The 55,883-nt window shown below is 68.8% G+C and carries 53 protein-coding genes and 1 pseudogene (2 of these 54 running past the window's edge); 23 read left to right on the forward strand and 31 right to left on the reverse strand.

All coding sequences use genetic code 11. From position 1 onward, the window contains the following. From O4N75_RS16845 to O4N75_RS16860, 4 genes are all read left to right on the forward strand, one after another. Nucleotides 1-777 carry the 3' portion of an aldo/keto reductase gene (locus tag O4N75_RS16845; protein ID WP_269626614.1) on the forward strand. 54 nt of this gene lie to the left of the window's left edge, so 777 of the gene's 831 nt are visible here — the last part of the coding sequence; its start codon lies off the left edge, out of view; its stop codon occupies nt 775-777. A gap of 74 nt (nt 778-851) precedes the next feature. Then, the gene (gene grxD, locus O4N75_RS16850) at nt 852-1,196 is read left to right on the forward strand and encodes a Grx4 family monothiol glutaredoxin (protein WP_267230497.1); all 345 of its coding nucleotides are present in this window, start codon (nt 852-854) and stop codon (nt 1,194-1,196) included. Further along, nucleotides 1,193-1,612, forward strand: coding sequence for a thioesterase family protein (locus tag O4N75_RS16855; RefSeq protein WP_269626615.1), 420 nt, complete (start codon nt 1,193-1,195; stop codon nt 1,610-1,612). The genes grxD and O4N75_RS16855 overlap by 4 nt, the downstream gene beginning before the upstream one ends. 23 nt (nt 1,613-1,635) lie before the next feature. Further along, a complete protein-coding gene (locus O4N75_RS16860) occupies nt 1,636-2,364 on the forward strand; it encodes an N-acyl homoserine lactonase family protein (RefSeq protein WP_269626616.1) in 729 nt (242 codons plus the stop codon). Here O4N75_RS16860 and O4N75_RS16865 read toward each other — a convergent pair. From O4N75_RS16865 to O4N75_RS16885, 5 genes are all read right to left on the reverse strand, one after another. Then, on the reverse strand, nt 2,361-2,735 hold the full coding sequence (locus tag O4N75_RS16865) for a hypothetical protein (RefSeq protein WP_267230500.1): 375 nt from the start codon (nt 2,733-2,735) through the stop codon (nt 2,361-2,363). The genes O4N75_RS16860 and O4N75_RS16865 overlap by 4 nt on opposite strands. A gap of 88 nt (nt 2,736-2,823) precedes the next feature. Then, complete coding sequence (gene rpsD / locus O4N75_RS16870) at nt 2,824-3,441, reverse strand: 30S ribosomal protein S4 (RefSeq protein ID WP_269626617.1); 618 nt, start codon at nt 3,439-3,441, stop codon at nt 2,824-2,826. 168 nt (nt 3,442-3,609) lie between these two features. Continuing rightward, nucleotides 3,610-3,963, reverse strand: coding sequence for a hypothetical protein (locus tag O4N75_RS16875; protein WP_269626618.1), 354 nt, complete (start codon nt 3,961-3,963; stop codon nt 3,610-3,612). Between the two features lie 67 nt (nt 3,964-4,030). After that, the gene (locus tag O4N75_RS16880) at nt 4,031-5,104 is read right to left on the reverse strand and encodes a nitronate monooxygenase (protein ID WP_269626619.1); all 1,074 of its coding nucleotides are present in this window, start codon (nt 5,102-5,104) and stop codon (nt 4,031-4,033) included. Further along, nucleotides 5,104-5,880, reverse strand: a complete 777-nt coding sequence (locus O4N75_RS16885; RefSeq protein WP_269626620.1) for an RNA methyltransferase — start codon at nt 5,878-5,880, stop codon at nt 5,104-5,106. The genes O4N75_RS16880 and O4N75_RS16885 overlap by 1 nt, the downstream gene beginning before the upstream one ends. A 172-nt stretch (nt 5,881-6,052) precedes the next feature. Here O4N75_RS16885 and O4N75_RS16890 point away from each other — a divergent pair, with 172 nt between their 5' ends. The 3 genes from O4N75_RS16890 (at nt 6,053) to O4N75_RS16900 (ending at nt 8,309) form a co-directional block, all read left to right on the forward strand. Further along, nucleotides 6,053-7,276, forward strand: a complete 1,224-nt coding sequence (locus O4N75_RS16890) for an NADP-dependent isocitrate dehydrogenase (RefSeq protein ID WP_267230505.1) — start codon at nt 6,053-6,055, stop codon at nt 7,274-7,276. 55 nt (nt 7,277-7,331) lie between these two features. Continuing rightward, on the forward strand, nt 7,332-7,844 hold the full coding sequence (locus O4N75_RS16895; protein ID WP_269626621.1) for a DUF2939 domain-containing protein: 513 nt from the start codon (nt 7,332-7,334) through the stop codon (nt 7,842-7,844). 87 nt (nt 7,845-7,931) lie between these two features. Then, nucleotides 7,932-8,309, forward strand: coding sequence for a VOC family protein (locus O4N75_RS16900; protein ID WP_269626622.1), 378 nt, complete (start codon nt 7,932-7,934; stop codon nt 8,307-8,309). Nucleotides 8,310-8,386: 77 nt separating this feature from the next. Here O4N75_RS16900 and O4N75_RS16905 read toward each other — a convergent pair whose 3' ends face one another. The 4 genes from O4N75_RS16905 to O4N75_RS16920 all read right to left on the reverse strand — a co-directional run bounded on the left by O4N75_RS16905 (nt 8,387) and on the right by O4N75_RS16920 (nt 15,732). Continuing rightward, complete coding sequence (locus tag O4N75_RS16905) at nt 8,387-9,028, reverse strand: PEPxxWA-CTERM sorting domain-containing protein (RefSeq protein WP_269626623.1); 642 nt, start codon at nt 9,026-9,028, stop codon at nt 8,387-8,389. A gap of 224 nt (nt 9,029-9,252) precedes the next feature. Beyond that, nucleotides 9,253-11,889, reverse strand: coding sequence for an alanine--tRNA ligase (alaS, locus tag O4N75_RS16910; protein ID WP_269626624.1), 2,637 nt, complete (start codon nt 11,887-11,889; stop codon nt 9,253-9,255). A 250-nt stretch (nt 11,890-12,139) separates the two neighbouring features. Next, the gene (recA, locus tag O4N75_RS16915; RefSeq protein WP_269626625.1) at nt 12,140-13,210 is read right to left on the reverse strand and encodes a recombinase RecA; all 1,071 of its coding nucleotides are present in this window, start codon (nt 13,208-13,210) and stop codon (nt 12,140-12,142) included. Between the two features lie 164 nt (nt 13,211-13,374). Next, nucleotides 13,375-15,732 carry a TonB-dependent receptor gene (locus tag O4N75_RS16920; RefSeq protein ID WP_269626626.1) on the reverse strand — a complete coding sequence of 786 codons (2,358 nt, stop codon included), beginning with the start codon at nt 15,730-15,732 and terminating at the stop codon, nt 13,375-13,377. A 383-nt stretch (nt 15,733-16,115) separates the two neighbouring features. Between O4N75_RS16920 and O4N75_RS16925 the strand changes: the two genes are divergently transcribed. From O4N75_RS16925 to O4N75_RS16940, 4 genes are all read left to right on the forward strand, one after another. Continuing rightward, on the forward strand, nt 16,116-16,679 hold the full coding sequence (locus O4N75_RS16925; protein WP_267230512.1) for an RNA polymerase sigma factor: 564 nt from the start codon (nt 16,116-16,118) through the stop codon (nt 16,677-16,679). Continuing rightward, on the forward strand, nt 16,642-17,670 hold the full coding sequence (locus O4N75_RS16930) for a FecR domain-containing protein (RefSeq protein ID WP_269626627.1): 1,029 nt from the start codon (nt 16,642-16,644) through the stop codon (nt 17,668-17,670). Before O4N75_RS16925 ends, O4N75_RS16930 begins: the two co-directional genes overlap by 38 nt. A 70-nt stretch (nt 17,671-17,740) precedes the next feature. Continuing rightward, a complete protein-coding gene (locus O4N75_RS16935) occupies nt 17,741-19,231 on the forward strand; it encodes an amidohydrolase (RefSeq protein WP_269626628.1) in 1,491 nt (496 codons plus the stop codon). A 194-nt stretch (nt 19,232-19,425) separates the two neighbouring features. After that, entirely contained in the window at nt 19,426-22,185 is a 2,760-nt protein-coding gene (locus O4N75_RS16940; protein ID WP_269626629.1) for a M14 family metallopeptidase, read from the forward strand. 217 nt (nt 22,186-22,402) lie between these two features. Here the strand turns inward: O4N75_RS16940 and O4N75_RS16945 are convergent, their stop codons facing one another. Then, a complete protein-coding gene (locus O4N75_RS16945; RefSeq protein ID WP_269626630.1) occupies nt 22,403-25,360 on the reverse strand; it encodes a TonB-dependent receptor in 2,958 nt (985 codons plus the stop codon). A 275-nt stretch (nt 25,361-25,635) separates the two neighbouring features. On the opposite strand from O4N75_RS16945, the gene O4N75_RS16950 reads away from it, so the two are divergent. The 3 genes and pseudogenes from O4N75_RS16950 (at nt 25,636) to O4N75_RS16960 (ending at nt 29,528) form a co-directional block, all read left to right on the forward strand. Then, a complete protein-coding gene (locus O4N75_RS16950) occupies nt 25,636-27,267 on the forward strand; it encodes a putative 2OG-Fe(II) oxygenase (RefSeq protein ID WP_269626631.1) in 1,632 nt (543 codons plus the stop codon). A 71-nt stretch (nt 27,268-27,338) separates the two neighbouring features. Beyond that, nucleotides 27,339-28,096 (forward strand): annotated as a pseudogene (locus O4N75_RS16955) (IS5 family transposase). Nucleotides 28,097-28,253: 157 nt separating this feature from the next. Continuing rightward, nucleotides 28,254-29,528 carry a dicarboxylate/amino acid:cation symporter gene (locus tag O4N75_RS16960; RefSeq protein WP_269626632.1) on the forward strand — a complete coding sequence of 425 codons (1,275 nt, stop codon included), beginning with the start codon at nt 28,254-28,256 and terminating at the stop codon, nt 29,526-29,528. Between the two features lie 8 nt (nt 29,529-29,536). On the opposite strand, the gene O4N75_RS16965 is transcribed toward O4N75_RS16960, so the two are convergent. The 4 genes from O4N75_RS16965 to O4N75_RS16980 form a co-directional block, all read right to left on the reverse strand. Further along, nucleotides 29,537-29,908, reverse strand: a complete 372-nt coding sequence (locus O4N75_RS16965) for a hypothetical protein (RefSeq protein ID WP_269626633.1) — start codon at nt 29,906-29,908, stop codon at nt 29,537-29,539. Further along, a complete protein-coding gene (locus O4N75_RS16970; RefSeq protein ID WP_269626634.1) occupies nt 29,875-30,594 on the reverse strand; it encodes an alpha/beta hydrolase in 720 nt (239 codons plus the stop codon). The genes O4N75_RS16965 and O4N75_RS16970 overlap by 34 nt, the downstream gene beginning before the upstream one ends. 79 nt (nt 30,595-30,673) lie before the next feature. Then, complete coding sequence (locus O4N75_RS16975) at nt 30,674-30,826, reverse strand: hypothetical protein (RefSeq protein ID WP_267230520.1); 153 nt, start codon at nt 30,824-30,826, stop codon at nt 30,674-30,676. A gap of 65 nt (nt 30,827-30,891) precedes the next feature. After that, nucleotides 30,892-31,032 (reverse strand): hypothetical protein, encoded by a 141-nt coding sequence (locus tag O4N75_RS16980; RefSeq protein ID WP_269626635.1) that lies wholly within the window; start codon nt 31,030-31,032, stop codon nt 30,892-30,894. Between the two features lie 104 nt (nt 31,033-31,136). Here O4N75_RS16980 and O4N75_RS16985 point away from each other — a divergent pair, with 104 nt between their 5' ends. Next, nucleotides 31,137-31,535, forward strand: a complete 399-nt coding sequence (locus O4N75_RS16985; protein WP_269626636.1) for a GFA family protein — start codon at nt 31,137-31,139, stop codon at nt 31,533-31,535. A 28-nt stretch (nt 31,536-31,563) separates the two neighbouring features. On the opposite strand, the gene O4N75_RS16990 is transcribed toward O4N75_RS16985, so the two are convergent. Continuing rightward, on the reverse strand, nt 31,564-32,649 hold the full coding sequence (locus tag O4N75_RS16990) for a phosphatidylinositol-specific phospholipase C1-like protein (RefSeq protein ID WP_269626637.1): 1,086 nt from the start codon (nt 32,647-32,649) through the stop codon (nt 31,564-31,566). A 24-nt stretch (nt 32,650-32,673) separates the two neighbouring features. Beyond that, a complete protein-coding gene (locus O4N75_RS16995) occupies nt 32,674-33,168 on the reverse strand; it encodes an NUDIX domain-containing protein (protein ID WP_269626638.1) in 495 nt (164 codons plus the stop codon). Between the two features lie 130 nt (nt 33,169-33,298). On the opposite strand from O4N75_RS16995, the gene O4N75_RS17000 reads away from it, so the two are divergent. The 4 genes from O4N75_RS17000 to O4N75_RS17015 all read left to right on the forward strand — a co-directional run bounded on the left by O4N75_RS17000 (nt 33,299) and on the right by O4N75_RS17015 (nt 38,324). Further along, nucleotides 33,299-34,930 (forward strand): EAL domain-containing protein, encoded by a 1,632-nt coding sequence (locus O4N75_RS17000; protein WP_269626639.1) that lies wholly within the window; start codon nt 33,299-33,301, stop codon nt 34,928-34,930. After that, nucleotides 34,930-35,433: a GNAT family N-acetyltransferase gene (locus tag O4N75_RS17005; RefSeq protein WP_269626640.1), complete on the forward strand. Its 504-nt coding sequence runs from the start codon at nt 34,930-34,932 to the stop codon at nt 35,431-35,433. Before O4N75_RS17000 ends, O4N75_RS17005 begins: the two co-directional genes overlap by 1 nt. Nucleotides 35,434-35,591: 158 nt before the next feature. After that, entirely contained in the window at nt 35,592-36,605 is a 1,014-nt protein-coding gene (locus tag O4N75_RS17010; RefSeq protein ID WP_269626641.1) for a fatty acid desaturase, read from the forward strand. An 87-nt stretch (nt 36,606-36,692) separates the two neighbouring features. Beyond that, nucleotides 36,693-38,324: an AMP-binding protein gene (locus O4N75_RS17015; RefSeq protein WP_269626642.1), complete on the forward strand. Its 1,632-nt coding sequence runs from the start codon at nt 36,693-36,695 to the stop codon at nt 38,322-38,324. Between the two features lie 69 nt (nt 38,325-38,393). On the opposite strand, the gene O4N75_RS17020 is transcribed toward O4N75_RS17015, so the two are convergent. The 3 genes from O4N75_RS17020 to O4N75_RS17030 form a co-directional block, all read right to left on the reverse strand. Beyond that, the gene (locus O4N75_RS17020; RefSeq protein ID WP_269626643.1) at nt 38,394-39,419 is read right to left on the reverse strand and encodes an NADP-dependent oxidoreductase; all 1,026 of its coding nucleotides are present in this window, start codon (nt 39,417-39,419) and stop codon (nt 38,394-38,396) included. A 61-nt stretch (nt 39,420-39,480) separates the two neighbouring features. Next, nucleotides 39,481-40,212 (reverse strand): TVP38/TMEM64 family protein, encoded by a 732-nt coding sequence (locus tag O4N75_RS17025; protein WP_269626644.1) that lies wholly within the window; start codon nt 40,210-40,212, stop codon nt 39,481-39,483. An 87-nt stretch (nt 40,213-40,299) separates the two neighbouring features. Further along, nucleotides 40,300-42,168: a DEAD/DEAH box helicase gene (locus tag O4N75_RS17030; protein ID WP_269626645.1), complete on the reverse strand. Its 1,869-nt coding sequence runs from the start codon at nt 42,166-42,168 to the stop codon at nt 40,300-40,302. Between the two features lie 160 nt (nt 42,169-42,328). On the opposite strand from O4N75_RS17030, the gene O4N75_RS17035 reads away from it, so the two are divergent. Beyond that, nucleotides 42,329-42,712: a hypothetical protein gene (locus O4N75_RS17035; protein WP_269626646.1), complete on the forward strand. Its 384-nt coding sequence runs from the start codon at nt 42,329-42,331 to the stop codon at nt 42,710-42,712. Nucleotides 42,713-42,751: 39 nt separating this feature from the next. Then, nucleotides 42,752-43,963, forward strand: a complete 1,212-nt coding sequence (locus tag O4N75_RS17040) for a TIGR03862 family flavoprotein (protein WP_269626648.1) — start codon at nt 42,752-42,754, stop codon at nt 43,961-43,963. Here the strand turns inward: O4N75_RS17040 and O4N75_RS17045 are convergent. From O4N75_RS17045 to flgB, 10 genes are all read right to left on the reverse strand, one after another. Continuing rightward, nucleotides 43,953-44,873, reverse strand: coding sequence for a mechanosensitive ion channel family protein (locus O4N75_RS17045; RefSeq protein WP_269626649.1), 921 nt, complete (start codon nt 44,871-44,873; stop codon nt 43,953-43,955). The genes O4N75_RS17040 and O4N75_RS17045 overlap by 11 nt on opposite strands. A gap of 52 nt (nt 44,874-44,925) precedes the next feature. Beyond that, nucleotides 44,926-46,995, reverse strand: a complete 2,070-nt coding sequence (locus O4N75_RS17050) for an ATP-binding protein (protein WP_269629386.1) — start codon at nt 46,993-46,995, stop codon at nt 44,926-44,928. Nucleotides 46,996-47,070: 75 nt separating this feature from the next. Further along, nucleotides 47,071-48,159, reverse strand: coding sequence for a flagellar biosynthesis protein FlhB (gene flhB / locus O4N75_RS17055; RefSeq protein WP_267230535.1), 1,089 nt, complete (start codon nt 48,157-48,159; stop codon nt 47,071-47,073). Nucleotides 48,160-48,162: 3 nt separating this feature from the next. Next, nucleotides 48,163-48,918 carry a flagellar biosynthetic protein FliR gene (gene fliR, locus O4N75_RS17060; protein ID WP_269626650.1) on the reverse strand — a complete coding sequence of 252 codons (756 nt, stop codon included), beginning with the start codon at nt 48,916-48,918 and terminating at the stop codon, nt 48,163-48,165. 19 nt (nt 48,919-48,937) lie between these two features. Continuing rightward, nucleotides 48,938-49,201, reverse strand: coding sequence for a flagellar biosynthesis protein FliQ (gene fliQ, locus O4N75_RS17065; protein WP_183773444.1), 264 nt, complete (start codon nt 49,199-49,201; stop codon nt 48,938-48,940). A gap of 76 nt (nt 49,202-49,277) precedes the next feature. Beyond that, the gene (locus O4N75_RS17070; protein ID WP_269626651.1) at nt 49,278-50,822 is read right to left on the reverse strand and encodes a glycine betaine ABC transporter substrate-binding protein; all 1,545 of its coding nucleotides are present in this window, start codon (nt 50,820-50,822) and stop codon (nt 49,278-49,280) included. Then, a complete protein-coding gene (locus tag O4N75_RS17075) occupies nt 50,819-51,586 on the reverse strand; it encodes an ABC transporter ATP-binding protein (RefSeq protein WP_269626652.1) in 768 nt (255 codons plus the stop codon). Before O4N75_RS17075 ends, O4N75_RS17070 begins: the two co-directional genes overlap by 4 nt. Nucleotides 51,587-51,635: 49 nt before the next feature. Beyond that, nucleotides 51,636-51,944: a flagellar hook-basal body complex protein FliE gene (fliE, locus tag O4N75_RS17080; protein ID WP_269626653.1), complete on the reverse strand. Its 309-nt coding sequence runs from the start codon at nt 51,942-51,944 to the stop codon at nt 51,636-51,638. 13 nt (nt 51,945-51,957) lie between these two features. Next, on the reverse strand, nt 51,958-52,377 hold the full coding sequence (gene flgC, locus O4N75_RS17085) for a flagellar basal body rod protein FlgC (protein ID WP_267230540.1): 420 nt from the start codon (nt 52,375-52,377) through the stop codon (nt 51,958-51,960). Nucleotides 52,378-52,388: 11 nt separating this feature from the next. Further along, nucleotides 52,389-52,823 (reverse strand): flagellar basal body rod protein FlgB, encoded by a 435-nt coding sequence (flgB, locus tag O4N75_RS17090; protein WP_269626654.1) that lies wholly within the window; start codon nt 52,821-52,823, stop codon nt 52,389-52,391. A gap of 105 nt (nt 52,824-52,928) precedes the next feature. On the opposite strand from flgB, the gene O4N75_RS17095 reads away from it, so the two are divergent. Next, nucleotides 52,929-53,222 carry a flagellar biosynthetic protein FliO gene (locus tag O4N75_RS17095; RefSeq protein WP_269626655.1) on the forward strand — a complete coding sequence of 98 codons (294 nt, stop codon included), beginning with the start codon at nt 52,929-52,931 and terminating at the stop codon, nt 53,220-53,222. Beyond that, nucleotides 53,215-54,012, forward strand: a complete 798-nt coding sequence (fliP, locus tag O4N75_RS17100; RefSeq protein WP_269626656.1) for a flagellar type III secretion system pore protein FliP — start codon at nt 53,215-53,217, stop codon at nt 54,010-54,012. The genes O4N75_RS17095 and fliP overlap by 8 nt, the downstream gene beginning before the upstream one ends. Here the strand turns inward: fliP and O4N75_RS17105 are convergent. Continuing rightward, nucleotides 54,009-54,788, reverse strand: a complete 780-nt coding sequence (locus tag O4N75_RS17105) for a transporter (RefSeq protein WP_269626657.1) — start codon at nt 54,786-54,788, stop codon at nt 54,009-54,011. The genes fliP and O4N75_RS17105 overlap by 4 nt on opposite strands. 32 nt (nt 54,789-54,820) lie before the next feature. Beyond that, nucleotides 54,821-55,883 carry the 3' portion of an endoglucanase gene (locus O4N75_RS17110; protein WP_269626658.1) on the reverse strand. The gene runs 1,859 nt beyond the window's last position, so the window shows 1,063 of its 2,922 coding nt (coding positions 1,860-2,922); its start codon lies off the right edge, out of view; the stop codon is at nt 54,821-54,823.

Consider the following 55,883-nt stretch of genomic DNA (forward strand, 5'->3'; position numbering starts at 1 on the left):
GTGAACAGCTTCGAGGCGACGGCCGGTTCCGACGTCCTGGCGCTGGGCCTCGGCGAGGCGCTCGGCGCCGTCGAGCGCCGGCTGATCTTCCTGGGCTGGCGCCTGCGCGGCAATCCCGCCGGCGCAGTCACGGCCCGCGACATCGCCGACAATGTCCGCGCCGCGCTCCAGCGCACCCGCGCCGGCTATCTCGACCTGCTGATGCTGGACGAGACCGCGGCCGAGACCATGACCCCGGATGCGATCACCTACCTGACCGACCTGCGCAACGCCGGCGTCTGCCTGCAGATCGGCGTGGTCGGCGAGGGCCCGGTGATCGACAAGTGCATCGCCAACGACGCCTTCGACGTCCTGGCCACCAGCTTCAGCCTGATCTCCGACTGGCAGACCCGCCGCCGCATCCGCGACGCTTCGGCCGCCAACATGACGCTGATCGGCTGCGATCCCTTCCCCACCGGTCTCCAGGCCGGCTATTCCGCGCGCGGCGAAATCGAACGGCCGATGCGCCGGGGCCTGCTGGGCGGGCGCAGGCACGAGCCGACGCCGGTCTCCAGCGTCTACGGCTTCCTCAACGACACGCCGGGCTGGTCATCCGAGGAGCTCTGCCTGGCCTTCGCCCTGACAGAACCGGCCTTCGCGACCATCCAGCTGGAGGCCGGGCGCGCCGACATGATCGAACGCATGGCCGCAGTCACCGACAAGGACATGCCGACCGGCGTCGCCGCCCAGATCGAAATGGCGCGTTTCGGCCAGATCGCCGCACAGCGCCGAGCCTGACGACGCGGCCGCTTGACCCCGGCGCTCGGGCTCCCTAGCTCTGGGACGAATTCTTCGCCTCAAAGGCTCAAGTCATGACCGACTCCACGACCGCCAATCCCGTCCACGACTTCATCGCCAAGGCGGTGGCCGACCATCCGGTGGTGCTGTTCATGAAGGGCGTGCCCGAAGAGCCCCGCTGCGGCTTCTCCTCGGTGGTGGTGCAGATCCTCGACCACCTGGGCGCCGACTTCGTGGGCGTCGACGTCCTGCAGAGCGAGCACCTGCGCGAAGGCATCAAGACCTTCACCGACTGGCCGACCATTCCGCAGCTCTACGTGAAGGGCGAGTTCGTCGGCGGCGCCGACATCATCCGCGAGATGTTCCAGTCCGGCGAACTGAAGACCCTGCTGGTCGAACAGGGCGTCCTGGCGGCGTGAGCCGCCTGCTCGAACCGCCTCCCGGCCGCCAGGTCTTCACGCTGCAGTTCACGCCGGCGGCGTCAGACATCGACGCCAACGGCCACGTCAACAACGTGGTCTATGTGCGCTGGATCCAGGACATGGCGACGTCGCACTGGTCCTCGCGCCAGCCAGCCGAGGACCAAGCCCGCTGGGCCTGGATCGTGCTGCGCCACGAGATCGACTATCGCCGCGCGCTGATGCCCGGAGAAACGGCGACCGGCCGCACCTGGGTGGCCGAGACCGCCGAGGGGCCGCGCTTCGACCGCTTCGTGCGGATCGACGGGCCCGACGGCGCCATGTGCGCGCAGGCGCGCACCGAATGGTGCATGATCGACGCGGCCTCGGGGCGCCCAAAGCGCGTCACCCCCGACATCGTGGAACGCTTCATCTGAAACACGGCCGGGAGGGACCTGCCTTGCGTCGGACGACCGAGATCCTCCCCCTTCGCTGCGGCACCCTCCGCGCCCCGGGCAAGATGCTTGAGCGCGGCGCCCAGGGCGACTTCACCCTGCCCGTCTACGCCTTCCTGATCATCCACACGTCCGGACGGGCCGCCGTCTTCGACGCGGGCCTGGCGCCCAGCGATCATGGCCAGGTGTCGTTCGAGGCCTTCCACAACGAGCTGCCCGCCGGGCACGACGTCGCCGCGCGGGTCGCCGCCGCCGGCATCGAGCCTGGCCGCGTCGAAGCGCTGGTGCTTTCACACACCCACTACGATCACGTCGGCGGCGCGCCTCTGCTGCCCAACGCCCGGGTGCTCGTCCACCGCCGCGAGGAGCTGCGCACGCTGGATGCGGCCCGCGACATGCTGCTGGTCGACGAGACCCACGACGTGTTCGGCGACAGTTCGGTGCAGGTGTTCGCCACGCCGGGCCACACCTGCGGCCACCAGTCGCTGCGCGTGTTCCGCGAAGGCGGAGCCGACGTGCTGGCCGGCGACGCCTGCTACTTCTGCCGCTCGCTGGACCACGAGGAGGTCGACCAGCCCTTCCCGTTCGACAAGGCGCAGTACGTGGCGACCAAGCGTCGCCTGGCGGCGATGCGTGCGCAGGGCGACTTCGTCATTCCCGGCCACGACGAGAGGTTCCTTGACCAAATTCCGCCGGGCAGCGCCGTTCGAGCGAGCGCCCTCAGTCGCCTCTAGACGCCAGGCCCCGTCCAGGCGGTCACCGGGTTGAGCAGGAACACCGTCGCGCGCGGCTCCAGGCCAAGCTCGGCCCAGGTGAAGCGCAGCTCGGTCTTGCCCATGGCGAAGGAGCGGCACTGGTCCAGGCGCTTGCGCGCGAACGACACGGTCGGCGCCATCCCCTTGCGGTCGACATAGAAAACGAAGTCGTCCTTGCGGGTGCAGCCGTTCGAGGCGACCTGGATCGCCAGGGCGTCGCGCCCGGCGACCGCGGCGTAGAGCGCCTCCAGCTCCGGATGGGTGGCGGCGGAAGGGGCGACCACCGCCGGCGCGGTGGCGCAGCTGCTCAGCAGGCCCAGGCCGGCCAGAAGCACAACGCGACGATTCATCGGCGGACTCGGCCACAGATCGACCAAAAGCAAAAGGCCCCGGATCGCTCCGGGGCCCTCGCAATTTCGATCTGGTCTTCGGCGCCGATTAGGACGCGTAGAATTCGATAACCAGGTTCGGCTCCATCTTCACCGGGTACGGGACCTCGGAGAATTCCGGAACGCGGACAAACTTGGCGGTCATCGCCTTCGGATCGACCTCGACGTAGTCCGGGGTGTCACGCTCCGACGACTGGAGAGCTTCCAGCACCAGGGCCATGTTGCGCGAACGCTCGCGCACGGTGACCACGTCGCCGACCTTCACGCGGTAGGAGGCGATGTTGACGCGCTTGCCGTTCACCAGGACGTGGCCGTGGTTCACGAATTGACGGGCCGCGAACACGGTCGGCACGAACTTCGCGCGGTAGACGACGGCGTCCAGACGGGCTTCCAGCAGGCCGATCAGGTTTTCCGAGGTGTTGCCCTTGCGGCGGGCGGCCTCTTCGTAGGTGCGCGAGAATTGCTTCTCGGTCAGGTTGCCGTAGTAGCCCTTCAGCTTTTGCTTGGCGCGCAGCTGCAGGCCGAAGTCCGAAACCTTGGACTTGCGACGCTGGCCGTGCTGGCCGGGGCCGTAGGCGCGCGAGTTGATCGGCGACTTCGGACGACCCCAGATGTTTTCGCCCATCCGGCGGTCGATCTTGTACTTGGCGCTCTGGCGCTTCGACATACTCGTCTCTTTCTGTTCGACCCAGGCCGGCGTCCCCGCAAGTGGGAACGCGATCTCAACGGCGGCGTCAGGTCACCCGTCATAGATCGCGGACCGCCAGACATGGTCCGGCGGCGCGAAGGGGCGGTGTATGACGTCCGCCGGCCAAAGAGTCAATCTCGGCAAGGGTTACTTGCAGCGCGCCTTACCCAGCAGGTCGACGCGGCAGCTGGTCTTGTTCCGACGATCGTCGCTGACCACGGTGTTGCCCAGCACGTCACGGCGGACGCTGGTGCGATTGCCGTCGCTGTCCTCGATGATGCGGTTGCCCAGCGCGTCGCGCCGGACCGAGACCTGGTTGCCGTACTCATCGACCCAGGTCGCCTTGCCCAGCACGTCCTTGGTGCCGACGACCGAGTTGCCGTAGATGTCGTAGCAGGTGACCCGGCCGACATCGTCGCGGCACATGACCTGGGCCGCCGCAGGCGTGGCCACCGAGGTCAGGGCGGTCAGGGCGGCGAGGGTCAGGACGAGTTTCTTCACGGCGCACCTCAAGCGTTACCTTGGACCACCCTAGCGCGAAACCGCTGCGGTCGCCAGAACGGTCCCGTCAGCCCCCCGTCCGCGCCGACAGCCGACCAGCGGCCTCCTGCGCCTCGCGCCACCATCGCCGGACCAGGTCGCCTGCGTCGCCGGGCTGGGCCAGACGCACGCCCTGCCCGGCCCAGAGCGAGATCATCTCCGCATCGCCGGCCTTGGCGGCGGCGGCTCGCAGCGGCTGGGTCAGGCGGTTCTGCACCGGATAGGCCGGGACCTCGTCCTGCACCGCATGCAGTTCGCGCATGAAGCGGTTCTCGACGCCGCGCGCGTAGCGGCCGGTGAAGGCGCGGGTCAGGCGTGTGGCCTCGTCACCGGCCGTCTCGATCGCCAGCCTCCACGGCGCGCTGACGCCGGTCTGGTCGGCGAGCAGGAAGGCGGTGCCCATCTGGACGGCGCTGGCCCCCAGCGCCAGGGCCGCGGCGACGCCGCGCCCGTTCATGATCCCGCCCGCGGCGATCACCGGCAGGTCGACCGCTTCGAGGATCAGCGCGGTCAGCGGCAGCGTGCCGACCAGGCTCGCCTCCGGTTCGGCGAGGAAGTGGCCGCGATGGCCGCCGGCCTCGAAGCCCTGGGCGCAAACGCCGTCGGCGCCGACCTCCGCCCAGGCCCGCGCCTCGGCGACCGTGGTGGCCGTGCCGACGACCAGGGTTCCAGCGCGATGGAGGGCCTCCACCTGCCCGGAGGTGAGGATGCCGAAGGTGAACGAGGCGACCGGCGGCGCAGCGCGGGTCAGGGCGGCGAGCTGCGCCTCGAAGTCCGGCGCGAAGCTGTTGGGATGGCCCGGAAGCGCTTCGCCGAGTTCGGCGTACCAGGGCGCCAGCCTGGCCAGCGCAGCCTCGACGACGGCGCCCTGCGGCTCGGCCCGCGGCGCCATCAGCAGGTTCACCCCGAACGGCGCGCCGGTGGCCGCGCGCAGACGCGCCACTTCCGGCTCGATCTGGTCAGGAGCGAGCGCGCCGGCGGCCAGCGAGCCCATGCCGCCGGCGCGAGAGACCGCCAGCGCCATTTCGGGAGGCGAGGCGCCGACCATCGGAGCCTGGAGAATCGGGATCGCCAGACGGTCCAGAAGGTCGCGCAACGCCATCAGCCTTCTCCTTCGGCCTTCCTGCGGGCCATTTTCTCGAGCGAGCGCCCACGGCCCTTCGACAGCGCCGTGACCACGCCGCGGAAGGTGCGGACCTCCTGGTCGGAGAACCGCGCCCGTCCGAGCGCCGAGCGCAAGTTCTGCATCATCGACGGCTTCTTTTCCGGCGGGTGGAAGAAGCCGGCGTCGTCCAGCTCGCGCTCGAAGTGTTCGTAGAGGCCGAGCATCGCCGCGGCGTCGGCCGGGGGAGGTCCTTCGCGGAAGATCGGCGGCGCCCCCGACTCGACGGTCATGCGCCACTCATAGGCGTTGATCGCGACGGCCTGGGCCAGGTTGAGCGAACGGAAGCGCGGATCGATCGGCAGGGTGACCACCGCCTGGCAGAGCGCGATGTCGGCGGTCTCCAGCCCGGCGCGCTCGCCGCCGAACAGCAGGCCGACGGCGCGACCCTCGGCCACCTCGTGCGCCAGATTCGCGGCCGCCTCACGCGGGCCGATGACCGGCAGCTGCAGTTCGCGCGGGCGGGCGGTCGTGGCGTAGACCAGATGCAGGTCGGCGATCGCCGCCTCGACGCTGTCATAGACCCGCGCCGCGTTCAGCGGCCATTCGGCGCCCGAGGCCGCGGCCCAGGCGCGCTCCTGCGGCCAGCCATCGCGCGGATTGACCAGGCGCAGGTCGGCCAAGCCGAAGTTGGCCATCACGCGGGCGACGGCGCCGATGTTCTGCGCCAGTTGCGGCACGTTGAGGATGATGCAGGGCGGGGCGGCGGATTCCATGCCGCGTTTTGGGATGCGCGCGGCGCAGAATGCAAGCGCCGCCTGTCCGATCGCGTCCATCCCCGGTCAATACGGGGTGACCCGCTCTTTGCGTCAGGGCCGGGGCCTAGTATACGGCCCTTACCCTATCTACCCTATCCCAGCCGTTACGTCCCCGGAGCGTCCTGCCCTCATGGCCAAGATCAAAGTCGCCAACCCCGTCGTAGACATCGACGGGGACGAGATGACCCGCATCATCTGGAAGTGGATCAAGGACAAGCTGATCTTTCCGCATCTGGATATTGATCTGGACTACTACGACCTGGGGATCGAGCACCGCGACGCCACCGACGACAAGGTCACAGTCGACGCCGCCGAAGCCATCAAGCGCCATGGCGTGGGCGTGAAGTGCGCCACCATCACTCCGGACGAAGCGCGGGTCGAAGAGTTCGGCCTGAAGAAGATGTGGAAGTCGCCGAACGGCACCATCCGCAACATCCTCGGCGGCGTGGTCTTCCGCGAGCCGATCATCTGCAAGAACGTGCCGCGGCTGATCCCGGGCTGGACTCAGCCGATCATCGTCGGCCGCCACGCCTTCGGCGACCAGTACAAGGCCACCGACTTCCGCGTGCCCGGCAAGGGCCGCCTGACCATCAAGTGGGAAGGCGAGAACGGCGACACCATCGAGCATGAAGTGTTCGAGTTCCCGGGCGGCGGCGTCGCCATGGGCATGTACAACCTCGACGACTCGATCCGCGAATTCGCGCACGCCTGCCTGAACTACGGCCTGCAGCGGAAATACCCGGTCTACCTGTCGACCAAGAACACGATCCTCAAGGCCTATGACGGCCGCTTCAAGGACATCTTCGCCGAGGTCTACGAGGCCGAGTACGCCGCAAAGTTCAAGGAAGCCGGCATCGTCTACGAACACCGCCTGATCGACGACATGGTCGCCTCGGCGCTGAAGTGGTCCGGCGGCTTCGTCTGGGCGTGCAAGAACTACGACGGCGACGTGCAGTCCGACCAGGTCGCCCAGGGCTTCGGCTCGCTGGGCCTGATGACCTCCGTCCTGATCACCCCGGACGGCAAGATCATGGAATCGGAAGCCGCCCACGGCACCGTGACCCGCCACTTCCGCCAGCACCAGCGCGGCGAGTCGACCTCGACCAACTCGATCGCCTCGATCTTCGCCTGGACCCAAGGCCTCAAGCACCGCGCAAAGCTCGACGGCAACGCCGAGCTGACCCACTTCGCCGACACCCTGGAGAAGGTCTGCGTCGACACCGTCGAAGCCGGCTCGATGACCAAGGACCTGGCGCTGCTGGTCGGCGACACCCAGGGCTGGCTGACCACCGAAGGCTTCATCGACAAGGTCGCGGCCAATCTGGAAGCGGCCCTGGCGAAGACCCCCGCCTAAGGCCATGAACGACCGCGCGAGAGAGGACTGGAGCCTCCCCCGCGCGGTCTTCCGCTTGATTGTCGCACTGATCGTGGGAACGGCGCTGGTCTTCGCGACCGCGCCGTTCTTTGCGTTTCGGGCCATGAAGGCGGCCGCCCGCGACGGGGACGGCCACGGGCTGGCCCAGTTGGTCGACTACCCCGCAGTGCGCCAGGGGCTGCGCCCGCAGGTCGCCGCACGGGCCGCCCCCGCCGCCGCGCCCCCAGACGTGTGGTCCGATCCGATCGGCGCGATGAAGCGGGCCATCGAGCCGATCGTTCCACCGCCGCCGGAACTTGAGCCCTATCTCACCGCTCCCGGGCTCTACGACCTGTCGCGCGGCTACGCGCCGGGCGCCGCGCCGCCCGACGCCCCGGCGCTGGCCCTGCCGCGCCTGCGCTACTGGGACCCGAACCGCGCCCGCTTCCTGGTGCTCGCCAAGGGCGTGAAGTCCGCCGACCAGGGGGTGGTCTTCACCTTCGAGCGCCGCGACCTGTTCGCCTGGAAGCTCGTCCAGATCCGGCTGCCGGCCAAAGCCGCCCCGTGAGGCGGGCCTGTCCGCGCCGCCCAACGTTCTTGTTATGTTCACGACGCGGCGCTAGGGTCCCCTCCTTGAACAAGGGAGACGGACGAGATGATCGGCTATGTCACGATCGGGGCGCTGAACGTCGAGGACGCGATGCCGTTCTACGACGCCGTGCTGGGCGCTATTGGCTATGAACGGCAGTTCTTCGATAGCGGATGGGCCGGCTACGGCCTCAAGGGCCAGGAAGCCAACACCTTCATCTGCCCGCCCTTCGACGGCCAACCGGCCCGCGGCGGCAACGGAATCATGATTGCGTTCCGAGGCCCGAGCAAGGAAGCGGTCGACGCCGCCCACGCCGCCGCCCTGGCCCACGGCGGGACGGACGAAGGCGCGCCAGGCCCGCGCCCGGCGGACTCCAGCAACTTCTACGGAGCCTATGTCCGCGACGCGACGGGCAACAAGATCGCGATCTTCACGCGGCCGTAGGTCGGAAGAACAAGCCTGGGGCCAAAAACGAAAAAGGCCGGGGTCGCCCCCGGCCTTTCTGCTGACTTATCGTCGGATCAGGCCGCGACGAGCGTCTCACGACGACGACGGATGGCCACGCCGGCCAGACCGAAGCCGGTGATCATCATCGCCCAGGTCGCCGGTTCCGGCACCGCCGACGGCAGGTCGACGAGCTTGAAGTTGCCCGACACCACCGCGCCGTACTCCTGGCCCGGCTTCGTCGACGGGTTGAGCGAGTACTTGCCCCAGTTGAAGTAGGTGTCGTTCAGCGACACTTCCAGCTTGCCGCCGTTGCCGAAGGTGTAGGTCGCCGGGCCGTCCCACTCGACCTTGCCGCCTTCGCGGAAGAAGCCCCAGACGCCGAAGGTTTCGCCACCGATCGGGCCGCCGGCCCACGGGCCGGCCGGAGCCGAGAACTGCAGCTGCACGAAGATCGGGCTATTGATCAGGTCGTCCAGGCCGATGTCCTGTTCGTTCGTCCAGATCGAGAACAGGCCCACCGGGGCGCTGGTCACGCCGACTTCCAGCGGCAGGCTGAAGCTGTTGAAGTTACCCGTCTCGACCACCAGGCCCGGATCGGCGTGGTTGGCGTTGACGTTGTTGACGGTGCCGGAGAAGACGGTCGCGGCCTCGGCGGCCGGAACAGCGGCGAAGCTAAGCGCCAGCGCGGCGGCCGCGGCGGGCAGATACTTGAACATGAAACCCATCCTTACGTTAATCCTGCGCCTCGCGAGGCGCCCCTCTGGATGGTGAACTAGAGCTTAATGCAATCTCTGGCAACGCCACTCGCCTCACGCGGGTATGCAAATTTTACAATTCGCCGAGCGGCGTTCGAGATTTTACAGATCGCGGTTAACGCGCGTGCGTCCCAAACGAAAAAGGGGGCGCCCAGCGCCCCCTTCACGTCTCGATCGGCGCCGAATCACGCGCCGAGCAGAGCCTTGATCGCGGCCAGGCCTTCGCCCGCCTTGGCGCCGTCCGGGGCGCCGCCCTGGGCGAAGTCGGGACGCCCGCCGGCCCCCTGCCCGCCCATCGCCAGCACCGCGGCCTTGGCCAGTTCGACGGCGCTGAACTTGCCGGCCGCCCCCCCTGTGACCGCCACGGTCACCGCCGCCTTGCCGTCGGCTGATCCGACCAGCGCGATGACGCCATCCGGCAGCTGCTTCTTGAACTCCTCGGCGATGGGACGCAGGTCCTTGCCGCCGACGCCGTCCATCACCCGGGCGATCACCTGCACGCCGCCGATCTCCTCGGGACCCGCAGCGGCGGCGCCGCCGCCGCCCATGGCGAGCTGCCGCTTGGCCTCGGCCAGCTCCTTCTCCAGCTTACGACGCTGGGCTTCGAGCGCCTCGACCCGGCCGGCGACCTCGGCCACCGGCACCTTGAACTGATCGGCCAGCGCCTTGGCGACGCCCGCCTGCTCGGTCAACCAACGGCGCGCCGCCTCGCCGGTCAGCGCCTCGATCCGCCGCACGCCGGCGGCCACGCCGCTCTCCGAGACGATCTTGAACAGGGCGATGTCGCCGGTGCGCGCCACATGGGTGCCGCCGCACAGTTCGACAGAGTAGTTCCCGTCCCCCGCCAGAGCGCGCCCCAGGGTGAGCACCCGCACCGAGTCGCCGTACTTCTCGCCGAACAGGGCCATGGCGCCGGCCTCGATCGCCTTTTCGGGCGCCATCACCTGCGTCTCGGCGGGCAGGTTCTGGCGGACGATCGCGTTGACCTCGGCCTCGATGCGCTCGATCTCGTCAGCCGTCACCGGGCCGCCGTGGCTGAAGTCGAAGCGGATACGCTCGCCGTCGACCATCTGGCCCTTTTGCGACACGTGCGGACCGAGCACGTTGCGCAGCGCCGCGTGCAGCAGGTGGGTGGCGGAGTGGTTGGCGCGGGTCGCCGTGCGCAGGTCCGGATCGACCGCCAGGCGCGCCTCGGCGCCCGGCGCCAGGTCGCCCTGCAGGATCTCGATCTCGTGGACGAAGAGGTCGCCGGCCTGCTTCTGGGTGTCGAGCACCCGGGCCTTGCCGCCGTTCCATTCGATCTCGCCGACATCGCCGGCTTGACCGCCGCTCTCGGCGTAGAACGGCGTGCGATCGAATACGGCCAGCACGGTTTCCCCGCTCTTGGCGGATTCGACTTCGGCGCCGCCGGCGACCAGGGCCAGCAGCTTGCCGGTCGCCTCGGTGGTGTCGTAGCCGAGGAATTCGGTCGCCCCGAGCCGCTCGCGGATCGCGAACCATTCGGCGCCCTGGGCCGATTGGCCCGAGCCGGTCCAGGCTTCGCGGGCCTGCTCGCGCTGACGCTTCATCGCGTCCTCAAAGCCGGACAGGTCGACGCTGATGCCCTTGTTACGGACGGCGTCCTGGGTCAGGTCGAGCGGGAACCCGTAGGTGTCGTAGAGCTTGAAAGCGGTCTCGCCCGACAGCATGTCGCCGGCGTTCATGCCGGCCGTGGCCTCGTCCAGCAGCGCCATGCCGCGACCGAGGGTGCGGCGGAACCGCTCCTCCTCTTGGCGCAGGGTCTCGACGATCACCGGCTCGGCGCGGCGCAGCTCGGGATAGGCCTCGCCCATCTCGGCGACCAGCACCGGGGCCAGGCGGTGCATCAACGGCTCCTCGGCGCCCAGCAGGTGCGCGTGGCGCATGGCGCGGCGCATGATGCGGCGCAGGACATAGCCGCGGCCTTCGTTCGACGGCGACACGCCGTCGGCGATCAGGAAGCTGGTCGACCGCAGGTGGTCGGCGATCACGCGGTGCGAGGGCCCGTTGGCGCCGCCGCCGACAAGTTCCCTGGACGCGGCGATCAGCGTGCGGAACAGGTCGACGTCATAGTTGTCGTGCACGCCCTGCAGCACCGCGGCGATGCGCTCGAGCCCCATGCCGGTGTCGATCTGCGGCTTGGGCAGGTCGATGCGCCGCCCGTCGGCGAACTGCTCGAACTGCATGAAGACGAGGTTCCAGATCTCGACGAACCGGTCGCCGTCCTCATCCGGGCTGCCGGGAGGACCGCCCGGGATGTGCGCGCCGTGGTCGTAGAAGATCTCCGAGCACGGACCGCAGGGCCCGGTGTCGCCCATCGACCAGAAATTGTCGTTGGTGGCGATGCGGATGATCTTCTCGTCCGGCAGGCCGGCGATCTTCTTCCAGAGCTCAGCCGCCTCGTCGTCGGTGTGATAGACGGTGACGCACAGCTTCTCGGCCGGAATCTTGAATTCCTTGGTGAGCAGCGTCCAGGCGTGCTCGATCGCGCCGGCCTTGAAGTAGTCGCCGAAGGAGAAGTTCCCCAGCATCTCGAAGAAGGTGTGGTGGCGCGCGGTGTAGCCGACATTGTCCAGGTCGTTGTGCTTGCCGCCGGCGCGGACCGACTTCTGAGATGAAGCCGCCCGCGGGCCGGGCGGGGTTTCGGCGCCGGTGAAGTAGTTTTTGAACGGCACCATGCCCGCATTGACGAACAGCAGGGTGGGGTCGTTCTGCGGAACGAGCGGGGCCGACGGAATGATCAGGTGATCATTCTTCTCGAAGTAGCCCAGGAACGCAGCTCTGATTTCGTTGAGGCTCGGCATGGCTCGTCGGACGTTGAAGCGAAAAAATAGATAAGGGCTTGCGCACCGTTGCGCCGCCCCGCGCGCGACCGTTTACGGATTTTGTCGACACCCGCAAAGGAAAAGGACGCTTGAACGGCGTGCGTCCAAGCGTCCTTGCGCATCTTCTGAAGCGGCCGCGCGGGGGCTCAGCCGTCTCGGGCGGGTCGGACGTCGGGTTGGAGGCGTCCGGTTCCGAGCGGCCGTGACGACCGCTTCGGCGATGCGGATCCTAGTCCTCGGCGTCCTCGTCGCCGGTCGGACCGACCAGCAACTCTTCCTCGATCGCTTCCTTGGCGCCGCGCACCTGGCGTTCAATCTGCTGGGCGATGTCGGGATTGTTCTTCAGGAACTCCCGGGCGTTGTCGCGACCTTGGCCGATCCGGGTCGAGTTCCAGGAGAACCACGAGCCCGACTTCTCGATGACGCCGGCCTTGACGCCCAGGTCGATGATTTCACCGAGCTTGGAGATCCCCTCGCCATACATGATGTCGAACTCGACCTCGCGGAACGGCGGGGCCACCTTGTTCTTCACGACCTTCACGCGGACGTTGTTGCCGAGGATCTCGTCGCGCACCTTCACCGAACCGGTGCGGCGGATGTCGAGACGCACCGAGGCGTAGAACTTCAGCGCGTTGCCGCCGGTGGTGGTCTCGGGGCTGCCGTACATCACCCCGATCTTGTGGCGGATCTGGTTGATGAAGATGACCAGGGTCTTGGACTTGGAGATCGAGGCCGTCAGCTTGCGCAGCGCCTGGCTCATCAGGCGGGCCTGCAGGCCGGGCAGCTGGTCGCCCATCTCGCCTTCGATTTCGGCCCGCGGGGTCAGCGCGGCGACCGAGTCGATGACGATCACATCGATGGCGCCCGAACGCACCAGGGTGTCGGTGATCTCCAGCGCCTGCTCGCCGGTGTCCGGCTGCGAGACGAGCAGGTCGTCGAGATTGACGCCCAGCTTGTTGGCGTACTGCGGATCCAGCGCATGCTCGGCGTCCACGAAGGCGGCGACGCCGCCGGCCTTCTGGACCTCGGCCACCACGTGCAGGGCCAGAGTGGTCTTGCCGGAGCTTTCCGGGCCGTAGATCTCGACGATCCGCCCCTTGGGCAGACCGCCAATGCCGAGCGCGAGATCGAGCCCGAGCGAGCCGGTGGACACCGCCTCGACCTCGATGTGACTCTTCTCGCCCAGCTTCATCACCGAGCCCTTGCCAAAGGCCCGATCGATTTGCGCAATCGCCGCTTCCAGAGCGCGCTGCTTATCGCCTTCTTCTCGTCCCACGAGCTTCAACGCCGACTGACTCATCCAAGGCGCCCCTTGTTTCATGATTCCAACCCGACAGTCCGTGCCCCAAGAGGCGTCGGCGTCCGTCGGAACAAGGCGTACGCTCTTTGTTCTTGGTTCACAAGATGTTCTTTTCTCGCAAGCATCGACCCTGCGTCCGGTTCTGTCGCAGCCCGGTCGCGGGTTCAGAAATCGTAGCTGGCGGTCAGGCCGAACCGCCGCGGCCGCGGAGCGATGGTCAGCGGCTGGCGGGCGCTGGTGGCGAAACTGGGATCGTCGACATCGGTCAGATTCTCGATGAAGGCGCCGACCGTCCATCGCGCCGCCCGCAGGAAGGCGCGGCTGTTGAACAACCAGTAGTCGCCTAGCGCGACATCCCCGCCCACCCCGGGTTTGAAGGTGCTGTTCGAGCGCCCGACATAGGCTGCGTCCGTCCGCACGAGCAGTTCCAGCCCGCCCCCCAGATCGCGCCGATATTCCAGCCAGCCGTCGGCTGCGATCCGCGGCACCGCCGGAATCCTGTCCCCGGCCGAGCCCAGCCCCACGCCGTCGGCGCTGGCCTGGTCGCTGGTCAGGATCGCGTCGGTCAGCGCCAGATTGGCGCCGCCCCGCCAGGCCGGCGTGAACGCGAAGCTGGCGTCCGCCTCCAGACCGTTGACCCGCGCCCGGCCCAGGTTGGTGATGAACGAGAACGCGCCGTTCGTGCTGTTGGCGGTGTACTGCATGTCCTGCCAGTCGATGCGGTAGAGCGCGGTGTTGACCTGCAGCCGGTTGTTCAGCCACGCCCCCTTCAGGCCGAGCTCATAGTTCCAGAGCGAATCGGCGCCGTAGGCCGACAGGTTCGGCGGGAGGCCGGGCACAGTGTTAACCCCTCCGGGCCGGAACCCCTGCGAAGCCTGGGCGTAGCCCATCGCCGACGGGCTGAACCGATGACTGGCGAGGAACTTGAGGCTCCAGCCGCTTTCCTCGGTTGTGCTGCGGAAATTGGCCTCGGTCGTGTTGGAGATCACGTTGACGATCAACGCCTCGCCGTCGGTGCGCTTGTCGTAGGTGAACCGGCGGGCCCCCAGCACGAACGAGGTGTCGCGATCGGCCCCCAGCGTCGCTTCGCCGTAGACCGCGCGCTGGGTCAGCTGGCTGTCGACGATGCGCCGGCCGGTGAAGTCGCCATGCCGCGGCAGGCCGGTGGCCGGATCGCCGACGATCACCTGGCTGTCGATGGTGTCGCTGCGCACCTCGCGGAACACCCCGGCGGTCCAGGCGAAATACCCCGGCGCATCCGACTGCAGCCGCACCTCCTGGACGTCGGCATAGAGATCGATCGGCTGATAGAGCAGTCCCGGCGCCCGGCTGTCGACATAGCTGGAATAGGCCGCAAGCTGCGGCGCGGTGCAGACCGCCGTGTCCGGAATCTGCAGGTAGCGCTTGCAGCCGTCGAGGCTGAGCCGCTCGCTCTGCAATGTGCCGGTGTAGTCGATCTGGCGCGTGCTCTTCCACGTATAGGACGCCGCATTCGCAGTGAGGCGCATGCCCGAGAAGCGCCAGGAGAGCGCGCCTTCGTACATCGTCATCCGACTGTCGAAAGGCGTGCGTACATGGCCATAGCTGACGTTCGGCGGCGCGCCCGCCCAGCCGCCGCTGGTGTCGCCATCGCGGGCCTCCTGATGGGCCACGGTCAGGTTGATCTGGACGTCGTTGTCGAACTGGAACCCGACGCCCAGGCGCCCGCCCCAGGTCGCGCTGTCGTTGATTCCCTTCAGTCCTAGGCGGCGGTTCTCGAGATAGGGCGGGTCGCGGCGGTGATAGGCAGCCAGCCGCACGCCGATCTTGTCCTCGACCAGCGGCCGATTGACGACCAGCGTCTCGGCCTCGCCCCAGTATCCCGCATTGGTCGAGGCTTCGCCTGACAGCGAGGCGCTCGGCTCGTTCAGGTCCGGCCGCTTGAACACCACCTTGAGCGCGCCGCCCATGGCGCTGGAGCCGTAGAGCGTGCCCTGCGGCCCGCGCAGCAATTCCATCCGCTCGACGTCGACGAGCAGGAACTGCGGCGAGGAGCCGCCCGGATCGGCGGTGGTGCCGCTGGGCCCCGTCACCGGGATGTCGTCGTAATAGAGCGCGGTGGTCGCCTCGCCCGAGCCGTAGACGCCCCGCAGGCTAAAGCGGTTGCGACCGGTGCCGGTGCTGGTCTGGGTCAGGCCCGGCATCAGCGTCGCGGCCTGGGTGAACGTCGCCGCGCCGGCCCGGGTGAGGTCCTCGCCGGAGAAGGCGCGCACCGACATCGGCGTCAGACGATCCAGCGTCGGGCGGCGCAGGGCCGTGACCACCAGCCCCTCGACCTCGGCTTCGGGCTCCTCGACCGCCGGCGCAGGCGCCTGTTCGACCAGATAGCGCCCCTGGAACTCTCTCCAGGTGAGGCCCGACCCGCGGAGCAGCGCGTTGAGGGCGGCGTCGGGGTCCATGCGCCCGAAGACCGCCTTGCTCCGGCGCCCGCCGACCATGGTGGGCGTGAACAGGATGTCGCGGTCGCTCTGCGCGGAAAACATGGTCAGCGCCCGATCGAGCGGCGCGCCGGCGGGAATCGCAAATTGCGCCTTGCGGCTAGCGGCCTCGACGGCCGTCGCGGGGAGCACGACGCCGGATACGCACGCAACAACGATCCCGAGACGGAGAATACTCAACGGCTACAAGGCTCCGCGCCAACGCCACGGCCTTCCGACAGCCGCGTTTGTAAGGCCAGCCCTCTACGCCAGCCAGTGCGCTCTTTGCCGCTCTCCGCCCCCATGGCGCCGACGACCGCCCCACCGTTGCCCGAAAACCCAGCAGGAGCCCGATCGCACGGGTCCCTTTCCCAAACGTCATTGACCTGGGCGCCCCCATCAACAACCATGACGCCAATAAGACAATTCGGGGTGTTCAGGAAATTTCCATGGCGTGGGCGGAAACGACCGGTGCCAGGGGCGAGCCGGAGGGATTGGCGCATGCGTCGATTCCCTACCAGCAAGCCTTACGCGCTTTCTTTCGGCGTCGCGCCGACGGACACGAAATCGACGACCTGATTCAGGAAGTTCTCCTGCGGCTGCACAATCGCCGACAGGGCGGCGAGGTGACCAACCTCTCCAGCTTCATTTTCCAGACCGCGACCAACGTGCTGCTCGATCGCCGCCGCCGCGACACAGTGAGGCGCCGGGGCGCGCACTGCGAGCTGGAAGAGGCCCATCACCCGCTCGACGAATTGTCCCCCGACCGGATCTTGCAAGCCAAGCAGGAAGCTTCCGTGGCGCTGGACGCCCTCAATCAACTTTCTCCCCGCACCCGCGCGGCTTTCATGCTCGTCCGCTTCGAGGGCTTGAGCTACAAGGCTACCGCAGCGCAACTCGGCATCTCGGTGAGCGCTGTCGAGAAACACGTCACCAAGGCGCTCCGGATCGTCTCGATCCGGCTGCAGGAAATCGATGAACGACAACCAACGACAAATCGGTCCTTCCGGTAGCCCGGACGCCGCGTCGTGGTTTGTGCGTTTGCAGCGCCATCCCGACGACAGGGATGTCCAGAACGAGTTTGAGACCTGGCTGGCGGCCGATCCGGCCCATCGCGACGACTGGGCCCTGGTCAGCGGCGCGTGGGACCGCATCGGCGACCTCAAGGACGATCCGCAGGTCATGGCCGCGCGCGAAGCGCTTAAGGCCGATCTCGCCGCCGAGCGGCGGCGCCCGCACATGCGGTGGGCGGCCGGCATCGCCGCCACCGTCCTCGCCGCCGGTTCGATGCTCGGCTACGGCTCCTGGCGTCAGGCGCAGGACCAGAACGCTGCGCCAGCCGCGGTGGTCGCCGCAGCGCCGCAGGCGCTGGCCGTCTACCGCACCCCGATCGGCGGCCAGCAGGTCGTGACGCTGCAGGACGGCTCGAGGGTCACGCTCAGCACCGACACCGAGGTGCGGCTGACCGACTGGAACAAGCAGCGCAGCCTGACCCTGGTGCGCGGCGAGGCCTATTTCGAAGTCGCCAAGAATCCGGACAAGCCGTTCGTGGTGAGCGCCGAGGGGCGCACGGTGACCGCGCTCGGCACCGCTTTCGACGTCCGTGTCGATCCCGGCGAATGGTCGGTCAGCCTGATCGAGGGCAAGGTCCGCGTGGCCGGCGCTCATGCCACCGTCGACATGGCGCCCGGCCAGCACCTGGCTCAGAGCGGCTCGGCCCCATGGACTCTCGAGGCGCGCAACCTGGCCGACCTGACGAGTTGGCGCGAAGGCAGCCTGGTGTTCGAAAACCGGCCGCTGGCGTCCATCGTCCAGGAAATGAACCGCTATTCGACCCGCAAGGTGCGCATCGCCGATGCGCGCCTCGCCGCGACGCCGCTCAGCGGACGCTTCAGAACCGGCGACATGGCCGGCTTCGTCGCCACGCTGGAAGCCTACGGCATGGTCAAGGCGGGCCACACCTCCGCGAACCTCATCGACCTATACCCGCCCGCCGGCGAGTGAGGATTTAGGACGCCGCTGCGTCTTGGAAGGGAGCGGCCGCGCCCTTATGCGCCGCCGTCCTGGAGGACCCATGAAACTGATTTCCAAGGCGCTGGCCACCAGCGCGCTTTGCGCTACGGCCTGGCTCGCCGCCTCGGCCGCCGTCGCCGCCCCGCTGACCGCCGCCGACAAGGGCCAGCTGACCGCGGCCGTCGACGCCTACACCCCGAAGATGAACGACGCGGCTCTGAAGATCTGGAGCTACGCCGAGCTCGGCTACCAGGAAACCAAGAGCAGCGCCCTCCTCCAGGATCAGCTCAAGGCCGCCGGCTTCAAGGTCCAGGCCGGCGTCGCCGGCGAACCGACCGGCTTCGTCGCCAGCTTCAAGAACGGCTCGGGTCCGGTTATCGCGATCCTCGCCGAATTCGACGCCCTGCCCGGCCTGAGCCAGGCCGCCGTCCCCACCAAGACCCCGATCGCCGGCCAGGACAACGGCCACGGCTGCGGCCACAGCCTGTTCGGCGCGGCCTCGGTCGCCAGCGCCGTGGCGCTGAAGCAGTGGATGGTCGCCAACAAGGTCCAGGGCGAAGTGCGCGTCTACGGCACCCCGGCCGAAGAAGGCGGCTCGGGCAAGGTCTACATGGTCCGCGACGGCCTGTTCAACGACGTCGACATCACCCTGCACTGGCACCCGGGCAACACCAACTCGGCCAACCAGGGCACCTCGATGGCCAACATCAGCGGCAAGTTCCGCTTCTACGGTCAGTCCAGCCACGCTTCGGGCGCGCCGTGGGCCGGCCGCTCGGCCCTGGACGGCGTCGAGATCATGAACGTCGCCAACAACTACCTGCGTGAACACATCCCGGACCGCACGCGGATCCACTATGTAGTCACCAACGGCGGCAAGGCCCCGAACGTCGTCCCCGACTTCGCCGAGGTCTACTACTACGTCCGCAACGCCGACCCGAAGATCGTCGTCGACGTCATGGACCGCGTGAAGACCGCCGCCCAGGGCGCGGCCATGATCACCGGCACCAAGGTCGAGTTCGAGCAGACCGGCGGCGTCTACAACCTGCTGCCCAACGACGTGCTGGGCAAGGTCATGTACCAGTCGCTGTCCGACGTCGGCGGCATCACCTGGACCGCTGAAGAGACCAAGTTCGCCCAGGAGCTCGCCAAGTCCCTGCCGAAGGGCGGCGGCGACCTCAGCTCGGTCGGCAAGATCCAGCCCTACAAGGACGCCGACACCTCGGGCGACGCCGGCGGCGGCTCGACCGACGTGGCGGACGTGTCGTGGGTCACCCCGACCGTGGGCCTCTCGACCGCCACCTTCGTGCCCGGCTCGGCCGGCCACAGCTGGCAGAACGTCGCGGCGGCCGGCATGAGCATCGGCCTCAAGGGCGCGGCCGTCGCGGCCAAGACCCTGTCGCTGACCGGCGCCGAGCTGCTGTCGAACCCGGAGCTGATCGCCCAGGCCAAGGCCGAGCTGAAGCAGCGCCAGGGCTCCGACTTCGCCTACAAGTCGATGGTCGGCGACCGCAAGCCGCCGCTCGACTACCGCAAGGCCGGCGGCGCCGAGTAAGCCGCATGGGGGTCGGCTGCGCCGGCCCCCATTTTTTTCAACGCTCCGGTATCCCCCGCCGCGCTGAATTTTGGTCCGCAACCGCAGGTGCGGAATCGAACCCCGATTGCGTCTCGTCTACTGAGGCTGGTCCATTTGTGGGACCGCCAGTTCTGGCAATCGAGACGGGGGATGGAATGACGCGAAAACACGCAATGACGGGCGCCGCCCTGGCGCTGGTCATGATCATGGGCGGAGCCGCCAACGCGGCGAGCATCACCCCGCCGAGCGAAGCCTTCGCCCAGAACCCGGGCAGCGACTACTTCCTCGCCGACTACACGGCCTACGAGGCCTATCTGAAGACCCTGGCGTCCCAATCGGACCGCATGAAGCTGGTCGACTTCGGCAAGTCCGAAGAGGGCCGGACGCAGTGGATGGCTGTGGTCTCGTCGCCCGCCAACCTCGCCAAGCTCGACCACTACAAGGCGATCTCCAAGCGCCTGGCCAAGGCCGAGGGCCTGTCGAAGGAAGACGCCGCCAAGCTGGCGGCCGAAGGCAAGGCTGTGGTCTGGATCGACGCTGGCCTGCACGCCACCGAGACGGTGACCTCGCAGGGCCAGATCCAGGTGCTCTACCGGATGCTGACCATGAACGATCCGGAGACGCTCCGGATGCTCGACGACGTCATCATCCTGTTCGCGCACGACAACCCGGACGGCATGGAACTGGTGTCCGACTGGTACATGCGCCACGAGGACCCGAACAAGCGCGAGTTCAACTCGATCCCGCGCCTGTACCAGAAGTACGTCGGCCACGATAACAACCGCGACAGCTACATGTCGCAGATGGCTGAGACGACCAACGTCAACAAGCAGCTGTTCCGCGAGTGGTTCCCGCAGATCATCTTCAACCAGCACCAGACCGGCCCGACGGGCATGGTGGTGTTCGTTCCGCCGTTCCGCGACCCGTTCAACTACAACTACGACCCGCTGGTCATGACTTCCCTGCAAGAAGTCGGGATGGCGATGCACAGCCGTCTGGTCGCCGAGGACAAGCCCGGCTCCGGCGCGCGTAGTGCGGCGTCGTACTCCACCTGGCACAACGGGATGGAGCGCTCGATCGCCTACTTCCACAACTCGATCGGCCTGCTGACCGAGATCATCGGCGGCCCGACCCCTGAGTCCGTGAAGCTGGTGCCGAACCTGCAGCTGCCGAACGGCGACCGGCCGATGCCGATCGCCCCGCAGACCTGGCGTCTGTCGCAGACCGTCGAGTACCAGTGGACGATGAACCGCGCGGTCATCGACTACGCCTCGCGCAACCGCGAACGCCTGCTGTCCAACATCTACAAGATGGGCGCGAACAGCATCGAGCGCGGCTCCAAGGACAGCTGGACGACCACGCCGACCAAGATCGACGAGCTGAACGAGGCGGCCAAGAACGCCAAGCCCGGCGCCGAGGACGAAATGATGGCCTCGTTCTTCGGCCGCGCCGGCGCGGTCGATCCGAAGCTCTACAGCGTGCTGCAGAAGCCCGAGGAGCGCGATCCGCGCGGCTTCATCATCCCGTCGGATCAGGCCGACATGCCGACCGTCACTGCGTTCGTGAACGCGCTGATCAAGACCGGCGTGGACGTCGACCGCGCCACCAAGGCCTTCAAGGTCGGCGCCAAGACCTACCCGGCCGGCTCCTACGTGGTGAAGGCCGCGCAGGCCTATCGCCCGCACGTGCTCGACATGTTCGAGCCGCAGGACCACCCGCACGACCTCGAGTATCCGGGCGGCCCGCCGAAGGCGCCGTACGACATCACCGGCTACACCCTGGCCTATCAGATGGGGATCAAGTTCGACCGCATCCTCGACGGCTTCGAGGCCCCGACCGAACGCCTGCCCGACCTCGTGCCGGTGCAAGCCGGTTCGGTGAAGGGTTCGGGCAAGGCCGGCTGGCTGATCAGCCATGAGACCAACCAGAGCTTCACCCTGACCAACCGCCTGCTGAAGGCCGGTCAGCCGGTGTTCTGGCTGAAGGACGGCGCCAAGGCCGGCAAGGACAGCTTCGGTCCGGGCGCGATCTGGGTTCCGGCCTCGGCCGAGGCTCATGCCGTGATCGCCAAGGGCGTGAAGGATCTGGGCATCGACGCCTTCGCCGTCGGCGCCAAGCCGGCCGGCGAGGCCCTGCCGCTGAAGCCGGTCCGCATCGGGCTGGTCGACGTCTATGGCGGCTCGATGCCCTCAGGCTGGAACCGCTGGCTGTTCGAGCAGTTCGAAGCGCCGTTCGAGGTGGTCTATCCGCAGCGTCTCGACGCCGGCGACCTGGCCAAGGACTACGACGTCCTGGTCTTCGCCGACGGCGTGATCCCGGCCCCGCAGGGCGGTCCGTTCCGGGCCAGCCGCAGCTTCCCGCAGCCGAAGGCCGAAAACATCCCCGCCGAGTTCCACCCGTGGCTGGGCGCGATCACCGACGACAAGACGCTGCCGCAGGTGGCCGACTTCGCCAAGAACGGCGGCACGGTGATCACCATCGGCTCCTCTTCGCGTCTGGCGACCGTGATCGGCGCGCCGGTCGAAGTGGCCGTGGCCAAGAAGGACGGCGACAAGCTCGTCGGCCTGTCGAACAAGGAATTCTACATTCCGGGTTCGGTGCTGCGCGCCAAGGTCGATAACCGCCAGCCGCTGGCCTACGGCGTCCCGCAGGACGTGGACGTGTTCTTCGACCGCAGCCCGACCTTCAACCTGAAGGCCTCGGCCAGCGGCGTGGCGCGCGTCTCGTGGTTCGACACCGACGCTCCGCTGCGCAGCGGCTGGGCTGTCGGCCAGGAGAAGCTCAAGGGCTCGACCGGCGTCCTCGACATCGACGTGGGCAAGGGCAAGCTGTTCGTGATGGGTCCGGAAGTCACCCAGCGGGCGCAGTCGTACGGGACCTTCAAGTTCCTGTTCAACGGCCTGCTCTACGGCCCGGCCGTCGCGAAGAAGTAGGCGTCTCCCCAGGACGCCTAGCGCCGGGCAAGCTCGCCCGGCGCCAGGAGCGCCGGGCCTTCGGGTCCGGCGCTTTTCTTTTGCCCGCGCCGTCGTCACGTCCCTTAGGAGCGCGCAACAAGAAGGGCGCCGGTCTTTCGACCGACGCCCTTCGCCGCCAAGGACGCAGCGGCTTGTGGCGGCCGGGGCGGTGGGGCCGCCCCGGCCTCCGTTTGTCTTAGAAACGCTTGCGCACGCCCACGTAGTAGGTGCGGCCCATGACGTCGTAGTTCTGTTGGTCGTAGTTGTACTCGGTGTCGCCAGCCTGCGGCGGGTTCTGGTTGAACAGGTTGTTGACGCCGAACCGCAGGTCGGTTTCCCACGGCAGCTTCACGCGGCCGTTCAGGTCGAAGATGTTGTAGGCCTTCACACCGCGCGCGGTGCTGGTGGGGGTGACCACGGTGGCCGAGTTCTTCATCTCGCTGATATAGCGCCAGCGCAGGCCGACGCTGGCCGGGCCGCGGGTGTAGGTGGCCGAGGTGACCGACTTCCACTCCGGGTGAGCCTGACCGGCGCTGGTCTCGACGGCCGTGCCCCAAGTGCCGGCGTAATCGTAGGTGGCCGCGTTCGGCAGGTTCTGGATCTTGAACTGGTCCAGCCAGCCGACCGAGACGTTGATCGCCAGTTGGCCGGCGTCGTCGCTCAGACCGACGTCCATCAGGTCGATGTTCCAGTCGAATTGGAAGTCGATGCCGGTGGTCTCGAACTGACCGAGGTTCTGCAGCGGCTGAACCGGGTTCAGCGGCACGCCGGACGCCGTGTTACGGGCGATCAGCTGGCAGTAGTAGTTGGTCGGATCGAAGGTCGGGTTGGCCCCGCCGGCGTTGTAGCAGAACTGGAACGAGTTCTTGACCGGCAGGCTGCCGACCGCGTCCTTCACCTTGATGCTGTACCAGTCGATCGACGCCGACATGCGGCTCAGCAGCGGGTGTTCGAACGGCGACTGGATGACGGCGCCGAACGAGAAGGTATCGGCGGTTTCTTCCTGCAGGTCCGGGTTGCCGCCGGTGAGGGCGAACACCTGGGCCGTGCCGAGCTGGTAGCTGTCGATGATCGCGGTCGGGACGCCTTGGGCCAGGCAGAGCGCCCGGACCTGAGCGGCGTCCGCACCGCGGCGGAACGACGAGCGGACGTCGCAGGGGTCGCCGTCGGTGTTGGTCGGGCCGGCGGTGCCGATGGCGACCGAGCCGGTCGAGACCGGCGCGTAAAGTTCGCCGACGCTCGGGGCGCGGATGGCGCGGTTGTAGCCGCCGCGGAAGCGCAGGCTGTCGATCACCGACCAGTCGAAGTCGACCTTGTAGGTGCTGATCGCGCCGACCGACGAGTAGTCCGAGAAGCGGTAGCCGAGGTTGGTGTTCAGCTCCTTGACGAGCGGCAGGTCCTTCAGGAGCGGAACGAGCAGTTCGCCGAAGGCTTCGTAGGTGTCGACCGAACCCGAAGCGTCACGCAGCACGCTGTAGCCCAGAACGTCCGAGGTGCCGTCGGGCTGGTTCAGCTGGCTGTCCGGGGTGAAGGTGTACTCGTTCGAACGGTAGTCGACGCCGGCCGCGAAGCGGATCTCGCCGGCGGGCAGTTCGAACAGGCCGCCCTGGACGCTGGCTTCGACGATGCGCTGTTCCAGCTCGTTCTGGTTCAGCGTGCGGCGGCTGATGTAGCGGATGCAGTCGCCCGACGGCGTCAGGTTGCCGAAGGGGTTCCAGCCGCCGGCGCAGTATTCCGTGCCGCCGGTGGGGCTGCGGAGCAGGCGATTGACCGCGCTGGCGCTGGCGCCGCCGTTCTGCTCGTTGTCGAACTTGGCCTTCGAGAACGAGGCGTAGGCGTCCCAGGTCCAGTCCTTGAACCCGACGTCGCCCGAGAGGCCGCTCGTCAGCTGGTAGACGGTGTAGCTGTACTTCTGGATCCGCGGGCCCAGGATGTTCAGGGCCTTGTAGAAGGTGAAGTCGGCGCCCGGGGTCGGACGCGAGGCCAGGATCGTGCGGAAGTCGGCCGGGATGTAAGGGTTCGAGACCGGAACCGTCAGGCCGTAGACGTTCGAGGCCAGTGTCGGGTTGGTGATGCCGACCGACTCGTAGTCCGTGAAGGTGAACTGGGTGAAGAACTTGATGTTGTCGGTCAGGTCGTAGTCGATCTTGCCGAACACCGCATAGCGGTCGAGGTCCGACTGCATCGAGGCGCCGTCATAGCCGAAGTTGACCTGCTGCTGCGTGCCGGCCGCGTTCGAGTTGACGATGTAGGCGTCGTTGGTTTGCGGATCGCGGAAATTCCGCACCGGCACGCCAGCGGTCGAGAAGATCGTCTGGTCGGTGTTGAAGCCGATCTGGCCGGTGTAGCGGCCAGCGGCGTTGCCGGTCAGGGCCGGGGTGCCGTACTTGCCGACGAACACGCCGTTGACCGAAGCCAGGGTCGGCAGGTTGGCGCCGAACAGCACCGTGCCCTGCGGAATGGTCGAAAGGCCCGGGGTGGTCAGGCGGAAGACGAACCAGTCGCGGGCGCTCTGCAGGGCGATGTCGCGGTTGGTGTAGTCGACCGAGATCACCGCGCGGCCGCGGCCCTCGTCGAACGCCCGACCGGCGGTCAGCGAGGCCTTGAAGGATTCGCCGTCACCGTGCTCGGAGATGCCGTACTGGCTATCGACGGTGATGCCTTCGAAGTTGCGCTTCAGGCGGAAGTTCACGACGCCGGCGGTGGCGTCCGAGCCGTAGGCGGTCGAGGCGCCGCCGGTGATGACTTCGACGTTCTCGATCAGGGCTTCAGGGATGGTGTTGAGGTCGACCGAACCATCGGGGTTCGACGGCTGCAGGCGGCGGCCGTCCATCAGGATCAGGGTGCGCTTGGCGCCGAGGCCGCGCAGCGAGGCGTACGACTGACCGCCGTTCAGGCCGGTCGAGGTCGAGCCGGTGTTGCCTTGACCGAACGAGCCGGTGAACTGCGGCATCTGCGACAGCGACTTTTCAACAGTCACCTGGCCGGTGTTTTCGATGGCCGCCTGACCGACGGACACAATCGGGCTGTTGGCGACATAATCGGGACGGGCGATACGCGAACCGGTGACGACCACCTCTTCAACCGCGGTGGTTTCCTGCGCCTGGGCCATCCCGCCGGCGAGCAGGGCTCCATACGCGACGCCCCCCGCCATCAACCACTTCAAAGAACTCGAATTCATCCGTCCGCCCTTGTTATTTGACGACGCACCCCTCGCGCGTCCGCAGCCCAAGACGCAGGGGTTCCAAGGACCCACATGTCCGACCTGTAATTTTTCGCAGGCGGCCGTCCGGCCCGCGCGGAGTGCGGCTTTTGCGTCTCGCCTGGACCGCCGGCGCCTACTGGACAGGCTCCCGCCTGGGTTCGCACAATGCGCGCGCATGCTCGCGCGCCGGGCCGGCGATTGTTCAGTGAACGGAAGTTGAGACCTTGCTCGCCGCCCCGCCCCCGCCGTCGCCCGCCATCGCCCAGACGCTGGACCAGGCGCGCGCCCTGGGCCGGGCCGGCCGCCTTGCAGAGGCCGAGCGGCTGTATCGCAGCGTGCTCGCCGCGGACCACGCCTGCGTGCAGGCCGCCGTCGCCCTTGCCCGCCTGCTGACCGGATCGGGCCGCGCGGCCGAAGCCGAGGCGCTGGCCCGTCCCTTCACCGAGGGCGAGCGCCCTTGGCATGAGGCGCTCTCGGCGCGAGCGGCGGCGCTGAAGGCGCTCGACCGCAAGCCGGAGTCACTCACGGACTACCAGCGCGCCGCGCAGCTCAACCCCGGCAGCGGCGTCGCCGCTCACAATGTCGCCTCCGGCCTCGGCGACGCCGGCCGCGACCGCGAGGCCGCCGCCGAGGTCGAGCGGGCCTTTTCGCTGGGCCTCGACGCGCCCGAGACATGGCTGGTCTATGGCCGGGCGTTGCAGGGCCTGCGGCGGTTCGACGAGGCCGAGAACGCCTTCCGCAACGCGGTGACCCGGCGGCCCGCCTATGCCGACGCCCTGCGCGACCTGGGGCAGCTCATCTGGATGCGGTCGGGGGACGCCGCCCTGGCTCTGGCGCCGATCGAGGCGGCCCTGGCCGCCGCCGAGCCGCCGCTGCGGCCGCTGCTGTCCGGGGTCAAGATCCGCCTGCTGAACCACGTCGCCGGCGAGGCGCAGGCGCTGGCCTTCGCCCAGCGGGCGCTGGCCGCGACGCCGGGCGATCCGCGCCTGGCGCTCGAAACCGCGGCGCTCTCGCTGAGCACCGCGCCGGAACGCAGCCGCGAGCTCTGCGCCGCGGTCCTGGCCCGCACCCCGCGCGATCCGTCCGCGCGCCGCGCCATGGCGCACGCCTGCCTGGCGCTCGGCGACAGCGAGACCGCCGCCCAGATCGCCGAGCAGCTGCTGGCGGACAACGCCACCGACCAGGAGGCCGCCGCCGTTCTGGCCACCGCCTGGCGGGCAGGCGGCGATGACCGCTACCGCAGCCTCTGGGACTACGACGCGCTGGTCCGCGCCCAGCTCATCGACACCCCGGACGGCTGGACCAGCCTGGACGCCTACCTAGCCGACCTGCGCCTCGCCCTCGCCGACCTGCACGCCCTGCAGGCCCATCCCCTAGAGCAATCGGTCCGCGGCGGCACCCAGACCTCGCAGAACCTCCTGGCCTCCGAGCATCCGGCCATCCGCGCCTTCTTCCAGGCGATCGAAGGGCAGCTCGCCGCCTACCGCGCCGCCATCGGCGAGGGCCCCGACATGTTCCGCGCCCGCAACGGCGGCGGCCACAGGGTGCTGGGCGCGTGGTCGGTGCGGCTACGCCCCGGCGGCTTCCACGTCGATCACATCCATCCGCAGGGCTGGATCTCGTCGGCCTGCTACATCGACGTGCCGCAGGCGCTGGGCGACGACACCGACCGCGCCGGCTGGCTGCGCTTCGGGGCCCCGCCGATCCCGACCCGGCCGCTGCTGGAGGCCGAGCACTTCGTCCGCCCGCAGCCCGGACTGCTGGCCCTGTTCCCATCCTACATGTGGCACGGCACCGTCCCGTTCGGCGGCGACGACGTCCGAACCACGATCGCGTTCGACGTCGTACCGGACTAGGGTCTGTACTCAATAGGGTCTAGCGCGGCGTTGGCGTTGCTGATTCAAGGATTCCGGAAGGAGCCTTGGATATGGCGAAGCAGGTTCAGTGGCTTAGCGACGAAGAATGGGCTCGGATCGAGCCGTTGCTTCCGCGAGGTCGTAAGGGCGCCCATCGGGTGGATGATCGCCGGGTGATCTCGGGCATTGTCCATATGCTGAAGAGCGGAGCTCGCTGGCGCGATTGCCCACCGGAGTTCGGGCCCTACACGACCGTCTACAACCGTTTCAACCGCTGGAGCCGCCAGGGGCTCTGGCTGCAGATGTTTGAGGCGCTGACGGGCCACACCGGCATCTATGGCGCGGCGATCGACGCTACCCACGTCAGGGCGCACCGGTCGGCGGCGGGCGCAAAAGGGGGGCCTTCCTCCAAGCCATAGGCCGCTCGCGTGGGGGCCGCACCACCAAGATCCATGGCCTGGTCGACGAGCGCGGCCGGCCCAGGGTGCTGCTGCTCAGCGCCGGAAACATCAACGACATCAGCATGGCTCACGCCCTGATCCAGGCCACAGGCCCCTTCCAGAAGCTCCTGGCTGACAAAGGCTACGACGCCGACCATCTGCGCAGGCGGCTCGCCGAGCGCGGGGCCGAGGCGGTGATCCCTTCCACCACCTCTCGCCGAACTCCAATCCCCTACGACGCCAACGCCTATAAGGACCGAAACCGCGTCGAGCGCATGTGGTGCAGGCTAAAAGACTTCCGACGCATCGCTACCCGCTACGACAAGCTCGCAAGGAACTACCTCTCGGCCGTCCTGCTCGCCGCAACCTACGCATACTGGCTCAATTGAGTCCGGACCCTAGGCGGCCGCCCGCCCTTCCTCCGAAAAGGTTATGGCCGGGCGACGATTTGGCATGAGGCGCCGGCGACCACGTGCGTCTTGATGGAAAGTCGGAGTTTCGCGGTTCACGCCGCACCGACCGCCTTCCACGAGCCATGAGCCGCCTATGAACCGTCGCTTCGCCCTGCTGATCGTCCTTTCCATGGTGCTCGGCGTGGGGGTCGGATGGGCCTGTAACCAGTTCCTCAGCCCCGACCAGGCCAAGCAGGCGGCCGAGGGCCTGTCGCTGATCACCGACGTCTTCCTGCGGCTGATCAAGATGATCATCGCCCCGCTGGTCTTCACCACCCTGGTAGCCGGCATCGCCCACATGGAGAACGCCGCGGCCATCGGCCGGATCGGCGCCAAGACCATGGGCTGGTTCATCTGCGCCTCGATCGTCTCGCTGCTGGTCGGCCTGCTGATGGTCCACCTGCTGCAGCCGGGAGCGGGCCTGCACCTGGAGACCGCGGCCGCCGCCGCGCCCACCGCGGCCAATACCGACGCCTTCACGCTCAAGGGCTTCATCACCCACCTGGTGCCGACCTCGATCGTCGACGCCATGGCCAAGAACGAGATCCTGCAGATCGTCGTCTTCTCGCTCTTCGTCGGCACCGCGGTGGCGGCGGTCGACGACCGCGCTCCGGCCGTCGCGGTCCTGGTCGAACAGGGCGCGCAGATCATGCTGAAGGTCACCGAGTTCGTGATGAAGCTGGCCCCGCTGGCGATCTTCGCGGCCCTGGCCTCGACCATCGCGACCCAGGGCCTGGCTATGCTGGCGGTCTACGGCAAGTTCGTCATCGGCTTCTACGCCACCATGGGCGTGCTGTGGGTGCTGCTGTTCATCGCCGGCTTCATCGTCATCGGCAAACGCGTGATCCCGCTGTTCGGCGTGATCCGCACTCCGGCGCTGCTGGCTTTCTCGACCGCCAGCTCGGAGGCGGCCTACCCCCGCATCCTCGACGCCCTGCCCAAGGTCGGCGTGCGTCGCCGCATCGTCTCGTTCGTGCTGCCGCTCGGCTACTCGTTCAACCTCGACGGCTCGATGCTCTACTGCACCTTCGCGACCATCTTCATCACCCAGGCGCATGGCGTGCACCTGACGGTCCAGCAGCAGATCTTCATGCTGCTGCTGCTGATGGTGACCTCGAAGGGCATCGCCGGCGTGCCGCGCGCCTCGCTGGTGGTGATCATGGCCACCCTCACCTACTTCGGCCTGCCCGAGGCCTGGATCGCCATCGTGCTCGGCGTCGACCACCTGCTCGACATGGGCCGCTCGGCGACCAACGTGGTCGGCAACTCGGTCGCCGCCGCGGTTGTCGCCAAGTGGGAAGGCGAGCTGGAGGACATCGAGGACCAGGACCCCGACGCCCCCGGCGAGCCCGCCAAGGCCACCGCCTAGAGCAAAGTCTAGCCGGCGGCCGGCTTGGTCCAGGCGCAGACGCCCAGCGTCGCGCCCGCCTTCAGCAACTGCTCGGCCTGCGCCTTGGGAACCGCCCGCGAGCGGCCCGAGGCGCAGACCGCCGTCAGCTGCGAGCGCCCGGCGACGTCGAGCAGCAACTGGTCCCAATGCCGGTACTGCACGTCGTGCCCTTCGCCCGGATAGAGGCGCATCTCCACGACATTGGGCAGCTGCGCCTTCCAGCGCTCGGCGGTGTCGACGGTGACCTGATTGTCGGCGCTCCCCTGATAGATGAAGGCCGGAGCCTTCACCGCCGAGAGATCCGGGGCCGGGCCGCAATAGCGCATCACCTCGGCGACTTCCGGCGCCGGATCCCCCATCTGGCCGCGAATATAGAAGGCCCGCGCGCCCTCGTCGAAGGCGCGGTCGGTGAAGCCGGGGATCTGGTGGGTCGGGCTGTCCTTCGGGAAGCCCCACCAGCCTTCGGGTTCTGGACCTGCGGCTTGATCACGGCGGCGATCTGCTCGGCGGTGTACTTGCAGATCGGATCGCCCGCCGGACGCTGGGTCGCGGCGGCCAGCAGATGCAGCGAGATGAAGCGCTCGGGCATGGCTGCGGCGACCTGCGCCATGTACGGCCCGCCGCCGGAGATCGCCACGCCGGACATCCGCTGGACGTTCAGGTGGTCGAGCACGGCCCGCACCTCTGCGACATAGTCGCCATAGCCCCAGCCGGCGATGATCGGGCTGTCGCCGAAGCCGTTCCGCTCGACGGTGATGAACCGCAGCTTCAGCTGCTTGCGCATCGACTTCAGGAATTCGGTCATCTCGAAGGCGCGGGCGCTGGTGCCGGTGCCGCCCATGAACAGCACCGGACGGAACCCGGCCTCGCCGGTGTCGGTGTAGTGGACCGTGCGCCCGTCGGCGGTCTTCAACATCTGGACCGCCACCCCGAGATCATCGAACGCCAGCGGCAGGTCGCCCACCTTGGCGACCGTCGGCGGCTCGGCGTGGGCGGCCGTCGTCGCCAGCAGGCAGGCGGCAAGGGTCAGGCTCAGAATTTTCAATGACGTCTCTCCCCGATCGTCGCGCCAGTAGGCGCAGTTCGAGACGCTTTTCCAGGGGCGCCGTGGCGTCAGCCCCGGCCTATGAACGGGTCATGTCGCTCAGGAATACGATGGTCTCGACCGCGGCGGCGAGAACCGCCCCGATGACCACCAGGTCGAAGACGCGACGCGCCCAGACCAGCATCGGATTGCGCCGCACGACCGGCGCCTCGTCGGCGAAAGTAAACCGCATGGTGTCCTCCGTTGGGACGTCTTGCCCCCTCGGAGAACGGTCGCCGCAAGGCGCGGGCCAGGTCGCTACTTGGCCAGCATCGCCCAACTCCAGAGGCCCAGGCAGGCGATCAGCAGGGTCCACATGAAGACGCGAAGAAGCATCCAGCCGCTCGGAGGCGGCTTCCGCGGCGAAGGCTCCTCGTACTGGATGGAAAAGCGCGTCATGCGCGGACGAATAACGGCGTTCCCTCAATCTCCCGTAAACGGTTTTGGTTAGTTTCTGCGCCCTTAACCCTAATGTTCGCGTCAAGGTTTAAAGGAGTTGACCAATGCACGCCGGATCCTACCTCTGCCGCGCCGTTCGCTACGAGGTGGACGGCGATCTGCCGCCCATCCAGCTCTGCCATTGCGGCGCCTGCCGCAAGGCGCAGGGCGGGCCGTTCGGCGCCAACATCCCGCTGGAGAGCGCCAACTTCCGCCTGCTGAGCGGCGAGGACCAGTTGACCGCCTACGAGTCCTCGCCCGGCAAGGAGCGGGTCTTCTGCCGCCGCTGCGGCGGCCCGCTGTTCAGCCGCCTGGCCAGCAAGCCCGGCGCGATCCGGCTGCGCGCGGGCACCCTGGACGCGCCGACCGACGCAAAGCTGGGCTTTCACTTCTATGTGGACTCCAAGGCGTCGTGGTGGCCGATCACCGACGACCTGCCGCAGTATCCAGACGCGCGCCCCTAGCGAATTCGGACCTGGTCCAGACTCTGCCCTAGCGAACCGGATTGCGCCGCGCCACGCCCCCGCCCGGCAGTTCGACGCGGAAGTCGCCGAAGCGGACGTCCGGCGACATGTAGTCGGTCGAGACGTACTGCGCGCCCGAGGCGAAGGCCGCCTCTCGGCGGGCGAGATCGCCGCTGCGGGCCTCAAGCGTGTCGGCGTCGGCTCGGGTGCGCACGATGATCCCCGCCTTCACCGCCGCGGCGATACGGGCCGACTGCGCCAGCGGTTCGTTGAGGGTGATGTAGCCCGCCGCCGGCGAGGTCTCGCCGATGTTCACGAACATGACGCGTCCTTCCAGCGAGCGGCGCTGGCCGCGATAGACGGCGACCTGCTGCGGCGGCGCGTCGAGCGCGAACATCACCTTGCCCCGGGCGGCCTTCAGCGTCGGCCAGGCGCCGGCCGCCACCGCTTCGCGCAGGCTGTGGCGGCGGCCCTGCACGTCGCCAGGCGTAATCAGGTCGCGCGCGGCGAAGACGGAGCGGATTTCTCCGTCGACCGCGTCCATCGCCGCGGCGTCGAAGACCGGCGCTTCGACCGCCCCAGGAACCTTCAGACCACCTTCCTTGAGGTTCAGAAGCACCAGGATCGGCAGGTGGTCCGGATGGGCCTTCGACCAGTCGGCGATCTGGCGCAGGCAGTCGGTGAACCTTGGGCAACTCGATCGGTAGTCGACGTCCTGGACGTGCATCACCTTCATGCCCGGCGCGCGCAACGGCGCCAGGTCGTAAGCCAGGTCCGGCGCCATCCTCATGGCCAGGGGCGCGGCGTAGCGCCCGCCCTGCGGATCGCTCAGCAGATCGAGCTCCAGTTGCCGGGCCCCGGCGTCGAGCTGAGAGGCGAGCGGCGGATGCGCATAGTCGAGGCCGTCGGCCTGCTTGGGATCGACGGCCCGCAGCAGCGCCATCTGCTTGGGGGCGATCGCCTGCTTGTAGGAGTTATGGGTGCCGATCGCCTGCAGGTCGTTGAGCTTCAGGGCGTCGACGGCCGCCCGCGTGCATCCGGGCTCGCCGCTCGGCGTCTCGAGGTCGCAGCCCGCGTGGATCGCGACGGCCGCGGCGATGGCTGTGATGATCATTTCTCCCCCTTCACGCCCAGAGCCTCAGCCCGCGCGCTCGACGCTGATCTCCAACGGCTGGTCCGGATGCTCGCCGCGCGCCACCCCGCCGATCAACTCGCAGAAGCGCTCAGGCCAGATACGGTCGCTGGTGGCGGCGATCTCGTCCAGGCTCCACCAGCGGATGTCGTCGATGAGATCCCGTTCATATGGCTCCCAGCCGTCGCGCGTCGGCTCCCCGCCACGGCATCGGGCGATGATGTAGCTTTCTTTGAACAGGACGATCTCGCCGGTGACCAGGGCGCTGACCGACTGTCGGACCCAGACGATCGGCCCCAGCTCTACGCCCTCGACGAAGCCGGTCTCCTCGGCGATCTCGCGCAGAGCCGCCTCGACCAGCGTTTCGCCCGGCTCGACGCCGCCGCCCACGGTGAACCAGGACGAGGTGTGCGCGGGCCTGTTCGGCAACCGCCCCTTCAGCAGCAAGATGCGGCCGGCCTCGTCGAACAGCAGGACCCTGGCCGTCGGTCGTTCGCGCATGCGCCCTCCTGGATGGCTGGGACGACAAGCCCCGGCGGCCCGCCGCATTTATGGCGAACCTTGGTCTCAACGTGAAATTAATCGCACTGGATGAGGATGCGACCCCTCTCGCGGGATGGAGATCCACGGCTTGTCACTAGCTCCTCAGCGCCTGCTCGGCTTCGCCTTCGCGAGTGCGGATCTCCTGCTGGAGCTGGCGCCGGACGGTCGCATCGCCCTGGCCATCGGGGCCAGCGAGGCGTTGTCCGGGTCGGCCGAGACCGATCTCGTCGGGCGCGCTTGGCGCGACTTCATCGATCCGCGCGACCGGATGATGGTCGCCGCCCTGCTGGGCAGCCTGAAGGACGGCGGCCGTGGCGGCCCGATCGTGGTCGGCCTGGCCGGCGAGGAGGGCGGCCAGCGCGCCGCCTCGATGACCGCGTTCAAGATGCCGGGAAACGGCGGGGCGGTCTCCTGCGCCCTGAGCCGGGCCGCCCCCAAGACCCGACATGACCTGCACGACAAGTCCGGCTTCGAGGCCGCCACTGGCGCCCTGATCGAGTCCGCGCGCGCCACCGGCGAGGAACTGGAGATGGCGTTCCTGGAGTTTGGCGGCCTGGAGGCCCTGCGCGACCGGCTCGGCCCCGAGGCGTTCATGGCCCTCGAACAGCGCCTGATCGGCGGCCTGCGGGCGCAGTCGCATGGCGGCTCAGCCGCCGCCAGCCTCGGCGCGGACCGCTTCGCGCTGGTGCGCCAGAAGGGCGAAGGCGTCGACTCTCTGGTCCAGCGCCTGATCGCCGGCGTGTCGTCGGAAGCGACCCCGAGCCTGAGCGCCAGCGCACGGCTGATGAGCCTGCAGTCGACCGCCTCGCCCGCCCAGTTGGCGCGCGCGATCCGCTACGCCCTCGACAACTTCATCGCCGAGGGCGTCAGCGACGGATCGCCCCTCGACCTCAACGACATGGTCGATCGCTCGATCAAGAAGACCCTGGCCGATGTCGGCGTGCTCGGCGCGGCGGTGAACGAGAAACGCTTCCGCCTCGTCTACCAGCCGGTGGTGGATCTGAATGCCGGATCGGCCCTGCACCACTACGAAGTGCTCGTGCGGTTCGGCGACAGCGCCAGCCCCTATCCGATGATCCGGATGGCCGAAGAGCTCGACATGATCGAGCCGCTCGACATCGCGGTGGTCGAGGAGACGATCGGCCGGCTCACCGCAGAGCCCGACCTGAAACTCGCCGCCAACGTCTCGGGCCGCACGATCGTCAGCCCAGCCTTCGTGACCGCTGTCCGCCAGATGCTGGCCAAGTCGCCGACCGTCGCCGGGCGCCTGCTGCTGGAGATCACCGAGAGCGCGGCCATCGACGACCTCGCCTTGGCCGACCGCCACCTTTCGGCCCTGCGCCAGGAAGGCTGCATGATCTGCCTGGACGACTTCGGAGCCGGCGCCGCGTCGCTGGCCTACCTGCAGCAACTGACCCTCGACATCGTGAAGATCGACGGCCGCTATATCCGCGAGCTCCAGCACGGCGGCCGCGAAAGCACCTTCATCCGCCATCTCGTGCGCATGTGCGCCGAGCTAAAGGTCCGGACCATCGCCGAAATGGTCGAGAACGCCGCCGCCGAGGACGCGGTCCGCCGGGCCGGCGTCGACTTCGCGCAGGGCTGGCTCTATGGGGCGCCGAGCGACATTCCCGCTTCGCGACAAGAGACGGTCGTCGCGGTATCTGCGGCCAGGCGCCCAGCCGCCCGGCGGGTCGGCTCGGTCGATAGTTGGGGCTGATGACCCAACCGCGCTTCACCACCGAACGCCTGATCCTGCGCCCACGTCAGGCCAGCGACCTCGACGACAGCGTCGCGGTCAACAGCGATCCGGAGGTCATGCGCTATCTGGGCGCGATCTGGCCGCCCGAACGCCAGCGTGCGCACCTGTCGGCGCAAATCGACACCGACTTCGGCGAGGGCCTAGGCTACTGGAGCCTGTTCGAACAGGCCGCGCCGAAGCAGATGCTGGGCTGGGCCCTGTTGACCCCGCTGCCCGCAACCGACGACGTCCAGATCGGCTACCGCCTGCGGCGCGACGCCTGGGGCCGCGGGATCGCGACGGAAGCGGCCGGCCGGTTGATGGAGCACGCCTTTTCGAGCCTGAAGCTGCCGGCTCTCGCCGCGACCGTGCATCCCGAGAACGTCGGCTCCCAACGCGTCATGGCCAAGCTCGACTTCACGGATGTCGGAACCTACGAGGCGGGCGGCAAGGTCGAGCGCCTGTACCGCCGGCTCGCCTGACGGCCAGCGTCGCCACGTAGAGGACGCCCTGCGGCGACATCGGCATGGCGCGGCCGCTGATTTGGCCGTAATGCGGTCGGCCTCTTCAAAGTGCTGTCGTAGAACCACCGCATTCTGGGGACAGATACTGAACGCCCCCGTGACGGAACCTGGACCACGTGACCGACCCCAAGCCCGCCGACTGGAGCCGTAGGCTCGCCGCCTACAAACGCCCGCGCCTGTCGCGCAGCCTCTTCGAACTGGTCCTGACGGCCTCGGCCCTGGCCGCGCTGTGGGGCCTCGGCTGGGCCGCGTTCCACTTCGGGCTCTGGTGGCTGGCCCTGCTGATGGCCGTTCCGGCCGCGGTGTTCCTGGTCCGGCTGTTCATGATCCAGCACGACTGCGGCCACGGCTCGTTCTTCGAGGACAAGGCGGCCAACGACTGGGTCGGCCGCGCGATCGGCCTGCTGACCCTGACCCCCTATGACTACTGGCGGCGCACCCACGCGATGCACCATGCCACCTCCGGAAATCTCGATCGCCGCGGCCTGGGCGTCATCGAGATGCTGACCGTCGAGGAGTATCTCGCCCTGCCGCCGATCCGCCGGCTCGGCTACCGCCTCTACCGCAACCCGGCGGTGATGTTCGGGCTTGGTCCCACCTTCGTGTTCTTCCTGCAGCAGCGCCTGCCGATCGGGCTGATGAAGGATGGCTGGCGGCCGTGGGCCTCGACCCTCGGCAACACGGCCATCGCCGCGGCCGGCATCGGCGTCATGATGTGGCTGCTCGGCGTGGCGCCGGTGATCCTGGTCAACTTCACCACCATGGTCGTCGCCGCGACCATCGGCGTCTGGCTGTTCTTCGTGCAGCACCAGTACGAAGGGGTGTCCTGGTCGCGGAACGGCGTCTGGAAGCGCGATGACGCCGCCCTGCACGGCAGCTCCCACTATGATCTCCCCCAGCCGCTGCGCTGGCTGACCGCCAACATCGGCATCCACCACGTGCACCACCTGTCGGCCCGCATCCCCTTCTACCGCCTGCCGCAGGTGCTGAAGGATCACCCGGAATTGCACGACGTCAGCCGCATCGGCCTGTGGGACAGCTTCAAGAACGCCCGCCTGGCCCTGTGGGACGAACGCGCCCAGCGGCTGGTCTCGTTCCGCGACATCCGCGACCTGCCGCGCGCCGCCTGAAGCCCTGCCCTGGGGTCAACGTTGACACCCGGGCAGCCCTGAGCCCCAACTTCCTCCCAAAACACAATGACATTGGGAGGAGACGTCGTGAGCGCGTGGACATTCGCGGACGTCTGGGAGGCCATCGCCGCCAGACAGCCTGACCAGCCGGCCCTGATCCAGGGCGGCCGGGTCGTCACCTGGGGCCAGTTCGACGCCCGCGCCGACGCCCTGGCAGCCCACCTCGCAGCCCATGGCGTCTCGTCCGGCGGCAAGGTCGCGGCCTATCTCTACAACGGCCCCGAATACCTCGAGACCTACTACGCCGCCTTCAAGGCGGGCCTCGCGCCGTTCAACACCAACTATCGCTACGGCGGCGACGAGCTGACCTACCTGTTCGACAACGCCGACGCCCAGGCCGTGATCTTCCACGCCGGCTTCGCCGAGACGCTGGAGCCGCTGCGCGCCAAGCTGCCGACGGTGAAGCTCTGGATCGCGGTGGCCGAGCCGGGCCGGCCGGTCCCCGACTGGGCCGACGACTACGAGCAGGTGGTCGCCTCGCCACCCGCCCAGCGTCCGTTCAGGGCGCCCTGGGGCCGATCGCCGGACGACCTGCTGTTGCTCTACACGGGCGGCACCACCGGCATGCCCAAGGGCGTGATGTGGCGGCAGGACGACCTGTTCAACGTCATCGGCGCCGGCGGCCATGCGCTGATGGGTCTGCCGCCGCTGGAGACGGTCGGCGACATCGACGCGCGGATCGGGACCTATCCCTCGCCGACCACCCTGGTCTGCTGCCCGCTGATGCACGGCACCGGCCAGTTCTCGGCCTTCATCACCCTCAACATCGGCGGCGCGGTCGCCAGCCTGCCCTCGCGCAACTTCAACGCCATAGAGCTCTGGGACGAGGCGGTGCGGCTCAAGGCCGACAACATCGTCATCGTCGGCCTGGCCTTCTCGACCCCGATGCTGGAGGCGCTGGAGGCCAACCCCGGCCGCTGGGACCTGTCGAACGTCAAGGCGATGAGCTCCTCCGGCTCGATGTGGAGCCAGGAGAACAAGCGCGGCCTGCTCAGCCACGCCCGCAACGCCATGATCATGGATTCGTTCGGCTCGTCCGAAGCCGTCGGCCTGGGCGCCTCGGCCTCGGCGCCGGGCGCGGAGGCGGCGACCGCGGCCTTCATGCTCGGCCCCAACTGCGCGGTGTTCACCGAGGACGGCCGCCGCGTCGAGCCCGGCTCGGGCGAGCGCGGCCTAGTCGCGGTCTCCGGCTTCCTGCCGGTCGGCTACTACAAGGACGCCGAGAAGAGCGCCAAGACCTTCAAGGTCATGGAGGGCCAGCGCTGGAGCGTTCCGGGCGACTGGGCCGAGGTCAATCTCGACGGCACCCTGAAGCTGCTCGGGCGCGGCAGCCAGTGTATCAACACCGGCGGCGAGAAGGTCTTCCCCGAGGAGGTCGAGGAGGCGCTGAAGACCCATCCGTCGGTCCGCGACGCGGTGGTGGTCGGCGTGCCCGACCCGCGCTTCGGCGAGCGCATCTGCGCGGTGGTCGAGCCCGAGCCCGGCGCCGACCCGCCCAGCCTCGAGGACATGGCCGCCCATGTGAAGTCGAAGCTGGCCGCCTACAAGGCGCCCCGCGAACTGGTGGTCGTCCCCAGCATCGGCCGCGCGCCCAACGGCAAGGTCGACTACAAGGCCAGCCGCGAGCGGGCCCTCGCCGCCTTGGGCGTAGGCGCCTAGAGCCCTCGATCCTGTTTCATCCCGGTTGACTTGATTCAAGCCAACCGGGAAAGAGTCTAGCCCCGGCGGTCAGGCGCGCTTGGGTTCGGGCGAAACCTGGACCAGCAGCTTGCCGTCGTGGTCGCCGGTGAACAGCCGGCCCAGCGCGCCGACCGCGTTCTCCAGCCCGTCGACGATGTGGACCTTCCACTTGAGCTGGCCGCCGGCCACGAGCGGCTCCAGCTCGGCCATCGCCTCGGCCGCGCGCGGCAGATAGTCGATGACGATGAAACCCTTGATCAGGATGCGGTGCATCAGTACGCGCCCGAAATCGGACGGGCCGGGAACCGCGCCCTCGCGGTTGTAGGTCGAGATCATCCCGCACAGCGGCATGCGGCTGAAATTGTTCATGTGGCCGATGACGGCGTCCATCACATCGCCGCCGACATTCTCGAAATTGATGTCGACGCCGTTGGGGGCCAGCCGCGCCAAGGCTTCGCCGACGTCCTCGGACCTGTAGTCGATGGCGCCGTCGAACCCGAGGTCCTGGGTCAGCCATCGGCACTTCTTGGGACCGCCGGCGATGCCGATCACCCGACAGCCCTGCAGCTTGGCCAACTGGCCGACGATCGAGCCGACCGCGCCGGCGGCGGCGGAAACCACGACCGTCTCGCCCGGCTGCGGCTTGCCGATATCGTTGAGCCCGAAATAGGCGGTCAGCCCGGTCGCGCCGAGCACGCTCATATGCGCGGTCAGCGGCACGTCGGCCAGGTGCGGCACCCGCCGGGCCATGCCCTCGTGCACCACGGCATAGTCCTGCCAGCCGCCCAGGCCGGCGTTGACGATGGCGCCTTCCGGCAGCGCCGCGTTGCGCGACTGCTCGACCACGCCGATCGCCCCGCCGCGCATCACCTCGCCGATCTGCACCGGCGGCAGGTACTGGTCCTGGTCGCTCATCCAGATGCGGTGCGTCGGGTCGAGGGAGAGGTAGATGTTGCGGACCAGAACCTCGCCGTCCTGCAGCTCAGGCGTCGCGGTCTCGATCAGTTCCAGGTCGTCGGGAACGATTTCCCCGGCAGGACGGCGACGCAAAATCCACTGACGGTTGGTCGGCATGGGGATCTCCTTCCCAGAGGTTCCCCGATCATGGGCTGCGAGGCCGCACGGAGTCGAGCCGCTACAGCGGCTGCTCGCGTCGCTTCAGCCGCCCGCTGAGCAGGCTCAGCGCGCCTAGCGCCGCCAGCGGCAGCGCCACCTGCGGGCGCAGCAGCAGGCCCGCGTCGGGCGCGCGTCCGCCCAGGAACGCCTGCCCCAGGCCCGCGCCCAGATAGCTGTAGATCAGCGAGTACGGGATCGCCCCCACCGCCGTGGCCGCCACATAGGCGCCGAACGGAGCGCGCGCGCAGCCGGCCGCCAAGTTCACCAGGCCGAACGGACTGAGCGGCACCAGCCGCAGGGTCAGCAGATACCGGAACGGGGCGCGGTCGAACCCCTCCACCAGCTTGCGGAATCGCCCGCCGGTGAGGAACCGCCGAATGCTGTCGCCGGCCGCGAAGCGCGCCGCCAGATAGGTCATGATCGCCCCGAGCGTCGATCCGACGATGGTCGCCAGGGCGCCGATCAGCGGGCCGAACAAGAAGCCGCCCGCCAGCATCAGCACCAGGCCGAGCGGCACGAACGCGCCAGTGGCGACCGCATAGAGGACGATGAACACCGCCAGGGCAAGGAACGGCGCGGCCGCGACCTCGCCCCGCAGGCGGATCTCGTTGGCCTGGACGCTGTCGAACGAGAGGGTCGCCAGGCCGCTGGCGTAGAGCGCGACGGCCGCGCCGATCAAAAGCACCGCCGGAACCCACCGCACGAAGATGCGCAGGCGGGCCGGGCGTCGGTCTCTGTCGGTCTCGGTCATCCGGCCTGCGCCTTCGTCCGCAACGCGCGTCTCGTGGAGAACGCGCGATCACAGCCTAGGACTGATTTTGTGACCGCACCAAGACAGCTATTTGCGCTGCTCGACGCCCTTCTTCTTCCACGGCGGCTTGCCGCCCTTGGGACCGGGCGCGCCCGGCGGGCCCTTGAAGGCGGGTTTGCCGCCCTCGCGCGGGGGCCCCTTGCGGAACGGCTTGCCCTCGCCGGGCGGTCCCTTGCGGAAGGGCTTGCCGTCTCCGGCCGGAGGCCCCTTGCGGTGCGGGCCGCGCGGCTGGGCCGCGCCCGGCGGGCTGGAGGCCTCGATCTGGATTTCGTCGTCGGCCGTCGCCTTCACCGCCGCGGCGAACTTGGCTTCGGCTTCCTTGGAGATCTCGAACTTGGTCTCGCGATCGAAGATCCGGATCGAGCCAATGTCCTTCTTGGTGATGTGGCCCAGGCGGCAGATCATCGGGATCAGCCACTTGGGGTCGGCGTTCTTGGCCCGCCCGACGGTGATGCGGAACCAGGAGACGTCCTCGGGCGCCAGACGCGGCGGGCGGCCGACCGGGCCGTCGTCACGGTCGGAGGGCTCCCAGCGGTCGCCGCGCTGCGGGCGCTCGCGGTCGCGGGCCTGGGCGTCGCGCATCCGCGCGTCGTCGTAGAGTTCTTCCGGCGCTGGCAGGCGCTGGCGGTAGAGCCGCATGAGGGCCGCGGCCACCTGTTCGGCGCTGCGGGTCTCCAACACCAGACGCGCCAGGGCCAGATCCTCTTCGGCCGGCTCCTCGGTGAGGATCGGGTCCTCAAGCATCCGGGCCTGGTCCTTGGCCTTGATCTCGTCGGCGGTCGGCGGGCCCTGCCAATGGACGTCGACCCCGGCCGAGGCCAGCAGCTGCTCGGCCTTGCGACGGCGGGTGTAGGGCACCAGCAGGACGGACGTGCCCTTCTTGCCCGCGCGGCCGGTCCGGCCCGAACGGTGCAGCAGGGCCGGCTTGTTGATCGGCAGGTCGGCGTGGATCACCAGGCCGAGGTCGGGCAGGTCGAGGCCGCGGGCGGCGACGTCGGTGGCCACGCAAACCCGGGCATGACCGTCGCGCAGCGCCTGCAGCGCTTCGGAGCGCTCACGCTGGCCAAGCTCGCCCGACAGGCCGACGACCTGGAAGCCGCGCTCGCGCAGAGCCGCATGCATGTGGCGCACGCCGTCGCGCGTGTTGCAGAACACCAGCGCGCCGGGCGCCTCGAAGAAGCGCAGCACGTTGACGACGGCCAGTTCGACCTCGTTCGGCGCCACGCGGACGGCGCGGTACTCGATGTCGCCGTGCGGTTCGTCGCGGCGCACGGTATCGATGCGCAGGGCGTTCCTCTGGTACCGCTTGGCCAGGGCGGCGATGTCCTTGGCGATGGTCGCCGAGAACAGCAGCGTGCGTCGGTCGACCGGCGAGGAGTCGAGGATCTCCTCCAGGTCTTCGCGGAAGCCCATGTCGAGCATCTCGTCGGCCTCGTCGAGGACGAGGACGCGCAAGGCGCCGAGATCGAGGTTGCCGCGCTCCAGGTGATCCTTCAGGCGGCCCGGCGTGCCGACCAGGATGTGACAGCCGGCGGCCAGGGCGCGCTGTTCGCGGCGCGGATCCATGCCGCCGACGCAGGTCTCGACCTTCGCGCCGGCCTGGCCGTAGAGCCAGCTCAGTTCGCGGGCGACCTGCATCGCCAGTTCACGGGTCGGGGCGATGGCCAGGGCCAGCGGCGGCCCGGCCTGGCCGAACCACTGCTCTTCGCCCAGCAAGGTCGGCCCGGCCGCCAGGCCGAACGCCACCGTCTTGCCCGAGCCGGTCTGGGCCGAGACCAGCAGGTCGCGGCCCTCGGCCTCTTCGGTCAGCACCGCCGCCTGGACGGGGGTGGGTTCTTCGTATCCCTGGCTCGCGAGCGCGCGCGCCAAGGCGGGGTGAATGTTGGGGAAGGCCATGGTCGTCCTTGAAGGTTCGCGCCACACACAAAAAGAGCGCGGGCGCGCCTTAGAGGCCAAGCAGGCGTCTACGGCAAGCCTTACAACGCGGAATTCGTACCGCCGGGCGCAAGCGCCGCAGAAATAAACGTGCCAAGCTGGCGCGATCAAGGGAGATGTTATGTCGAATTTCGAAGCGCAGATCGCCGCCGCCATGGCCGTCACCGACGCTTTCATGGCCGCCTTCAACGCCCGCGACCTGCCGGCGTTCGAGCAGACGTTCAACTTTCCCAGCGTGCGGCTCGCCTCCAACACCCTGACGCTGATCGAGCCCGGCTACCACCAGCCGCAGATGTTCGAGAAGGGGCCGCTGTCGGACTGGGATCACTCGGCCTGGGAGCGGCGCGAGGTCATCCACGCCGGGACCGACAAGGTCCACCTGGACACCCGCTTCACTCGCTACCGCAAGGACGGCAGCGTCATCGGCGGCTTCGACTCCATCTACGTCATCACCTGCGAAGACGGCCATTGGGGGGTCAAGGCGCGATCCAGCTTCGCGCCCTGAGGCTGGACTTTTGGGGCGGAACGGCCTCTGACCACGCCGATGTCCACTTCAGTCAAGACCATCGCGGTCATCGGCGGCGGCCCGGCGGGGCTGATCGCCGCCGAGACCCTCAGCGCAGCCGGAGCCAAGGTCACCGTCTACGACCGCATGCCGACGCTCGGCCGCAAGCTGCTGATGGCGGGGCGCGGCGGACTCAACCTCACCCACTCCGAGGACCTGGGGAGCTTCACCCAACGGTACGGCGCGGCCGCCGAGTGGCTGGCGCCGATGATCGAAGCCTTCGCCCCCGCCGACCTGCGGGCCTGGGCCGAAGGCCTGGGCCAGGAGACTTTCGTCGGCTCCAGCGGGCGGGTGTTTCCGAGGGCGTTGAAGGCCTCGCCCCTGCTGCGGGCCTGGCTGGCCCGTCTGTCGGCGCAGGGCGTCGACCTGCGGCTGCGGCGCGAGTGGCGGGGCTGGAACGCGGCCGGCGAGCTGGTCTTCGCCGATCAGGACGGGGCCATCGAGACCGCCGCGCCCGACGCCACGATCCTGGCGCTCGGCGGCGCCAGCTGGCCCAAGCTCGGCTCCACGGGATCATGGGCCCCTCTGCTGGCCGCCAAGGACGTGGCCCTGGCGCCGTTCCGCAGCGCCAACAGCGGGTTCGAGGTCGGTTGGAGCGCGATGTTCGCCGAGCGCTTCGCCGGCGAGCCGCTGAAGAACATCGCCCTCAGCTTCGAGGGACAGGCGGTGCGGGGCGAGGCGATGATCGCCGGCTACGGGATCGAGGGCGGCGCGATCTACGCTCTGTCGGCGAACCTGCGCGAAGCGCTCGCCCGCGACGGCTCGACCATCCTGGAGATCGACCTGGCCCCCGATCTCAGCCGCGCCAAGCTGACCGACCGGCTGCACCGCGCGGCGGCCGGCCAGTCGACCACCAACCTGCTGCGCAAGGCGGCCGGCCTCTCCGCGCTTGAAATCAACCTGCTGCGCGAGGCCCACGGGCTCGACCTGCCGCGCGAACCAGGCGCGCTGGCCCGCGCGATCAAGGCCGCGCCCCTGCGGTTGACCGGCATGCGCCCGCTGGAACGGGCGATCTCGTCGGCGGGCGGCGTCGAACGGTCGGCCGTCGACGAGGGCCTGATGCTGCGGGCGGTCCCCGGCGTCTACGCGGTCGGCGAGATGCTGGACTGGGAGGCGCCGACCGGCGGCTACCTGCTGCAGGCCTGCTTCGCCACCGGCGTCCACGCCGCGCGGGCGATCCTCAGGGCTTAGCGCGCAGCCGGTCGCTCAAGGTCGCGCGCGGCTTCTTCTTGGGAGCCGCCGGCTTGGCGCGCGGCGTCGGCAGCGCCGGAAGTTGCTCGGCGCCGTCGGCCAGCAGCCGCCCGGCCAGCATCATGTCGCCTTTCACGGTTCCGAAATCGGCGGCCTCGACCCAGGCCCGGACCGTCAGTTCAACGAAGGCCTCGGACATGGCGGTCAGTTCGACCTGCGGCGCCGGGTCCTTCAGCACCAGGGGATTGGCCTCGGCCCGGGCCTTGAGCCCCTCCATCAGCGCGGCGACGTCACGCTTCAGGTCGGTCTTGATCACCGCGTCGACCCGGCGGCGGCTGTGGTAGCTGGTGTTGACGATGACGTCGCCGAACACCTTGCCGTTGGGCAGCACGACCTTGAGGTTGTCCGGCGTGGTGAGCTCGGTCACGAACAGGTCCAGCGTCTTGACCGTCCCGGTCCGTCCGGCCACCTCGATGACGTCGCCGACCCGATAGGGCCGGAACAGCAGCAGCATGACGCCGGCCGCGACGTTGCTCAGCGTGCCCTGCAGCGCCAGGCCGACCGCCAGCGACGCCGCGCCCAGCACCGCCAGGATCGAGGTGGTCTGCACGCCCAGCTGCTGCAGAACCGCAATGATCCCTACGATCATCACTAGGTAGCGGGCCGCCGAGCCGGCGAAACCCTGCAAGGTCACGTCGGGCGGTCCGCCGCCGTGCACCCGAGCGATCAGCCGCCGGACCAGGCGCGAAGCCCAGCCCGCCGCCCACCAGGTCACGGTCAGGATGACGACCGCCACGACCAGGTTCACCGCCAGGTCGCCCGCCGCATCGATGAACTTGTGAAGGACGTTTTCGTCCGACGTGACCGTCTGGTTCAGACGGGTGGCGATCTCGCGTTCAATTCCCTGCATGCCCACCGCATAGCACTGACGCCCCCGCCAGGGTCAATCCGCGCCCCAAACGCTAGGCCGCCTTCTGAAGTTCCTGCTTCACGCGTTCGGCCAGAGTCTTGATGTCGATCGGCTTGGGCAGGAACGAGATGTTCTCCTCGCCCTCCAGCAGGTTCGAGAACTCGGCCTCGGCGTAGCCGGAGATGAACATCACCGGCGCCCCGGCCAGATAGGCGCGGGCGTGCTTGAGCAGATCGGGGCCCTGCATGCCCGGCATCACCACGTCCGAGATCATAAGGTCGATCTCCCCGGCGTGCTGTTCGGCGAGCTCCAGCGCTTCCTCGCCCGACCCGGCCTCGATCACCTCGTAGCCGCGGGCCCGCAGCAACTTGGCCGCGACGGTGCGCACAGCGTCCTCGTCCTCGACGAACAGGATGCGCCCGGCCCCCGACAGGTCGCGCGCCTTCGGCGGCGCCTTGCTGGCGGCCGGCTCGGGCGCGGGCGCCGCAGCGGTCGGGATGTGGACCGGCAGGAAGATCCGGAACGCCGCGCCCTCGCCGGGCCTGGAGGCGACGCTGATCCAGCCGTCCGACTGCTTGACGATGCCATAGACGGTGGCCAGGCCCAGGCCCGTCCCCTCGCCCACCGGCTTGGTGGTGAAGAACGGGTCGAAGATCTTGTCCATGACCTCGGGCGGGATGCCGGGGCCGTCGTCCGAAACCTCGATCAGCGCCTGGTCGCCCTTGGCGGCCGGATAGCCCTGGGCGGCGGCCTCCTCCTGGGTCAGCCTCGCCAGGCGGATGCGGACCACGCCGCCGCCGTGGGCGCGCACGGCGTCCCGCGCATTGACCGCCAGGTTCATGACCGCGGTCTCGATCTGGCTGCGGTCGGCGCGCACGTGCGGCAGGTTGCGGCCGTACTCGGTCTCGAGCTTCACGTCCTCGTAGAGCACGCGGCGCAGCAGCACCTCGGATTCGCTGATCAGCTCGCCGAGGTCGAGGGTCTCGCGCTGCACGGTCTGCTTGCGCGAGAAGGCCAGCAGTTTGCGGACCAGGTCGGCGGCCCGCGTCGAGGTCGAGCGGATCTCGTTCAGCCCCTCGTACGAGGGGTCGCCGACCGGATGGCGCTGGGCCAGCACGTCGAGCTGGAAGAAGATCGCGGTCAGCAGGTTGTTGAAGTCGTGGGCCACGCCGCCGGCCAGTTGGCCGATGGCCTGCATCTTCTGGCTCTGCGAGAGCTGCAGCTCGATCTGCTTCTGCTCGGAGACGTCGACCAGATAGGCGACCCAGCGGCCGTCGCTCTTGGACAGGTAAAGGTGGGCGATCTTGGCCGGATCCCTGGCCAGCCGCACTTCGAGCGCCCCGACGTGTCCCTCGGCCAGCTTCTGGACGGCGTCGGCGCGCGAGGCGGCGTCGATCAGGTCGCCGAAGCGCGAGCCGCTGGCCCCGCCGCCCGACAGCCCGGCCAAGGCCGGATTGGCCTCGATGATCGTCGCCTCGAAGGGGTCGTCTCCGTCCAGCAGCGCCGCGCCGAACGGCGAGGCGGCGGCGAACGCGTCAAGCACCTTGGGCGGCGGCGGCTTGGCGCTGCTGAACGCCTGCAGCACTTCGGCCGCGGCCGGCGGCAGGGCCAGCGGCGGCGCCTCGGCCAGCCGCACCAGGAAGCGGCGCTCGCCCAGCGGGGCCACGGTGGCCGAGTGCTCCGAACCGTTGTTGCGGATCGAGGCCTGGGCCGTCTCGCCGCGACGGGCGGCGGTCAGGGCCGAGAACAGGCTGGCCGCCGAGGCGCCGCCCTTGGGCAGACGGGCGGCCGCGCCGAGCAGCGAACGCCAGGCGGCGTTGGCCGCGTGGATGCGCCCGTCGGCGGCGGCGATCGCCGCCGGCTCGGTCAGGGCGTCGACCATCTGGTCGGCGCCAGGTTCGCCCGCCGCAGCCGGCTCGGCCGAGTTGCGCAGCGCAAACAGCCCCAGGCACGCCACGCCGAACAGCCCGATCAGCAGCATCACCCCGGCGCGCGTGGCGGGGCCCGCATTGAAGGCCGGCACGGCCGCAAAGCCGACCGCAGCGAGAAAGCACAGCACCGCCAGCGCCGTCATCGGGTCGAAGCGGCGGGCCGCGCGGTCCTGCGTCTTGGGCTTGGCCATGGGACGGTCCCGGTTGATTTCGAACGGGGAGGCCTGCGCCTCCGGCGAATCAGTCACGCAATGTTCTCATATTTCTCAGTGGTGGCGGGCCTTTGCGGCCACCTTGGCGCTGCTCTGCATGATGAAGCCGATCAACTTGGCCACGGCTTCGTAGTGAGCCGGCGGAATGAAGTCGTCGAGTTCGACCGCCGCATAGAGCGCGCGGGCCAGCGGCGGGTCCTCGATGACCGGGACGCCATGCTCCTCGGCCAAGGCGCGGATCTTCAGCGCGACGGCGTCCATGCCCTTGGCCACGCATTGCGGCGCAGCGGCCTCGCCGGCCTCATAGCGCAGCGCCACGGCGTAGTGGGTCGGGTTCATCACCACCATGGTGGCGTTGGGCACGGCGGCCATCATCCGGCGGCGCGAGCGCTGGATGGCGATCTGGCGGCGCTTGGCCTTGAAGTGGGGATCGCCTTCCGAGTTCTTGAACTCTTCCTTCTGCTCTTCCTTGGTCATCCGCATGCGCTTGAGGAAGCGCTGGCGCTGCCAGAACCAGTCGAAGCCGGCGATCACCAGCATCAGGGCGGCGGTGGCGAACACCAGCTTGCGCAGGATCTCGACCATCAGCGGCAGCATCGCCGCCGGGTCCAGGGCGGCCAGCTCCTTCAGCGGGTGGATGTACGGCTTCATCACCACCCAGCCGACCCAGCCGACCATCACGATCTTCACCAGCGACTTGAAGAACTGCATCAGGCCGTCAGGTCCGAGCGTGCGCTTGAGCCCCCCGAGCGGCGAGACCTTCTTCCAGTCCGGCTTGATCTTCTCCGGGCTGAACATCAGCCCGGTCTGCACCAGGTTGCCGGCCGCGCCCATCACGGCGGCCACCAGCATCACCGCCAGCAGGATCGGAGCTGCGGCGCGCGCGGCATGGCGGGCCACCTCGATCGCGCCATGACCTTCCAGGTTCATGCTGTCGGGATGGGCGATGAACGGCAGTAGCTCGGCGGCGAGGTTGCGCGACATCCAGCCGCCGGCGATGGCGATCACCGCCGCCGCGCCGGCGAACGAGGCCAGCATCGCCAGGTCCGGGGTCTTGGCGACATCGCCCTTCTCGCGCGCCTTGGCGAGCTTCTGGGGTGTCGCCTCTTCTGTTTTGGAGGCTGCGTCCTGTTCGTCGGCCATGACCTAGCCCAGGAACAGCGAGACGAGCTCGCGATAACGGTTGAGCCAGACCATGCCGATCACGCCGAGGCTGAGCGCGAAGATCGACAGGCCCAGCAGCACGATCAAAGGGGTGACGACAAAGAACACCTGGAACTGCGGCATCACCCGCCCGACCAGGCCGGCGGCGACGTTGAAGATCACCGAGAACACTACCACCGGCGCGGCCAGCTGCAGGCCCAGCCGGAACGAGCCGGCCACCGTCTGCACCGCCAGCTGGGCGCTGTCGGCGATCGCCAGCTCGCGGCTGAACGGGAACACCGCATAGGACCGCACGATCGCGGCCAGGAACATGTGGTGCAGGTCGGTGGCCATGATCAGGGTCACCCCGATCAGCATCAGGAAGGTCCCGAGCGTCGTCGACGGCTGCGCCTGGCCCGGCGCGGCGGTCTGGGCGAAGGACAGCGTCGTCTGGATCGAGATGATTTCCCCCGCCGTCGACAGCGACGACAGGAACAGCTTGAGGATCGTGCCGATCATCAGCCCGATCAGCAGCTCCTTGATCACCGCCCCGGCCACGCCCGACACCGTGCCCGGCACCGGCAGGCCCTGAGCCACGATCGGCATCAGCATCAGCGCCATCAGGAACGCGAACGCCAGCCGGATACGCGGCGGCACGCTGGTGTCGCCGTAGCCCGGCAGCAACATGATGATCGCGCCCACCCGGGCGAAGATCAGCCCGGCGGCGTAGACCTGATTTGCGGCGGCGAAGCTTTCCATGCGGGCGGCCGGTCGGCCGCTACATCGCCGCGATGCGGGCGGCGATCTGGCGCATGAAGCCGCTCATCAGCGCGCCCATCAGCGGCAGGAACAGCAGCAGCGACAGGAAGATCGCGACGATCTTCGGCGCATAGACCAGGGTCGCTTCCTGGATCTGGGTCAGGGCCTGCATCAGGCCGACGCCGACCCCGACCACCAGCCCGACGATCAGCACCGGGGCGCAGAGCTGGATGGTGAGCCAGATGGCGTCGCGACCGACGTCCAGAACTTCGGCGCCGCTCATCGGTAGGCCTCATGGGTACGCATTAATCGCTGGAAATCAGCTAGGTCGAAATTGCCTACTTATGGTTAACGAAGGGCTACTTCGAAGGTTCGATCGCCCGCGCCGCCTGGGCCGGCGACAGCTTGCCGCGATCACGGTCGACGCTGTAGTTCGCCGCCCGCATCGCCTCCACCGAGATCGACCCGACCAGCGGCCGCAGGGCCCCCAGCAGCCGCGCGTCGTCGGCTCGCTTGGGCGAGACCAAGATCACCGCATCGTAGGGCGGCAGCGCGCCCTTGGGGTCGCTGAGGACCACCAGCTTGTCGGCGGCGATCCGCCCATCCGACGAGAACGCCGAGATCACGTCCGCCTCCCCGCCCGACAGCGCCCGGTACATGAAGGTCGGCTGGAAGGATCGCTCGCTCCTGAAGTTGAAATCATAGGCCGCGTCCACGGCCTTCCACTCCGGTCGCGACAGGAACTCGATATCGGAACCCAGCGCCAGACGCGGCGCTTGGCGCGCCAGGTCGGCGAGGCTTGTGATGCCCAAGGCCCCGGCCCGGTCGGCGCGCATCGCGAAGGCGTAGGCGTTCTCAAAGCCCAGCGAGCCCAGGACCACGACGCCGTCGCGCCGCTTCAGCTCCTGCGTCAGTTCCGCCAGCACCGCGGCGCGCCCGGGGTTGTCCTGGCGCTTGAGCACGTTGGTCCACAGGGTGCCGGTGTAGTCGACATAGACGTCGATCTCGCCGGCCGCGAGCGCGCGATAGGCCACCGCCGAGCCGAGGTCCTCCTTGCGCGAGACGCGCGCGCCGGTCGCCTCCAGCCGCTCGGCCATCAGCTCGGCCAGGATGTACTGCTCGGAGAAGTTCTTGGCCCCGACCACATAGCTCGCCGGCTTGCCGAACGCCGCCAGCGGACTCATCGCCGCCAGCGCGCCGGCGGCGAGCAGCGCCGCGCCCGCAACGACCAGGCCGCGCCGGCGCCTGGCGGCCCCGGTCTCGATCAGGCCCAGCAGTTGGTCGACAGTCATGGCCAGGGCCGCGGAGGCCGCGCAGCCGAACAGCACGAACACCCAGTTCTCGGTCTGCAGTCCGGCGAAGATGTAGTTGCCGAGGCTGGTCTGGCCGACCGGGGTCGACAGCGTCGCCGCCCCGATGGTCCAGACCGCGGCGGTGCGCACCCCGGCCATGATCACCGGCATGGCCAGCGGCAGCTCGACCTGGAACAATCGCTGGCGCGGGGTCATGCCGACCCCGTCGGCCGCCTCGCGCACGGCCGGATCGACGCCGAGGATGCCGGTGGTCGCGGTGCGCAGTATCGGCAGCATCGAATAGAGCGTCAGGGCCAGCAGCGAGGGCAGAAAGCCCAGCGCCGAGAACCCCTTGCCGAACACCGCCTGGCTGGCCGCCGACAGTCCCAGCAGCACCGGGTAGAACAGCGCCAGCAGCGCCAGACTGGGAATGGTCTGGATCAGGCCGGCGAAGGCCAGCACCGGCCAGCGCAGGCGCGGGCTGCGGCTGGCGGCGACCGCCAGCGGCAGGCTGATCAGCACGCCGAGCGCCAGGGCGCTGGCGCTCAGCACCACGTGCCAGGCCAGATAGTCGGGCAACAGCGCAAAGGCCTGGGCGATGCGTTCGTTCACGCCCCGCCCCCCAGCCGCTCACGCAGCCGCTCGGCCTGGCGGCGCGGCGCCTCGAGCAGACTGCGCACTTCAGGGTCGGTCGTGGTCGCCAGCAGGCTCGCCGGGCCACCGTCGGCCAGGATCCGCCCGCCGGCCAGCACCACGATGCGGTCGGCCAGCAGCACCGCCTCGGCCATGTCGTGAGTGACCATCACCGTGGTCAGGCCGAGCTTGTCGTGCAGCGCCCGGTAGTCGCCGCCCAGCGCGTCGCGGGTCAGCGGATCGAGCGCGCCGAACGGCTCGTCCATCAGCATGATCTTCGGTTCGGCCGCCAGCGCGCGAGCCACCCCGACCCGCTGGCGCTGCCCGCCGGAAAGCTCGGAGGGCGCGCGCCTGGCGACCTCTGCCGGCAAGACCACGAGGTCGAGCAGTTCATCGACGCGCCGCGCGATCCGCGCCTTGTCCCAGCCCAGCAGGCGCGGGGTCACGGCGATGTTCTCGGCCACGGTCAGGTGCGGAAAGAGACCCACCTCCTGGAACACGTAGCCGATCTTCCGGCGCAGCAGGTGGCCCGGCAGGGCGCGGGCGTCCTCGCCGGCGATGCGCACGCTCCCCGTGTCGGGTTCCGACAATCCGTTGATGGTCTTGAGCAGGGTGGTCTTGCCCGATCCCGAGGGCCCGACCAGGGCGACGAACTCGCCCGGCGCGATCGCCAGATCGACGCCGGCAAGGGCGGCGTGGGCCCCGAAACGCTTGTCGATGTTCGAAAGCTCGATCGCCGGCATGGCCTAGGCGTAACACGGTGAGGTGGAAGGGGAACCCCCGCCTCGCCCGTCAGATCGGCATGCGCATGATTTCCTGGTAGGCGTTGATCACCTGGTCGCGCACCGCCATCACCGTCTCCAGGCTGGCTTCCGCCGCCGAGATCGCCGTCACCACGTCGATCAGCTCGGCCTTGCCCGCCACCTGGGCGGCGATCTGGCCTTCGGCCTTCTTGGTGTTGTGCATGACGTCGTTCATGGCCGACTTGACCATGGAGCCGAAGTCGAGGCCCTGGTCCTCCTGGCCGGCCGACGGCGGCTTGATCACCGCGGTGTTCTGGGCGGCGGCGTAGGCTTTGGCGGCGGCGAGCGCGGTCATCATGGCTTAGGCCGCCCTACTTCTTGAGGATGTCGAGAGTGCGCTGCTCCATGGCGCGCGCCGTCTCGATGACGTTGAGGTTGGCTTCGTAGGCCCGCTGGGCCTCCTTCATGTCCAGCGCCTCGACCAGGGTGTCGACATTGGGCAGCTTCACATAACCCTTGTCGTCGGCCGACGGATGGCTGGGATCGTAGACGCTGCGGAAGTCCTTGCGGTCGGGTTCGACGCGCGCGACGCGCACGCCCTGCCCGGCGTCGGTCTGGTAGGGCGTGAACACCGGCACCTGGCGACGATAGGGATCGCCGCCCGGCTGGCGCGACACCGACTGGGCGTTGGCCATGTTCTCGGCGATCACGCGCATGCGCGCCTGCTGGGCCCGCAGGGCGGTGGCGGCGATCATCTGGGTCGCGCCGGTCATGGGCTTGATGTCGGCCATCTAGCGTTTCCTTAGCCGCGGCCCGGCGCGCGGCTGGCCAGCCGCAGCATGCCTAGGGACTTCTGGTAGAAGCTGATCGCCGCGTCGTAGTTCATCCGCGCCTCGGCCATCTTCATCATCTCCTCCTCGAGCACGACGGAATTGCCGTCGAGCGTCGTCTCGGAGTCCTTGGCCTTGATCGGCTTGTACGGCGTGCGGTGCTGCGAGGCCGGGGTCATGTGCCCGGCCTGGGTCACCGCCTGGCCGCGCGCCGCCGAACCGACCGTGCCCGACGCCGTCTGCGCGGCCCGCACCTGGGCGTCGAACGAGTAGGCCTTCAGGTCGTTCGGCGTGTAGCCCGGCGTGTCGGAGTTGGCGACGTTCTGCGAGATCAGGCGCTGACGCTCGCCGAGGTGCGTGAAGCGCCCCTTGAGCATCGCGAACAGCGGAATCTCGTTCAGGTTCATAGCTCAAGATGGTGAACAAACAGGGTTAACCGCGTCTTAAGACCCTGCGGCGCACACGAGGGAGGACAGCGCACGAGTCGCGCCCCGCCCCCTTTCGAACACCTGATGGAATTCGCTGATTTCCTCCGCGCCGTCTTCGCCCTGGCGCTGACCCTGGGGCTCGTCGGCCTGGCGGCCGTGGCCCTGCGCCGATTCGGGCCGGACGCCGTGGCGCGGCTGGCCAAGGCCAAGGCCGACCGCCGGCTCAAGATCGTCGAGACCCTGGTGCTCGATCCCTCGCGCCGGCTGGTCGTGGTCTCGTTCGACGGCGAGGAAAAGCTCCTGCTGCTCGGCGAGGGACAGGTCCTGCCCACCGCCGCCAAGCCCGCCCGCAAGCCAAAGATCACCGCCGATGCGTAAGGTTTTCGCCGCCCTCTTCCATCTAAGCGCCGAAGACTGGCGCCGCGCGGCGGGCATCTCGGTGCTGGCGACGCTGGCGGCGATGGTCTTCCCGGCGGTCGCGGCCGCCCAGGCGATCAACATCGACCTCGGCACCGGCGCCGGCCTCTCCGAGCGCGTCGTCCAGATGGTCGGGCTGCTGACCGTGCTGTCGCTGGCGCCGTCGATCGTGATCATGACCACGTCGTTCGTGCGCATCGTCGTGGTGCTCGGCCTGCTGCGCACCGCGCTCGGCCTGCAGCAGAGCCCGCCCAACTCGGTGCTGATCAGCCTGGCGCTGTTCCTGACCGCCATCGTCATGGCCCCGACGTTCCAGAAGTCCTACGAGGACGGCATCAAGCCGCTGATGGACCAGCAGATGGAGCTGCCGGCGGCGTTCGACGCCAGCGCCGCGCCGGTGAAGACCTTCATGCTTAGTCAGGTCGACCAGGACGACCTCGCCCTGTTTCTCCGGCTGTCGAAGACGCCGCGTCCGCCGACCGCTCAGGACACGCCGCTCAGCGTCGTCACCCCGGCGTTCATGATCTCGGAGCTGAAGCGCGCGTTCGAGATCGGCTTCCTGCTGTTCATTCCCTTCCTGGTCATCGACCTGGTCGTCGCCAGCGTGCTGATGAGCATGGGTATGATGATGCTGCCGCCGGTGGTGGTGTCCCTGCCGTTCAAGCTGATCTTCTTCGTGCTGGTCGACGGCTGGCGGCTGGTCGCGGGCAGTCTGGTCGAGAGCTTCCAGCGCGGGGCCGGCGGCGGCTAGAAGCGGCGGGAAAGCCCGGCCGAGACCTCCAGGTCCGGCGTATCTTGGGTCAGCCCGCCATAGACCCCGACGTCGAACTGCAGGTCGTCGTGGCCGGGCGGCTGCCAGGCCAGGGTCACGTCCAGCGAGGCGCGGTGCGCGCGGTCGGCCGGGTCATCATCGATCGAACCCCAGAGCTCGGCGCCGAGCGTCACAGGCCCGACGGGCCAGCTGAGCCCAGCGGCCATCGTCCAGGTCAGGTGCGTTCCTTCGCCGTCGGCGTCGCGGGTGATGTCGACCTCGGGCGCCATGCCCAGCGCCAGGTCGCCGGACAGGGGCACGGAGAGCGGCACGACCAGTCCCCCCTGCCAGCCGCCGGCGCCGACGCCGCGCTTGCCGGTCGGAGCCGAGACGAAGGGCTGCAGCGCCGCCGAGAACCCCGAACCATCGGGATTTCGCAGCGAGCGGCGCAGCAGGAAGACGAGATCGCCGACGCCCTCGGTTCGCGCCGTCTGGCCGGCGCCCTGCACGCGCACCTGGCTGTACGGCGTCCACTGGACCTGCCCCTCCATCAGCGGCGTCAGGCCCAGGCGCAGTTCGAGCACCCCGACCGCATAGGTGTCGGTCGAACCCGGACCCGAGCGCTGGAATGCAGCGTCCAGCGCGCTCGCCTCCAGCTGGAAGACGCCGGGATCGACGACGCAGGACGGCGAACCCTTGCCGGGGCGGTCGGGGCAGAAGTCGCGGCGCGGCTCGGCGTGCGCGTGGCCGGCGAACAGGATCACGGTCCCGAGCACGACACCTGCGCCGCCCCAGGACCGCACCGGCCTCAGCCTCGCGCTGCTGTGGTCGCCGCCGCCTGCTTGGCGGCGGGCGGCGCAGCAGGCGCCTTGGCGGGCGTCGGCGGCCCCAGCGGGGCCGGCCTCTCGCGGAACCTGACCTTCATCTTCGCGACCCAGCCCGCGAAGGCTTCGTTGTCGGCCGTCGCGCGGCCGAAGTCGGAGACGCTGAGCGGCCCCGACTGCACCCCGGTCAAGGCGACCCGCAGCGCCTCGGGATTGCGGGCCTGGTCATAGAAGCCCGAATAACGCTGCTGCATGCGCGCCAGCGACGCGTCGTCGCCGGCCAGGCTGTAGGCGACGCCAGCCCGCAGCAGTTTGGCCTCTTCCTCGGCGCTGAGCGGGCCCGGCTGCTTCCAGCGATCACCGAGGCTTTTTTCGAAGGTGGCGGCCGCGGCGGTCCAGTTCTTCTGCTTCCAGGAGATCTCGCCGCGCAGGTCCTGGGCGTCGCGGCCGTTGTCGCGCTCCAACAGCTCCAGACCATGATCGTAGCGGCCCAGGCCCATCAGGGCGCGGGCCTCGACCACGCGGCGCTCGGCGTTGAGCGAGCTCGGCAGCACCGTCGTGCGCGAGGCGTTGATCGCCTGCAGCGCCTGCTCGGGGCGGCGATCCATCAGGTAGATCAGCGCCAGGTCGGTGGACACCTGGGCCCGCGGCACGCCGTCGAGGCGGTTCTCGGCCTGGTACTTCAGCAGCTCGGCCGCCTGGTCCAGCAGATCGACGTCGACCAGTCGGCGCACGAGGCGGCGCACCATCATGTCGCCGTCGGCGCCCAGCGGGGTCAACTCGCGGAAGTCGTAGAACATCGCCAGCGCCTGCACCGGCTCCAACCCGTCGGCCGCGCCGTCGAGGAACAGGGTGCGGAACGCCGCGCCGAGATCGGCCTGCAGTTGCAGCGCCTCGGGCAGATCGGGCAGCCGCGAGCCGGCCCCGCGCAGGGCCTCCAGCGCCTCGCGATAGCGGCCCTGGCTCAGATACAGGTGACCGAGCGCCCGGATGGTCTCCAGTTCGGTGGCGTCGCCGCGCCAGCGATAGCGCAGGCCGGCGAAGACG

The sequence above is a fragment of the Phenylobacterium sp. NIBR 498073 genome (genome assembly GCF_027286305.1).
In the GTDB taxonomy this organism is placed as follows: domain Bacteria; phylum Pseudomonadota; class Alphaproteobacteria; order Caulobacterales; family Caulobacteraceae; genus Phenylobacterium.

Coding starts and splice junctions, on each gene's coding strand:
- grxD (WP_267230497.1), top strand. CDS start 852: ATGACCGACTCCACGACCGCCAATCCCGTCCACGACTTCATCGCCAAG.
- O4N75_RS16865 (WP_267230500.1), bottom strand. CDS start 2,735: ATGAATCGTCGCGTTGTGCTTCTGGCCGGCCTGGGCCTGCTGAGCAGC.
- rpsD (WP_269626617.1), bottom strand. CDS start 3,441: ATGTCGAAGCGCCAGAGCGCCAAGTACAAGATCGACCGCCGGATGGGC.
- O4N75_RS16880 (WP_269626619.1), bottom strand. CDS start 5,104: ATGGCGTTGCGCGACCTTCTGGACCGTCTGGCGATCCCGATTCTCCAG.
- O4N75_RS16885 (WP_269626620.1), bottom strand. CDS start 5,880: ATGGAATCCGCCGCCCCGCCCTGCATCATCCTCAACGTGCCGCAACTG.
- O4N75_RS16890 (WP_267230505.1), top strand. CDS start 6,053: ATGGCCAAGATCAAAGTCGCCAACCCCGTCGTAGACATCGACGGGGAC.
- O4N75_RS16900 (WP_269626622.1), top strand. CDS start 7,932: ATGATCGGCTATGTCACGATCGGGGCGCTGAACGTCGAGGACGCGATG.
- O4N75_RS16905 (WP_269626623.1), bottom strand. CDS start 9,028: ATGTTCAAGTATCTGCCCGCCGCGGCCGCCGCGCTGGCGCTTAGCTTC.
- alaS (WP_269626624.1), bottom strand. CDS start 11,889: ATGCCGAGCCTCAACGAAATCAGAGCTGCGTTCCTGGGCTACTTCGAG.
- recA (WP_269626625.1), bottom strand. CDS start 13,210: ATGAGTCAGTCGGCGTTGAAGCTCGTGGGACGAGAAGAAGGCGATAAG.
- O4N75_RS16920 (WP_269626626.1), bottom strand. CDS start 15,732: ATGTTTTCCGCGCAGAGCGACCGCGACATCCTGTTCACGCCCACCATG.
- O4N75_RS16925 (WP_267230512.1), top strand. CDS start 16,116: ATGGCGTGGGCGGAAACGACCGGTGCCAGGGGCGAGCCGGAGGGATTG.
- O4N75_RS16930 (WP_269626627.1), top strand. CDS start 16,642: ATGAACGACAACCAACGACAAATCGGTCCTTCCGGTAGCCCGGACGCC.
- O4N75_RS16935 (WP_269626628.1), top strand. CDS start 17,741: ATGAAACTGATTTCCAAGGCGCTGGCCACCAGCGCGCTTTGCGCTACG.
- O4N75_RS16940 (WP_269626629.1), top strand. CDS start 19,426: ATGACGGGCGCCGCCCTGGCGCTGGTCATGATCATGGGCGGAGCCGCC.
- O4N75_RS16945 (WP_269626630.1), bottom strand. CDS start 25,360: ATGGCGGGGGGCGTCGCGTATGGAGCCCTGCTCGCCGGCGGGATGGCC.
- O4N75_RS16960 (WP_269626632.1), top strand. CDS start 28,254: ATGAACCGTCGCTTCGCCCTGCTGATCGTCCTTTCCATGGTGCTCGGC.
- O4N75_RS16965 (WP_269626633.1), bottom strand. CDS start 29,908: ATGGGGGATCCGGCGCCGGAAGTCGCCGAGGTGATGCGCTATTGCGGC.
- O4N75_RS16975 (WP_267230520.1), bottom strand. CDS start 30,826: ATGCGGTTTACTTTCGCCGACGAGGCGCCGGTCGTGCGGCGCAATCCG.
- O4N75_RS16980 (WP_269626635.1), bottom strand. CDS start 31,032: ATGACGCGCTTTTCCATCCAGTACGAGGAGCCTTCGCCGCGGAAGCCG.
- O4N75_RS16985 (WP_269626636.1), top strand. CDS start 31,137: ATGCACGCCGGATCCTACCTCTGCCGCGCCGTTCGCTACGAGGTGGAC.
- O4N75_RS16990 (WP_269626637.1), bottom strand. CDS start 32,649: ATGATCATCACAGCCATCGCCGCGGCCGTCGCGATCCACGCGGGCTGC.
- O4N75_RS16995 (WP_269626638.1), bottom strand. CDS start 33,168: ATGCGCGAACGACCGACGGCCAGGGTCCTGCTGTTCGACGAGGCCGGC.
- O4N75_RS17005 (WP_269626640.1), top strand. CDS start 34,930: ATGACCCAACCGCGCTTCACCACCGAACGCCTGATCCTGCGCCCACGT.
- O4N75_RS17020 (WP_269626643.1), bottom strand. CDS start 39,419: ATGCCGACCAACCGTCAGTGGATTTTGCGTCGCCGTCCTGCCGGGGAA.
- O4N75_RS17025 (WP_269626644.1), bottom strand. CDS start 40,212: ATGACCGAGACCGACAGAGACCGACGCCCGGCCCGCCTGCGCATCTTC.
- O4N75_RS17030 (WP_269626645.1), bottom strand. CDS start 42,168: ATGGCCTTCCCCAACATTCACCCCGCCTTGGCGCGCGCGCTCGCGAGC.
- O4N75_RS17035 (WP_269626646.1), top strand. CDS start 42,329: ATGTCGAATTTCGAAGCGCAGATCGCCGCCGCCATGGCCGTCACCGAC.
- O4N75_RS17040 (WP_269626648.1), top strand. CDS start 42,752: ATGTCCACTTCAGTCAAGACCATCGCGGTCATCGGCGGCGGCCCGGCG.
- O4N75_RS17045 (WP_269626649.1), bottom strand. CDS start 44,873: ATGCAGGGAATTGAACGCGAGATCGCCACCCGTCTGAACCAGACGGTC.
- O4N75_RS17050 (WP_269629386.1), bottom strand. CDS start 46,995: ATGGCCAAGCCCAAGACGCAGGACCGCGCGGCCCGCCGCTTCGACCCG.
- flhB (WP_267230535.1), bottom strand. CDS start 48,159: ATGGCCGACGAACAGGACGCAGCCTCCAAAACAGAAGAGGCGACACCC.
- fliR (WP_269626650.1), bottom strand. CDS start 48,918: ATGGAAAGCTTCGCCGCCGCAAATCAGGTCTACGCCGCCGGGCTGATC.
- fliQ (WP_183773444.1), bottom strand. CDS start 49,201: ATGAGCGGCGCCGAAGTTCTGGACGTCGGTCGCGACGCCATCTGGCTC.
- O4N75_RS17075 (WP_269626652.1), bottom strand. CDS start 51,586: ATGCCGGCGATCGAGCTTTCGAACATCGACAAGCGTTTCGGGGCCCAC.
- fliE (WP_269626653.1), bottom strand. CDS start 51,944: ATGATGACCGCGCTCGCCGCCGCCAAAGCCTACGCCGCCGCCCAGAAC.
- flgC (WP_267230540.1), bottom strand. CDS start 52,377: ATGGCCGACATCAAGCCCATGACCGGCGCGACCCAGATGATCGCCGCC.
- flgB (WP_269626654.1), bottom strand. CDS start 52,823: ATGAACCTGAACGAGATTCCGCTGTTCGCGATGCTCAAGGGGCGCTTC.
- O4N75_RS17095 (WP_269626655.1), top strand. CDS start 52,929: ATGGAATTCGCTGATTTCCTCCGCGCCGTCTTCGCCCTGGCGCTGACC.
- fliP (WP_269626656.1), top strand. CDS start 53,215: ATGCGTAAGGTTTTCGCCGCCCTCTTCCATCTAAGCGCCGAAGACTGG.